At 72.4% G+C, this 56,517-nt stretch carries 49 protein-coding genes (2 of these 49 only partly in view); 17 read left to right on the top strand and 32 right to left on the bottom strand.

Annotated elements, in window-relative coordinates:
* The 3 genes from ABD784_RS11120 to ABD784_RS11110 form a co-directional block, all read right to left on the bottom strand.
* Positions 1 to 594, bottom strand: the 5' portion of a protein-coding gene (locus ABD784_RS11120; protein WP_344884379.1) for an alpha-ketoacid dehydrogenase subunit beta. It extends 381 nt beyond the left edge of the window; 594 of the gene's 975 nt are visible here — the first part of the coding sequence; the start codon lies at positions 592 to 594; the stop codon falls past the left edge of the window.
* A complete protein-coding gene (gene pdhA / locus ABD784_RS11115) occupies positions 591 to 1,769 on the bottom strand; it encodes a pyruvate dehydrogenase (acetyl-transferring) E1 component subunit alpha (RefSeq protein WP_425582969.1) in 1,179 nt (392 codons plus the stop codon). The genes ABD784_RS11120 and pdhA overlap by 4 nt, the downstream gene beginning before the upstream one ends.
* Before the next feature lie 150 nt (positions 1,770 to 1,919).
* A complete protein-coding gene (locus ABD784_RS11110) occupies positions 1,920 to 3,074 on the bottom strand; it encodes a histidinol-phosphate transaminase (RefSeq protein WP_344884376.1) in 1,155 nt (384 codons plus the stop codon).
* 391 nt (positions 3,075 to 3,465) lie between these two features.
* Between ABD784_RS11110 and ABD784_RS11105 the strand changes: the two genes are divergently transcribed.
* The 4 genes from ABD784_RS11105 to ABD784_RS11090 are packed head-to-tail and all read left to right on the top strand — an operon-like array spanning position 3,466 to position 9,370.
* A complete protein-coding gene (locus ABD784_RS11105) occupies positions 3,466 to 4,854 on the top strand; it encodes an MFS transporter (protein WP_344884653.1) in 1,389 nt (462 codons plus the stop codon).
* Position 4,855: 1 nt separating this feature from the next.
* Positions 4,856 to 7,345 carry a molybdopterin oxidoreductase family protein gene (locus ABD784_RS11100; protein ID WP_344884373.1) on the top strand — a complete coding sequence of 830 codons (2,490 nt, stop codon included), beginning with the start codon at positions 4,856 to 4,858 and terminating at the stop codon, positions 7,343 to 7,345.
* Between the two features lie 32 nt (positions 7,346 to 7,377).
* Positions 7,378 to 8,913, top strand: coding sequence for an FAD-dependent oxidoreductase (locus ABD784_RS11095; RefSeq protein WP_344884650.1), 1,536 nt, complete (start codon positions 7,378 to 7,380; stop codon positions 8,911 to 8,913).
* Between the two features lie 49 nt (positions 8,914 to 8,962).
* A complete protein-coding gene (locus tag ABD784_RS11090; RefSeq protein ID WP_344884370.1) occupies positions 8,963 to 9,370 on the top strand; it encodes a phage holin family protein in 408 nt (135 codons plus the stop codon).
* Here ABD784_RS11090 and ABD784_RS11085 read toward each other — a convergent pair.
* The 4 genes from ABD784_RS11085 to ABD784_RS11070 all read right to left on the bottom strand — a co-directional run bounded on the left by ABD784_RS11085 (position 9,348) and on the right by ABD784_RS11070 (position 13,865).
* Positions 9,348 to 10,877 (bottom strand): alpha/beta hydrolase family protein, encoded by a 1,530-nt coding sequence (locus tag ABD784_RS11085; RefSeq protein ID WP_344884367.1) that lies wholly within the window; start codon positions 10,875 to 10,877, stop codon positions 9,348 to 9,350. The two genes, ABD784_RS11090 and ABD784_RS11085, sit on opposite strands and share 23 nt — an antisense overlap.
* A gap of 13 nt (positions 10,878 to 10,890) precedes the next feature.
* Positions 10,891 to 11,229: a hypothetical protein gene (locus ABD784_RS11080; protein WP_344884365.1), complete on the bottom strand. Its 339-nt coding sequence runs from the start codon at positions 11,227 to 11,229 to the stop codon at positions 10,891 to 10,893.
* Between the two features lie 265 nt (positions 11,230 to 11,494).
* Entirely contained in the window at positions 11,495 to 13,033 is a 1,539-nt protein-coding gene (locus ABD784_RS11075) for a PTS ascorbate transporter subunit IIC (RefSeq protein WP_344884362.1), read from the bottom strand.
* A gap of 13 nt (positions 13,034 to 13,046) precedes the next feature.
* A complete protein-coding gene (locus ABD784_RS11070) occupies positions 13,047 to 13,865 on the bottom strand; it encodes a PTS sugar transporter subunit IIA (protein ID WP_344884359.1) in 819 nt (272 codons plus the stop codon).
* Positions 13,866 to 13,970: 105 nt separating this feature from the next.
* On the opposite strand from ABD784_RS11070, the gene purB reads away from it, so the two are divergent.
* Together purB and ABD784_RS11060 are read left to right on the top strand one after the other, a co-directional pair.
* On the top strand, positions 13,971 to 15,377 hold the full coding sequence (gene purB / locus ABD784_RS11065) for an adenylosuccinate lyase (RefSeq protein ID WP_344884356.1): 1,407 nt from the start codon (positions 13,971 to 13,973) through the stop codon (positions 15,375 to 15,377).
* Between the two features lie 140 nt (positions 15,378 to 15,517).
* Positions 15,518 to 16,519 (top strand): YdcF family protein, encoded by a 1,002-nt coding sequence (locus ABD784_RS11060; protein ID WP_344884353.1) that lies wholly within the window; start codon positions 15,518 to 15,520, stop codon positions 16,517 to 16,519.
* Between the two features lie 48 nt (positions 16,520 to 16,567).
* On the opposite strand, the gene ABD784_RS11055 is transcribed toward ABD784_RS11060, so the two are convergent.
* The 4 genes from ABD784_RS11055 to ABD784_RS11040 all read right to left on the bottom strand — a co-directional run bounded on the left by ABD784_RS11055 (position 16,568) and on the right by ABD784_RS11040 (position 19,771).
* Positions 16,568 to 17,341: an SAM-dependent methyltransferase gene (locus ABD784_RS11055; RefSeq protein WP_344884350.1), complete on the bottom strand. Its 774-nt coding sequence runs from the start codon at positions 17,339 to 17,341 to the stop codon at positions 16,568 to 16,570.
* 45 nt (positions 17,342 to 17,386) lie between these two features.
* A complete protein-coding gene (locus ABD784_RS11050; protein WP_344884347.1) occupies positions 17,387 to 17,782 on the bottom strand; it encodes a DUF2695 domain-containing protein in 396 nt (131 codons plus the stop codon).
* A 123-nt stretch (positions 17,783 to 17,905) separates the two neighbouring features.
* Positions 17,906 to 18,895 carry an aldo/keto reductase gene (locus ABD784_RS11045; protein ID WP_344884344.1) on the bottom strand — a complete coding sequence of 330 codons (990 nt, stop codon included), beginning with the start codon at positions 18,893 to 18,895 and terminating at the stop codon, positions 17,906 to 17,908.
* A 57-nt stretch (positions 18,896 to 18,952) separates the two neighbouring features.
* Entirely contained in the window at positions 18,953 to 19,771 is an 819-nt protein-coding gene (locus ABD784_RS11040; protein ID WP_344884341.1) for a CPBP family intramembrane glutamic endopeptidase, read from the bottom strand.
* Between the two features lie 81 nt (positions 19,772 to 19,852).
* Between ABD784_RS11040 and ABD784_RS11035 the strand changes: the two genes are divergently transcribed.
* Positions 19,853 to 20,305 (top strand): SRPBCC family protein, encoded by a 453-nt coding sequence (locus ABD784_RS11035; RefSeq protein ID WP_425582968.1) that lies wholly within the window; start codon positions 19,853 to 19,855, stop codon positions 20,303 to 20,305.
* A gap of 177 nt (positions 20,306 to 20,482) precedes the next feature.
* Here the strand turns inward: ABD784_RS11035 and ABD784_RS11030 are convergent, their stop codons facing one another.
* From ABD784_RS11030 to ABD784_RS10995, 8 genes are all read right to left on the bottom strand, one after another.
* A complete protein-coding gene (locus ABD784_RS11030) occupies positions 20,483 to 20,980 on the bottom strand; it encodes a hypothetical protein (protein ID WP_344884338.1) in 498 nt (165 codons plus the stop codon).
* Between the two features lie 100 nt (positions 20,981 to 21,080).
* Complete coding sequence (locus ABD784_RS11025) at positions 21,081 to 21,608, bottom strand: hypothetical protein (RefSeq protein WP_344884335.1); 528 nt, start codon at positions 21,606 to 21,608, stop codon at positions 21,081 to 21,083.
* A 103-nt stretch (positions 21,609 to 21,711) separates the two neighbouring features.
* Complete coding sequence (locus ABD784_RS11020) at positions 21,712 to 22,281, bottom strand: GNAT family N-acetyltransferase (RefSeq protein ID WP_344884332.1); 570 nt, start codon at positions 22,279 to 22,281, stop codon at positions 21,712 to 21,714.
* Positions 22,278 to 22,607, bottom strand: coding sequence for a hypothetical protein (locus ABD784_RS11015; protein ID WP_344884329.1), 330 nt, complete (start codon positions 22,605 to 22,607; stop codon positions 22,278 to 22,280). The genes ABD784_RS11020 and ABD784_RS11015 overlap by 4 nt, the downstream gene beginning before the upstream one ends.
* Positions 22,608 to 22,666: 59 nt before the next feature.
* The gene (locus tag ABD784_RS11010; RefSeq protein WP_344884326.1) at positions 22,667 to 23,863 is read right to left on the bottom strand and encodes an aminotransferase class I/II-fold pyridoxal phosphate-dependent enzyme; all 1,197 of its coding nucleotides are present in this window, start codon (positions 23,861 to 23,863) and stop codon (positions 22,667 to 22,669) included.
* A 186-nt stretch (positions 23,864 to 24,049) separates the two neighbouring features.
* Positions 24,050 to 25,699 carry a thiamine pyrophosphate-binding protein gene (locus ABD784_RS11005; protein ID WP_344884323.1) on the bottom strand — a complete coding sequence of 550 codons (1,650 nt, stop codon included), beginning with the start codon at positions 25,697 to 25,699 and terminating at the stop codon, positions 24,050 to 24,052.
* Positions 25,692 to 27,404 carry an amidohydrolase gene (locus tag ABD784_RS11000; RefSeq protein WP_425582967.1) on the bottom strand — a complete coding sequence of 571 codons (1,713 nt, stop codon included), beginning with the start codon at positions 27,402 to 27,404 and terminating at the stop codon, positions 25,692 to 25,694. The genes ABD784_RS11005 and ABD784_RS11000 overlap by 8 nt, the downstream gene beginning before the upstream one ends.
* Positions 27,405 to 27,428: 24 nt before the next feature.
* On the bottom strand, positions 27,429 to 28,787 hold the full coding sequence (locus ABD784_RS10995) for an MFS transporter (protein ID WP_344884317.1): 1,359 nt from the start codon (positions 28,785 to 28,787) through the stop codon (positions 27,429 to 27,431).
* A 211-nt stretch (positions 28,788 to 28,998) separates the two neighbouring features.
* Between ABD784_RS10995 and ABD784_RS10990 the strand changes: the two genes are divergently transcribed.
* From ABD784_RS10990 to ABD784_RS10975, 4 genes are all read left to right on the top strand, one after another.
* Complete coding sequence (locus ABD784_RS10990; protein WP_344884315.1) at positions 28,999 to 29,898, top strand: Lrp/AsnC family transcriptional regulator; 900 nt, start codon at positions 28,999 to 29,001, stop codon at positions 29,896 to 29,898.
* Positions 29,899 to 30,002: 104 nt separating this feature from the next.
* Positions 30,003 to 31,220, top strand: a complete 1,218-nt coding sequence (locus ABD784_RS10985) for an aminotransferase-like domain-containing protein (RefSeq protein WP_344884312.1) — start codon at positions 30,003 to 30,005, stop codon at positions 31,218 to 31,220.
* Positions 31,220 to 31,867 (top strand): TetR/AcrR family transcriptional regulator, encoded by a 648-nt coding sequence (locus ABD784_RS10980; RefSeq protein WP_344884309.1) that lies wholly within the window; start codon positions 31,220 to 31,222, stop codon positions 31,865 to 31,867. The genes ABD784_RS10985 and ABD784_RS10980 overlap by 1 nt, the downstream gene beginning before the upstream one ends.
* 47 nt (positions 31,868 to 31,914) lie before the next feature.
* Positions 31,915 to 33,330 carry an FAD-binding oxidoreductase gene (locus tag ABD784_RS10975; RefSeq protein WP_344884306.1) on the top strand — a complete coding sequence of 472 codons (1,416 nt, stop codon included), beginning with the start codon at positions 31,915 to 31,917 and terminating at the stop codon, positions 33,328 to 33,330.
* Positions 33,331 to 33,357: 27 nt separating this feature from the next.
* Here ABD784_RS10975 and ABD784_RS10970 read toward each other — a convergent pair whose 3' ends face one another.
* A complete protein-coding gene (locus ABD784_RS10970; protein ID WP_344884304.1) occupies positions 33,358 to 34,740 on the bottom strand; it encodes a cryptochrome/photolyase family protein in 1,383 nt (460 codons plus the stop codon).
* A 71-nt stretch (positions 34,741 to 34,811) separates the two neighbouring features.
* Between ABD784_RS10970 and ABD784_RS10965 the strand changes: the two genes are divergently transcribed.
* Positions 34,812 to 36,188, top strand: a complete 1,377-nt coding sequence (locus ABD784_RS10965; protein ID WP_344884301.1) for a TIGR01777 family oxidoreductase — start codon at positions 34,812 to 34,814, stop codon at positions 36,186 to 36,188.
* 15 nt (positions 36,189 to 36,203) lie between these two features.
* Positions 36,204 to 36,482, top strand: coding sequence for a PLDc N-terminal domain-containing protein (locus ABD784_RS10960; RefSeq protein ID WP_344884298.1), 279 nt, complete (start codon positions 36,204 to 36,206; stop codon positions 36,480 to 36,482).
* 24 nt (positions 36,483 to 36,506) lie between these two features.
* Here the strand turns inward: ABD784_RS10960 and ABD784_RS10955 are convergent, their stop codons facing one another.
* The 4 genes from ABD784_RS10955 to ABD784_RS10940 form a co-directional block, all read right to left on the bottom strand.
* Entirely contained in the window at positions 36,507 to 36,980 is a 474-nt protein-coding gene (locus ABD784_RS10955) for an SRPBCC family protein (protein ID WP_344884295.1), read from the bottom strand.
* Positions 36,981 to 37,016: 36 nt separating this feature from the next.
* Positions 37,017 to 38,018 carry a sugar phosphate isomerase/epimerase family protein gene (locus tag ABD784_RS10950; RefSeq protein WP_344884292.1) on the bottom strand — a complete coding sequence of 334 codons (1,002 nt, stop codon included), beginning with the start codon at positions 38,016 to 38,018 and terminating at the stop codon, positions 37,017 to 37,019.
* Positions 38,019 to 38,110: 92 nt separating this feature from the next.
* Positions 38,111 to 39,226 (bottom strand): Gfo/Idh/MocA family protein, encoded by a 1,116-nt coding sequence (locus ABD784_RS10945; protein ID WP_344884647.1) that lies wholly within the window; start codon positions 39,224 to 39,226, stop codon positions 38,111 to 38,113.
* A 149-nt stretch (positions 39,227 to 39,375) separates the two neighbouring features.
* Complete coding sequence (locus tag ABD784_RS10940) at positions 39,376 to 40,392, bottom strand: substrate-binding domain-containing protein (protein WP_344884289.1); 1,017 nt, start codon at positions 40,390 to 40,392, stop codon at positions 39,376 to 39,378.
* A 180-nt stretch (positions 40,393 to 40,572) separates the two neighbouring features.
* Between ABD784_RS10940 and ABD784_RS10935 the strand changes: the two genes are divergently transcribed.
* The 4 genes from ABD784_RS10935 (at position 40,573) to ABD784_RS10920 (ending at position 45,812) form a co-directional block, all read left to right on the top strand.
* Complete coding sequence (locus ABD784_RS10935; RefSeq protein WP_344884286.1) at positions 40,573 to 42,093, top strand: sugar ABC transporter ATP-binding protein; 1,521 nt, start codon at positions 40,573 to 40,575, stop codon at positions 42,091 to 42,093.
* Positions 42,090 to 43,166, top strand: a complete 1,077-nt coding sequence (locus tag ABD784_RS10930; protein WP_344884283.1) for an ABC transporter permease — start codon at positions 42,090 to 42,092, stop codon at positions 43,164 to 43,166. The genes ABD784_RS10935 and ABD784_RS10930 overlap by 4 nt, the downstream gene beginning before the upstream one ends.
* A gap of 8 nt (positions 43,167 to 43,174) precedes the next feature.
* Positions 43,175 to 44,398, top strand: coding sequence for a polyprenyl synthetase family protein (locus ABD784_RS10925; RefSeq protein WP_344884281.1), 1,224 nt, complete (start codon positions 43,175 to 43,177; stop codon positions 44,396 to 44,398).
* Between the two features lie 103 nt (positions 44,399 to 44,501).
* Positions 44,502 to 45,812: an ROK family transcriptional regulator gene (locus ABD784_RS10920; RefSeq protein WP_344884278.1), complete on the top strand. Its 1,311-nt coding sequence runs from the start codon at positions 44,502 to 44,504 to the stop codon at positions 45,810 to 45,812.
* A 67-nt stretch (positions 45,813 to 45,879) separates the two neighbouring features.
* Here the strand turns inward: ABD784_RS10920 and ABD784_RS10915 are convergent, their stop codons facing one another.
* The 8 genes from ABD784_RS10915 to ABD784_RS10880 form a co-directional block, all read right to left on the bottom strand.
* Positions 45,880 to 48,069 (bottom strand): PQQ-dependent sugar dehydrogenase, encoded by a 2,190-nt coding sequence (locus ABD784_RS10915; protein WP_344884275.1) that lies wholly within the window; start codon positions 48,067 to 48,069, stop codon positions 45,880 to 45,882.
* Between the two features lie 248 nt (positions 48,070 to 48,317).
* Positions 48,318 to 49,745, bottom strand: a complete 1,428-nt coding sequence (locus ABD784_RS10910; RefSeq protein ID WP_344884271.1) for an alkaline phosphatase family protein — start codon at positions 49,743 to 49,745, stop codon at positions 48,318 to 48,320.
* A 28-nt stretch (positions 49,746 to 49,773) separates the two neighbouring features.
* The gene (gene eboE / locus ABD784_RS10905; protein WP_344884268.1) at positions 49,774 to 50,907 is read right to left on the bottom strand and encodes a metabolite traffic protein EboE; all 1,134 of its coding nucleotides are present in this window, start codon (positions 50,905 to 50,907) and stop codon (positions 49,774 to 49,776) included.
* Positions 50,907 to 51,785: a TatD family hydrolase gene (locus tag ABD784_RS10900; protein ID WP_344884265.1), complete on the bottom strand. Its 879-nt coding sequence runs from the start codon at positions 51,783 to 51,785 to the stop codon at positions 50,907 to 50,909. Before ABD784_RS10900 ends, eboE begins: the two co-directional genes overlap by 1 nt.
* Entirely contained in the window at positions 51,755 to 53,419 is a 1,665-nt protein-coding gene (locus tag ABD784_RS10895) for a TIM barrel protein (protein WP_344884262.1), read from the bottom strand. The genes ABD784_RS10900 and ABD784_RS10895 overlap by 31 nt, the downstream gene beginning before the upstream one ends.
* Positions 53,416 to 54,321, bottom strand: coding sequence for an SCO3242 family prenyltransferase (locus tag ABD784_RS10890; RefSeq protein WP_344884260.1), 906 nt, complete (start codon positions 54,319 to 54,321; stop codon positions 53,416 to 53,418). Before ABD784_RS10890 ends, ABD784_RS10895 begins: the two co-directional genes overlap by 4 nt.
* On the bottom strand, positions 54,318 to 55,604 hold the full coding sequence (locus ABD784_RS10885; protein WP_344884257.1) for an inositol-3-phosphate synthase: 1,287 nt from the start codon (positions 55,602 to 55,604) through the stop codon (positions 54,318 to 54,320). The genes ABD784_RS10890 and ABD784_RS10885 overlap by 4 nt, the downstream gene beginning before the upstream one ends.
* Before the next feature lie 80 nt (positions 55,605 to 55,684).
* Positions 55,685 to 56,517, bottom strand: partial view of a sugar phosphate isomerase/epimerase family protein gene (locus ABD784_RS10880; RefSeq protein ID WP_344884254.1) — the 3' portion only. 124 nt of this gene lie beyond the right edge of the window; only the last 833 of its 957 coding nucleotides appear in the window; its start codon lies off the right edge, out of view — the gene reads right to left on this strand; it ends in the stop codon at positions 55,685 to 55,687.

Genomic DNA, 56,517 nt, shown 5'->3' with positions numbered 1-56,517 from the left:
CACCACCTGGGCGCTGAACGGGTCCAGGGTGGGCCGCTCGGTGTCCACCTCGCCCTTGAGCCAGTAGCGGCGCTTGGGCTCGAACACGATCACCGGGTCGTCGCACTCGATGGCCTGCTGGATCATCCAGTAGGCGTCCTGCGCGTTGGACGGGGTGATGATGCGCAGGCCCGCGGTGTGGGCGAAGAGCGCCTCCGGCGACTCCGAGTGGTGCTCAATCGAGCCGATGCCGCCGCCGTACGGGATGCGGATGACCACGGGGACAGTCAGGCGGCCCTCGGAGCGGGCGCGCATCTTGGCCAGCTGGGTGGTGATCTGGTTGAACCCGGGGAAGACGAACCCGTCGAACTGGATCTCAGCGACCGGGCGGTAGCCGCGCAGCGCCAGGCCGATCGAGGTGCCGACGATCCCGGACTCCGCGAGCGGCGAGTCGATCACCCGGTCCGCGCCGAAGTCCTTCTGCAGGCCGTCCGTGATCCGGTAGACGCCCCCGAGGCGGCCGATGTCCTCGCCCATGAGGAGGGTCTTCGGGTCCTCCTCGAGCCGCTTGCGCAGGCCGGAGTTGAGGGCCTTCGCGATCGTCATGGTGGTCATCGGTTGCCTCCGGTCTGGTGGTCGGCGAAGCCGGACTCGTACTGGCGGAACCACTCCGATTCCTCGCGGATCAACGGGTGGGCCTCGGCGTAGACGTTGTTGAACGAGTCCTGGAGGCTCGGGTCCGGGAAGCTGAAGGCCTTCGACCTCAGGTCGGCCGCCAGCGCGTCGGCGTCCCGATCCACCTGGGCGAGGAACTCGTCGTCGATCTGGCCGGTGTCCCGCAGGTGCTTCTCCAGCCGGGTCATCGGGTCCCGGTGGACCCAGGACTGCTCCTGGTCCGAGGTGCGGTACTTGGTGGGATCGTCCGCCGTCGTATGCGCGCTCATGCGGTAGGTGACGGCCTCGATCAGGGCCGGGCCCTCGCCGCGGCGGGCTCGCTCGAGCGCCCAGCGGGTCACGGCCAGGCAGGCGACGATGTCGTTGCCGTCGACGCGGACCCCCGGGAAGCCGTAGCCGGCCGCGCGCTCGGCGAGCGGGACCTTGGACTGGACCTCGAAGGGAACGGAGATGGCCCACTGGTTGTTCTGGCAGAAGAAGACCACGGGGGCATTGAAGCTGGCGGCGAAGACCATCGACTCGTGCACGTCGCCCTCGGAGGAGGCGCCGTCGCCGAAGTACGCCACGACGGCCTCGCCGTCCCGCTCTCGCTGCTCGGCGGTCCAGCCGGACTGGTCCTGCGCGACGCCCATGGCGTACCCGGTGGCGTGCGGGACCTGGGCGGCCAGCACCATCGTGTACATGTGGAAGCGGTTCTCTCGTGGATCCCAGCCGCCGTTGGAGACGCCCCGGAAGATCCGGAGCATCTCGGCGAAGTCGACGCCGCGGGTCAGGGCGACGCCGTGCTCGCGGTAGGTCGGGAAGATGTAGTCCGTCGGCCGGGTCGCCCGGCCGGAGCCGATCTGGGCGGCCTCCTGGCCCCGGCAGGGGACCCAGAGCGCCAGGGCGCCCTGGCGCTGGAGGGCCGTGGCCTCGGCGTCGAACCGGCGCGTCAGCGCGATGTCCCGGTAGAAGCCGCGCAGCATCTCGCCGTCCACGTCCTGCGCGTACGCGGAGAACACGGGGTCGTCGCGGAGCCGACCCTCCGGGTCCAGGAGCTGGATCATGGGCGCGGGCGAGCTCTCGGCGGCGGTGCCGCCGGTCTCGGCCGGGCTGGGGGAACCGGTGTTCGCCATGCGTGGTCCCTTCGGGGATGGGTCGACGTCGGAACGTGAGTGGCCGCCCCACTAAATATGCCTTCTGCGGAATACATTCCGCAGAAGGCATATGGGGCGGAAGTCCGGGTCCAGCCTACTGGGCGGACCCGGCTCCGCGGGAAATTTGTCCTACTCAGACAGACGGGGCGGGTTTGGATAGTTCCTACAAATCTCCAGGAACCGGGTGTTCGCCTCGACCTCCCCGATGCTGACCCGGACGCCCTCGCCCGCGAAGGCGCGGACCGAGAGCGCGTGCCGTCCGGCGTACTCGGCGAAGCCGACGGCGTGCTCGCGGAGGTTCAGCCACACGAAGTTGGCCTGCGTGGTGGGGATCTCCCAGCCGAGCTCCTGCAGGCCGGCGACGACCCGCTCGCGCTCGGCGACCAGGGAGTCGACGCGGACCAGGACGTCGTCGACGTGCTCGAGCGAGGCCAGCGCGGCCTCCTCGGCCACCGTGGAGACGGCGAACGGCGTCGCGATGACGCGCAGGTGCTGGGTGATCTCCGGCCGGGAGACGGAGTAGCCCACGCGCAGGTTCGCGAGCCCGTGCGCCTTGGAGAACGTCCGCAGCACCACGACGTTCGGGTACTTCCGGTACATCTCCAGCCCGTTCACGGCGTCGTCGTCCCGGATGAACTCGGTGTAGGCCTCGTCGATCACCACCATGACGTTCGCCGGCACCGACTGCACGAACTCCTCGACCTCGGCCGTCGTCAGGACGGGGCCGGTCGGGTTGTTCGGGGTGCACAGCACCACGATCGTGGTGCGCTCGTTGACGGCGGCGGCCATCGCGGCGAGGTCGTGCCGGCCGTCGGCCAGGAGGGGCACCTCCACGGCGCGGGCACCCGCGGTGCCCACGACGATCGGGTACGCCTCGAACGAGCGCCAGGCGTAGACGACCTCGTCCTGCACGCCGTCCTCGTTCTGCCCGGCGAAGGTGTTGAGAATCTGCGTCAGCGCGCCGAGCGAGCCGGCGCCGGTGACCACGTCGTCCGCCGGCACGTCCAGGTACCGCCCGAGGGCGACCCGCAGCCGCGTGGACAGCGGGTCCGGGTAGCGGAACAGGTCCTCCCGGCCGCGCACTGCGTCGAGCACGGCGGGGAGGGGCGGCAGCGGGTTCTCGTTGGAGGAGAGCTTGTAGGAGATCAGGCCCTCGATGGGCGCGGGGGGCTTGCCGGCGGCGTACTTCGGCAGGCGGCTGAGCACCGGCCGGGGCTGCACGGCGTGAGCCTGCTGCGTGTGCGGCTCCACTTCCAGGTGGACCGCGGTGTTCTCGTCAGTCATACAGACAGGGTATCGCCCGCCCCGAAGCGCCTGTGATGACGGCCACGGGCGGCCCCGGCCCGGCACGCACGGGGCTGCATCCCTTGCGCGGCAAGGGCACCGGCGCCGGCTCACGGGTCAGGCCGACGCCGGTGAGACCACCTTGAAATGGATGCAACAGAGGGAAACCGGAGACGAAACGTCCCCCGTGCAGGCTGGTGCCCATCATTCTGACGCGGAGGTAGCCATGAGCACGACGGAACGCACCGGCCAGTCCGGCCCGACGCCGCACGACGCCCCGGCCGCGGCGGCGGCCGCCACCACGCCGTCCCCCGCCCGACCGGCGGGAGCGGGACGGGCTGCGGACCAGATCAGGCCTGCGGGCCCGGCCCGGCCGGACGCCGAGCTGGCGATGCGCCCGGGGCGCTGGGTGGAGAACTGGGACGCCGAGGACCGGCACTTCTGGGAGACCGTGGGCCGGCGGACGGCCGCGACGAACCTCAAGTGGTCCATCCTCTGCGAGTTCCTCGGCTTCGTGGTCTGGCAGCTCTGGTCGATCGTCGCCGTGTTCCTGCCGGAGGCCGGCTTCGACCTCACCACGGGGCAGATCTTCCTGCTCATCTCCATGCCGTCGCTGGTCGGGGCGACCCTGCGCATCCCCTACACGTTCATGGTGGCCCGGTTCGGGGGCCGGAACTGGACGGTGGTCTCCGCACTGCTGCTGCTGATCCCCGCCGTGGGGCTCGCCCTGGCGGTCTCCGACCCGACCACGCCGTTCTGGGTCCTCGTGGCCCTGGCGGCGAGCGCCGGCTTCGGCGGCGGCAACTTCGCCTCCTCGATGGCCAACATCACCTACTTCTACCCGGCCCGGGAGAAGGGCTGGGCGCTGGGGCTGAACGCGGCCGGCGGGAACCTGGGCGCCGCCGTCGCGCAGCTGCTGGTGCCGATCGCCGTGACCGCCTTCGCCGCCGGGGCGCTGAACCTGCCGCTGGCCGGGTGGATCTGGGTCCCGTTCATCGCCTTCGCCGCTCTCGGCGCCCGCCGGCACATGCACAACCTCTCCCACGCCCGGGGCGACGTCTCCGGCGCGCTCGCCGCGCTGCGGGAGAAGCACCTGTGGATCATCGCGTTCCTCTACATCGGGACGTTCGGATCCTTCATCGGGTTCTCCGCCGTCTTCCCGAAGCTCATCGCGGACACGTTCCCGGAGTTCTCCTCCTTCGCCGTGCTGGGCGCCTCCCTCTCCCTGGCGTTCCTCGGCCCGCTGGTCGGCTCGCTCTCCCGCCCGTACGGCGGACGGCTGGCAGACCGCCGCGGCGGCGCCCGGATCACCGTGGCCGCGTTCGCGGTCATGGCCGCCATCACCGTCGCCGTCGTCCTCACCCTGCCGCTGGGCAGCTTCTGGCTCTTCCTGGGCCTGTTCCTGCTCCTGTTCACCGCCAGCGGCATCGCCAACGGCTCCACCTACAAGATGATCCCCACCGTGTTCGCCCTCCGGTCGGTGGAGCGCGCGGCCGCCAGGCGCGGCCCCGGCGAGCGGGCCGCAGGGCAGGACGACGGCGCCCCGGCAGCGCCGACCGTCTCGCCGGAGCGTCAGGCCTCGGCGGCCCTGGGCCTGGTCTCGGCGATCGGCGCCTACGGCGGCTTCCTGATCCCGCAGGCCCTGGGTCACTCGGCGACCTCCACGGGCTCCTACACGTCGGCGTTCGTCGGGTTCGTCGCGGCCTACCTGCTCATGATGGGCACGGCCTGGTTCTGCTACCTGCGCCCCGGCACCGCCTTCGCCCGGCAGGGCGTCTGACGTGGCGGGGACCCCGCGGACCGGGCCGTCCGGCGGCGCCGGCGGGACGGCGTCGCACTGCCCGTACTGCGCCCTGCAGTGCGCCATGACCATCACGCCCGCCGCCGTCGGGGCGGCCGGCACCCCGCGTGGCGCCACGGTCGAGGGCCGGGACTTCCCGACCAGCACGGGGCGCCTGTGCCGCAAGGGGTTCTCGGCGGCCGAGCTGCTCGACTCGGGCGAGCGCATCACCGCTCCCCTGCTCCGGGGCCCCGACGGGCGCTTCGAGGAGGCGCCCTGGGACGACGTGCTGGATCTGATCGCCGCGCGGGTCCGCGGCCTGCGCGCCGAGCACGGACCCGACGCCGTGGCGGTCTTCGGCGCCGGCGGGCTGACCAACGAGAAGGCGTACCAGCTCGGGAAGTTCGCCCGGCTGGCCCTGCGCACACGGCTCATCGACTACAACGGGCGCTTCTGCATGTCCTCGGCGGCGGCGGCCGGCAACCGCAGCTTCGGACTCGACCGCGGGCTGCCGTTCCCGCTGACCGACCTGCAGGCCGCGGACGCGGTGCTGCTGCTCGGCTCCAACGTCGCGGACACGATGCCGCCGTTCCTGCAGCACCTGGAGCCGGCCCGCCGCGCAGGCGGGCTGATCGTCGTCGATCCACGCGCCTCGGCCACGGCCCGGCTGACGGACGACGGCGCGGGCCTGCACCTGCAGCCCGCGCCGGGCACGGACCTGGAGCTGCTGCTCGGGCTGGCGCACGTGGTGCTCTTCGAGCAGCTCGCGGACACGGACTACCTGGCCGCGCGGACCACCGGACTGGAGCAGCTCCGCCGGACGCTGGCCGGATGGTGGCCGCGGCGGGCCGAGCAGGCCACCGGCGTGCCGGCCGAGTCGATCCGCCGGGCGGCGCACCGGCTCGCGGACGCGGCCCGGCGTGCCCGCGCTGCCCTCGCCGCGGGCCGGGAGCCGGGCAGGGTCTTCGTGCTGACCGGCCGCGGGGTGGAGCAGCACGCGAACGGGACGGACACCGCCACGGCCGCGATCAACCTGGCGCTCCTGCTCGGGCTGCCCGGCACGCCGGCCGGCGGCTTCGGCACGCTGACGGGCCAGGGCAACGGGCAGGGCGGACGGGAGCACGGGCAGAAGTCGGACCAGCTGCCCGGGTACCGGAGGATCGACGACCAGGAGCACCGCGCGCACGTCGCCCGCGTCTGGGGCGTCGAGCCCGACGCGATCCCGGGGGCGGGCGTTCCAGCGGCGCAGCTGCTCCACGCACTCGGCGGGACACTGCCCGACGGCGGACCCGGTCCTCGCATGCTCCTGGTGCACGGCTCCAACGTGGTCGTCTCCGCGCCGGACGCCGGCCGCGTCCTCGCCGGTCTGCGGGCCCTCGACTTCCTGGTGGTGGCCGACTTCTTCATGTCGGAGACCGCGGCCGAGGCGGACGTGGTCCTGCCGGTCCTCCAGTGGGCCGAGGAGGAGGGCACCCTGACGAGCCTCGAGGGCCGGCTGCTGCGCCGCCGCCGTGCCCTGGACGGCCCGCCAGGGGCCCGCGACGAGCTGTGGATCATGGCCGAGCTCGCCCGCCGGCTCGACGCGCCGGGCACGTACCCGACCGTCGCGTCGGAGGTCTTCGACGAGCTCGCCGCGGCCTCCGCCGGCGGACTCGCCGACTACTCGGGTATCTCGCACGCGCTCCTCGACGCCGCCGAGGGCATCGTGCCAGCCTCCGCCACGGGGTCCGCCGTGGGGACAGCCGCCGGGATCGGCACCGGCACCGGCACCGGCTCCAACCGGGGGCAGGGCACGGGACCGGCCGGCGGCACGGGCGTCTACTGGCCCTGCCCTGCCGGGGCGCCGCAGAACGACGACGGCTCCCTCGGCACACCGCGCCTGTTCCTGGACCGGTTCGCCCATCCGGACGGGCGGGCCCGGCTCGTGCCCGTGCGTCCCGGCCCCCCGCCGACCGGCGACGCCGCGGGCCTGCGGGGCCGGGCCGTCGCCCCGGCCCCCGCGGACCGCACGGGCCGCACGGGCCGCACTGGCCGCACAGTGGGTTCCGAGAGTCCGTATGGCCTGGACCTGACGCTGCTCACCGGGCGCCTGCTGGAGCACTACCAGTCCGGTGCGCAGACCCGGCGCACGGCCGCTCTCGCCGCGGCGCAGCCCGAGGCGCGGGCCGAGCTGCACCCGGCCGCGGCATCCCGGCTCGGGATCGCCGACGGGGACTGGGTGCGGCTGGAGAACCGGCAGGGCACCGCCGTCGTCCGCGCCGAGCTGAGCACGGCGGTCCGCACCGACTGCGTCTTCGTGCCGTTCCATTTCGCCGGCCTGGGCAGCGTGAACCGGCTCGTCACGGGGGTGACGGATCCGGTGAGCTCCATGCCGGCCTTCAAGAACGCGCGCGTGCGCGTGGCCCGGGTGGAGGAGCCGTCGGAGCCAGATCTCGTCCCGGCCGGGCCCGGCCGGGCCGATACCGCGCTACCGGAAGGAGCCTCCAGATGAGCGCACCGGATCACTGCAGAGCAGGCATGAGCATGCTGGGCGCTGGCGCACCGGACGCGGACCGGCCGGAGCGCGTGGTGGTCGTCGGGTTCGGCCCCGTCGCCGCGCGGCTCGTCGAGGACCTCCTGCCCGCCGTCGCGGCGGGCACCCTGGCCGTGACCGTCCTCGGCGCCGAGCCGCGCGCCGCCTACAACCGGGTCCTCGTCGCCGAGGTCGCGGTCGGGAGGGCCACCGCCGAGTCGATCGCGCTCGCCGACGCGGACTCACTGCGCGCCGTCGGCGTCGACGTCCGCCTCGGGGTGGCCGTGCGCCGGGTGGACCGCTCCCGCCGGGCGGTCCTGCTCGAGGACGGGGACCCCGTGCCGTACGACCGTCTCGTCTTCGCCACCGGCGCCCGGCCCACCCTGCCGACGCTGCGCGGCCTGGACTTCGCGCCGCATGCGGAGCCGCGCCTGCCGCGGGGCGTCACGGCCCTGCGCGACCTCCGGGACGCCGAGGCCCTGCGGCGCGTCGTCGCCGACGGCGGCCGCGTGGTGATCCTCGGCGGCGGCGTCCTGGGCGTGGAGGCCGCGCTGCTGGTGCAGGAGCACGGGGGGCACGCGGTCCTGGTCCACCACGGCCCCCACCCCCTCGCTCGCAACGTCGACGACGACGCCGGCCGCCTCCTCGCCCGCCGGCTGTGCGACGCCGGCGTGGAGCTCGTCTCCGACGCGCGCGCGGTGGCGGTCCGGCAGGAGGCGGAGGCCTTCGCCGCCCTGGAGCTGTCCGAGGGCACCCTGGTCCCGGGCGATCTGCTGGTGATCTCCGTGGGGGTGCGGGCCCGCGACGAGCTGGCCGCGGGCTGCGGGCTCACCGTCGGCGACGGCATCCACGTGGACGAGCGGCTCCGCGCGGACACCGAGGACCGCGTCTTCGCGATCGGCGACTGCGCCGCGGTCGCCGGCGAGCGCCCGTCCGGCCTCATCGGTCAGGGGTGGGCGCAGGCCGAATGGCTGGCGGCATACCTGTCCCGGCATCAGGTCACGTCGCCACTGGAGGCCGCGGCCGCCGGGCACGAGCCCGTGCGGGCCCTGCCCGCCGAGCAGCCCGGCGCCATCCTGCTCAAGGCGCGGGGCCTCGAGTTCTCCTCTGCCGGCGATGTCTCGCCCGGCCTGTGGGACGCCGGCGGAGCGCGCGTCTCCACGTGGGCCGATCCGCAGCGCGGGGCGTACTGCAAGATGGTCACGGTGAACGGGGTGCTGACGGGCTTCGTGGCCCTCGGCCTGCCGCGGACCGCGGCGGAGCTCGTCCTCCTCTACGAGCGTCGGCGCGAGCTGCCGGCAGACCGGACCACCCTCTTCCGGCTCGACGACGTGGCCTCGGTTCCTGCCGCCCAGCCGGGGCCGGACGAGGTCCTGTGCCGGTGCAGCGGCGCGACGCACGGCCAGGTCTCTGCCGCACTGGAGGCCGGCTGCTCCACGGTCGAGGAGGTCGGGCGGGCCTGCCGTGCCGGGACGGGCTGCGGGGGCTGCCGGGAGCGGATCGAGACGGTCCTGCGGTCGGCGGCGGCGGATCCGGTCGGCGTGTAGCGGCCGCCGGGTAGGGACGGGAGCGGGACCGGCGTGCAAGACTGATCCCATGTTCGGTTTCATCGTCCGTGTCCTGGTGAATGCGCTCGCCCTGGCGGCGGCGGCCTGGCTGCTGCCCGGGATCTCGGTGACCTCGGGCAGCGGGGGCCCGGCCACCGGCAACGAGACCGCCGACGTCGTGCTGGCGTACGTGCTGATCGGCCTCGTCTTCGGTCTCGTGAACGCCGTGGTCAAACCCGTGCTGAGCTTCCTGTCACTGCCGATCACCTGCCTCACCCTGGGCCTGTTCGCGATCATCATCAACGCGGGCATGCTGGCCCTGACCGCCTGGATCACCCAGTACACCCCGATGACGCTGAGGATCGACTCGTTCTTCTGGGATGCGATCCTCGGCTCGATCATCGTCGCGATCGTGTCCGCCCTGCTCGGCTGGGTCATCCCCGACCGCCGCGACTAGCGGGACGCCGTGAGCGCTCCCCCGCCGCGCCTCCCGCCGGTTCCTCCCGTCCGCCGCCCTTCGCCGTCCGGGGCCCGACGGCTCCGGTGTCCCGGCGCAGCCTGACGCTGTACCTGCGCGTGGACGTCGCTCCCGCGTAGATGCCGGCCAGCCCGCCGTAGACGCGTTGGAGATCCGGATCGTCCGAGAGCGCGCCGGTCAACGCCAAGTGCCTGTAGTTCTCCAGTGCGTGGGCGTCGCTGAGGATCGAGTCCGCGTCGACGCCCGGCGACTGGCCGGGGGCGTACTCCACGGAGCTGACGACGAGTTGGTTGTAGGACGTCTCCGTCAACTCGCCCGTGGCGCCGGGAACGGCATCGTGCGCGTGCTGGAAGTGCAGTGCGTACGCGTCGTCCGGAACATCGGTCGCCCCCACCGGCGCCCCGAAGGTCAGGACCCCGGCGACGTCGTACTGCTGCTGGAACAGTTCATTCGCGGCGATGTTGGCCGCGTGGATGCCGCCCTGGCTGTAGCCGGTCAGGACCACCCGGTCCCCGGGAGCGGCGCCGACGCCCTGCAGTGCCTCGAGGACGGCGGCGGTCGCGTGCCGGCTGTCCCCGGTGAGTCCGTCGACCAGACCGCCGGTGCCCCATGGGTTCTCCTCCGACGCGTTGCCGTCCCCGGTCTGCGTTCCCGGCAGGCTCACCGTGTGCACGGTGCCGGAAGCGGTCTCCGTGCTGGAGACGGCGATGGCGCCGGGCCCGCTGCGCCTCTCGTCCGCCGCATCCTGGTTCGCGAGCATGGCCTGGATGCTCCCGGGCTTCGTCTCCTTCGCTGTACCGCCCTCGGTGCCGGCTGCCGCCCCTTCTATCTCGTGGATCCCAGCGACTTCGACGCGCGCAGTCTGCCGACCGATCTGGGCGCCCCAATCGAGGGCCCGGGCGAATCGCTCCGTCGGGGACGGCGAGGCGACGCCCCCGTGCTCCTCGTCCCGGGTGAGTCCGCTCATCCGCTCGAAGATCTCGCCGCGGCCGGCGGTGGCCCCGGTCCGCCCGAGCCGCAGCGTGAGCGTCGCCGTCAGGTAGACCGGCCAGTGGTTGGCGAGGTCCCGGGCGAGCCGACCCGACGGGTACGGGCCGGCGGATTCGAGCACATAGCTGACCAGCAGGCCCTCCAGCTGGTCCCGGGAGACCACCACGTCGTTGTTGATCTCCCACTCCGTCTGGTCGTAGTGGCCCTCCGCGAGCGCGAGGAGCGGGATCAGCGACCCGACATCCGACTGGAGGTAGCGCAGTCGCGTGAGCGTGCCGGACAGTCGGCCGGACAGCTCTGAGGAGATCATGGCGTCGAATCCATGGAGGCCCTGCGCGGCCCGGTACGCCTCTCCGAGTGCGTCCGCGGCCGCGTCCAGGTGGCCGACGACGACGCCCAGCAGCTGTTGCGCCTGCTGGAGTTCGTGCTTCGAGTAGGAGACGACGGCGGCCGGGTTGTCGCCGCGGCTCCCGCCGCGGATGATCAGGTCCGTCATGGCAGGTCTCCCATCACAGGGCGCCGTGCCGGGTGCCGATGCGCGCGATGCGCTCGGCCTCCAGAGGGCGACCACGCTCGACTGCGTGCTCTGCTGCCTGCTCGAGGGCGCGCTCCTCGGAACGCGCCTGGAGTGGCACCGCGTCGTTGCGCTGGTCGGCGATCATCCAGGACAGGCTCTGCGCCTCGACCGCCATGTTCCGCACCGTCTCCTGGAACGCCCGTCCCGCGATCGAGTTCCATTGCGTCTCGTCGAGCACGTGCGACAGGGCGCGCTGGGCCTCCCCCAAGCGGTCCATCGCCACCTCAGCCTGCACGATGATCCGAGCCCACTCGTCCGCTGCCACCCACATGCCCCGCTCCTCCCCGATTCGCGCCCGCACCGTGCCCGACGGCGGCCCGCCGCCGGGCGCCGCCGCCCGGCACCGCCACCCGAACGCGGCGACCCCGCGGCCATTCGGCGCTGCGCATTCCTGTGACGACGACGCTAGCGATCCGGCCCGAAGCTCCGCGCGTCCCTCAGTGGGGCTGTGGACGCCGGAAGGTGCGCCGCTGGCTGTGGAGGAGGAGTTCTGTCCCGAGCGGTGCGGGCCGACGCCGGAGGGACCGGAGATCCCCCTAGGACCTAGGCGGCGGAGCCGGTGCGCCCCGCGGCGGCGCGAGCTTCGCGTAGCCCGTGGCCGGCGCGTCGCCACTGCCCGCGGCAGGCGCCTCGCCCTCGACAGCCCGCGTCCGATGCGGCGACGGGTCCCACCCGCGGTCCACGACACGCCGCTGCATCAGGACGGCCGCCCCGAGGACGGCCAGCCCGAGCAGGGCGATCGCGATCAGGCCTCCGACGGAGCCGATCCGGGCGCCGTAGCCGATCAGGATGCCGAACCAGCCGAAATCGGTGTCGCCGAAGGTGGTGTTGGCGGAGCCGAAGTCGCCGAGGACCGAGAGCAGCACCGCGGGCAGGAAGGTGATCAGCAGGCCGTTGACGAAGCCGCCGGCCACGGCCCCGCGGCGACCGCCCGTGGCGTTCCCGTAGACGCCGGCCGCGCCGCCGGTGAAGAAGTGCGGGACCAGGCCGGGCAGGATCAGGGCGAGCCCGAGCATCGGGTTGAGCCACACGGACAGCAGGGCCAGGCCGATCAGACCGCCCGTGAAGCTGGACAGGAAGCCGATCAGGACGGCGTTCTGGGCGTAGGGGAAGACGATCGGGGCGTCGAGCGCCGGCTTGGCGCCGGGGACGATCCTCGCGGCGATGCCCTGGAAGGCGGGGACGATCTCGCCGAGGATCGTGCGCACACCGAAGAGGATCACGGCCACGGCGATGCCGAACTGCAGTCCCTGCGTCAGGGCCTGCATGAGGAAGTCGCCGAGGTTCTCGGCCCCGCCCTCGAAGGCCTCGTAGGCGGTCTCCCCGGCGCGGGCGTAGTAGATCGCCGCGACGGCCACATACATCAGCACCATGGACAGGGCGGTCGCGACCATGGAGTCGCGCAGGAACCGCAGTCCCTCGGGCAGCTTGAGGTCCTCCGTGGAACGGCTCGTCCGGCCGCCGACGGCGCGCCCGACGGCACCGGCGGCGATATAGCCGGCGGTGCCGAAGTGCCCGATCGCGATGCTGTCGTCCCCGGTGATGCGCCGCGTCCACGGCTGGGCGAACGCCGGCAGGGAGACCATCAGGATGCCCAGCAGCGCCCCGCCGACGAGGACCGTCACCGGGCCGGAGTAGCCGGCGGTGGCCAGCACGATGGTCAGCAGGGTCGCCATGAACAGGATGTGGTGCCCGGTGAGGAAGACGTAGTTCAACGGCGTGAACCGGGCCAGGACCAGGGAGACGACGAACCCCAGGATCATCAGCCACGCCACCTGCGCGCCGTACTGCTCCTGCGCGATCCCGACGATCGCCTCGTTCGTGGGGATGACACCCTGCGCCCCGGTCGCCCCCTGGATCATCACGCCCAGCGGCTCCAGCGACGCCACCACCAGACCGGCGCCCGCGCCGATCAGCAGGAAGCCGAGGGTCGCCTTGACCGCCCCGCCGACGATCTGGCCCGCGGACTTCCGCAGGGCGCCCAGGCCGATGGCGACGATGATGCCGATGAGGAACGCGGGAACGGAGAGGACCTCGTTGACGAGGAACTGCGGGATCGAGACGAGCCAGTCCATGGTGCTCTCGCTTTCAGACGTCGTAGAGCTCGCGCAGGGCCGCGTCGAGCTCATCGGTGCTGGTGAAGTTCTCGACGACCCGGACGGGCCGGCCGACGTCGCCGAGGATCTTGGCGATCTCGCCGGAGGTCAGGATGGCGGCCGCCTCGTGGGCACGACCGCGCGCCGAGATGGTGTCGGTGGCCTCGACGGTCACGTGCCGCGACCAGCCCCACCGGTCGAGGACCTGCTCCAGCGTGTTCTTCAGGAAGAGCGAGGTACCCAGTCCGTTGCCGCAGACTGTGAGGATCAGGTGGCGGTCCTCTCCGCCAGTCCCGGCCGCCGGCGACTCGGAATCCCGCGCCTCGGATCCCCGCCCCTTGGACGCGGACGACGGCGTCGTCCCGCCGCCGTCGAGGACGTCGAGGATCTGCCGGGGCGACTCGGCGGCGTCGACGGCCGCGCGCTTCTCGCGGCTGCCGAGGATCCGCGCGAGCTCGGCCATCGCCCGCGTGTGCGCCTTGGAGTCCTGCGCGGCGAGGGCCACGACCAGCGTCACGGGGTCGTGCTTCTCGTGACCGAACGCGATCGGCTCGGCCAGCCGGACCCAGGACATGCCGGTCCGCAGGACAGCCTCCGACGGGCGCGCGTGGGCGAACGCGAAGCCGGGCGCGACCACGATGTAGGGCCCGTTCTCGGCCACATTGTCCACCATCGACTGCGTGTAGGCCCCGGTGCAGACGCCCTGCTCCTCCAGGAGCCGGCCCGCGGCGCGGACGGCATCCTCCCAGTCCGTCGCCGTCACGTCCAGGGCGATCGCCTCCTCGGTGATGAGCTCTCTCAGGGACGGCATTCTCGACACTCCTGTTCCGGGCTGGGTCGCTGCGGTCGGCCGGTCGAGGCTCATCCTAGTGACCCGATCCGGCGCCGGATACGGTGCCGTGAAAGAATATGGGCCATGGCTGATTCCGCGCGCTTCTCCCTCGCATCCGAACCCCTCGCCCTCGGTGCGCTCGACGGACGCTACCGTCCCGCCGTCGCACCCCTCGTCGACTACCTCTCGGAGGCGGCGCTCAACCGCGACCGCGTCCACGTGGAGGTCGAGTGGCTGATCCACCTGACGGACCAGTCCGTCCTGCCGGGCGCGGGCCCGCTGACCGAGGAGCAGCGCGCCGGCCTGCGGAAGATCGTCACCGACTTCGACGGCGACTCGGTCTCCGAGCTCGCCGAGATCGAGGCCGTGACCGTGCACGATGTGAAGGCCGTGGAGTACTACATCGGGCGCCGTCTCGAGGCCCTGGGCCTGGCGCACCTGACCGCCATGGTGCACTTCGGCTGCACCAGCGAGGACATCAACAACCTCTCCTACGCCGTCGGCGTCAAGGGCGCCGTCGAGGACGTGTGGCTTCCCGCCGCCCGGTCGCTCGTCGAGCAGATCGGCCGGATGGCCGAGGAGACGCGCGACGTCCCGATGCTCTCCCGCACCCACGGCCAGCCCGCCACGCCGACCACGCTCGGCAAGGAGCTCGCGGTCCTCGCCTGGCGCCTGACCCGCCAGCTGGACCGCATCGCCGCCACCGAGTTCCTCGGCAAGATCAACGGCGCCACCGGCACCTACGCCGCCCACTACGCCTCCGTCCCGTCGGCCGACTGGCAGCACGTCTCCAAGACGTTCGTCGAGGGCCTCGGCCTGACGTGGAACCCGCTGACCACGCAGATCGAGTCGCACGACTGGCAGGCCGAGCTGTACGCGGACATCGCCCGCTTCAACCGGATCCTGCACAACCTCTGCACCGACGTGTGGAGCTACATCTCCATCGGCTACTTCGCGCAGATCCCGGTCGCGGGCGCCACCGGCTCCTCGACCATGCCGCACAAGGTCAACCCCATCCGGTTCGAGAACGCCGAGGCCAACCTGGAGATCTCCAACGGCCTCCTGGACACGCTCGCGGCCACGCTCGTGACCTCCCGCTGGCAGCGCGACCTCACCGACTCGTCGTCGCAGCGCAACATCGGCACCGCGTTCGGCCACTCGCTGCTGGCGATCTCCAACGTCGTCAAGGGACTCGAGCGGCTCGACGTCGCCGAGGACGTCCTCGCCGACGATCTGGACCACAACTGGGAGGTGCTCGGCGAGGCCATCCAGATGGTCATGCGCGCCGAGGCGATCGCCGGCGTGCCGGGCATGGAGAACCCGTACGAGCGGCTCAAGGACCTCACCCGCGGCCACCGCGTGGACGCCGAGCGCATGAAGGAGTTCGTGCAGTCCCTCGGCCTCTCCACCGAGGCGGAGGCCCGTCTGCTGGAGCTCACCCCGGCCAACTACAACGGCATCGCGTCGCAGCTGGTGGACCACCTGAAGTAGCAGCGCCCGCACTGCCGCCGGCCGCCGTCGTTCTCCCGCTGCAGGGAGTACGACGGCGGCCGTCGCCGTCTCCGAGCAAGTCGCCCGTCCCCGCGTCGGCGGTGCGTCCGGCGGACCGCTTCCGCCGATAGTCTGGCCGTATGTTCTCGCTGATCCTCGCCGCCGTCTGCGCCGTGCTGTACGTCCGCTGGCGGAGCCGGGACCGGCGCATGCTGCGCAACGGCGTGGTGCTCGTGGCCGGCATCTGGCTGGCGTTCAGCGGGGTGGCCGAGCTGCTGACCGACCTGGTCCCGGCCTTCGGGTTCGTCTGGCTGATCCTCCTCGCCCTCGTCCCGCTGGCCGCGCTGGTCCTGGCCGGCTTCCTGATCGCCAACGGGCTGACGATGCTCCGCCGCGAGGGTCGGCGACTCGGGAATCTGCTCTCGCTACTGCTCGGCGTCGCGGTGTTCGCGCTGCCGATCATCGCCGTCGCGCTCCTCATGACGGACCAGGCGTGGGCGATCGGGCTCGCGGCCCTGCTGTTCGTCCTCTCCGGCTACTTCGGCGTGGTGTTCGTGGTCTTTCTGGCGTACGCCGTCGCCTACAGCCGCATGGGCGTCGAGGCCGAACCGGCGGCCGTGGTGGTCCTTGGCTCGCGGTTGATCGACGGAACGCCCCCGCCGCTCCTCAAGAGCCGTCTGGACCGGGCCCTCGAGCTCTACCGGGACACGGAGCCCCGGCCGTTGCTCGTCCCGTCCGGAGGGCAGGGCGCGGACGAACCGCGGCCGGAGGGCGCCGCCATGGCCGACTACCTCGTGGCGGCCGGCGCGGACCGCGGCGACGTCGTCGCAGAGGAGCGCGCCCGCACCACGGAGGAGAATCTGCGGTACTCGCTCCAGGTGCAGGCCGAGAGCGGGCGGCCGGGACCCGCCGTCGCCGTCACGAACAACTACCACGTGCTCCGGGCCGCGCTCCTGGCGCGGAAGCTCGGCATCCCGGCCGAGGTGGTCGGCTCCCCGACCGCCGCCTACTACGTCCCCAGCGCGTTCCTCCGCGAATTCGTGGCCGTGCTGGTGGAGCACAAGTGGCTCCACGCACTGCTGCTCCTGCCGTTCGTGGCCTTCGTGGGGTTCCTGGTGTACGCGATCGCGATGACCTACTGACCAGCTTTGGCGGCGCCCGCGGGGTGTTCCGCCCACCGTCGCGACGTGCTAACCCCAGAGGCAGAGATAGGCCATGCCGAGGACGCCTCGATAGCCCTCCTCATACGCAGCGCGCTGTTCCTCGTGTCGCCGCCGTACCTCGGCCGCGGCCGGATGATCGACACCATGGGTTTGGATCCATCGCGTGAACCTGTCCCGGAAGCCGGCCTCGAAGACGTCCCATTCCCCGAGGTCCGCCTGGTCCTGGTGCACTACCTCGAACCCCGCGGCATGTACTTCTTCAAGGAGCGCTTCAACGGTGAGGTACTCGTCATCACGCCCAGCCAGTGGAGCCGTCGCGGCGGGATGAGGTGCTGTCGACCAGATGGCCTCGCCATAGACCAGTCGGCCGCCGGGACGCACCAGTCCACGTAGGGCCCGCAGAGCTGCGCCGTAGTCGAGCGGCTGGGCGTCTTCAACCGGCGGTCCCCAGATCTGGCTCGCTCCGATACAGATCACCGCGTCCGCTGGTCGGACTTCGACATCGAGCCCGGGCATCGCCTCGAACGTGGTTCTATCGGCCAGCCCACGAGCCGCTGCCTGTTGCGTAGCCCGGTCGATCGACAGCACCGCACTGTCGACGCCTCGGCCGCGCGTCCCCGGTGCCTCGGCCAGGACCCGGAGTAGTAGCTCACCCCACCCGCACCCCATGTCGAGGACCTGCGCGGGCGTCGGTTCTGACAAGAACGTCACGAGCCGCGCAGCGCGTTCCTCCGAGAGCGGGGTGAGCCACGTCAGCGACTCGTAGAGGGGCGGCAGTCGGGGCTCGCTGTCTTCGGTCATGGGGCAACCATCTCGCACTTCCCCGGTGTTGTCCGGAATCAGCCGCTACTGACTTCGACGAATCCACAGCTCGCACGGCTGGCTGCTGCCCCGCCGGACGCTCAAACAGGACGGAGACCAGACGATCCGTTCGTCCTCGCCCAGATCGACCAACGCAGGATTCGGAACATAGACGTTCCAGAAGATCTCGCACTCGCAGCAGCATCCACCCCAGCCGCGCAACCGTTCCAGGAGCGACGTGGCGCGAGGGGCGGAGATCCGCTGGTAGTGCCGCGTGAATTGGTGCCGGGCACAGCCGTAGTCCGCCATCCGCTGGAGGTAGCAGACCAAGCACTCGCGATCGTGGGGCTGGAAGCGAGGCTCGCTCAAATCCAGCGGCTCGAGGCGCGGCGGGTAGGCGGGGAACTGATTAGTCGGGGTTCTGGAGTCGTCGTCGAACATGCCCCGAGCCTCGCCCTCGGGCGCATCGCGCTGAAGGGCGGAGCCGGGCGCTGGGGACCGCCGTCGTCCGCGAACGGCCTGTGGAGCACAAGTCACCCGCCGGCCCGCCCGCGGACGGTCGCCCTACCAGCGCGGGTGGATGGCCTCGCGCAGCTCGCGGTCGTAGAGATCCCGCACCTGGGCATCGAACTCGCTCGGCAGCTCCAGCGAGCCGGCGGCCGCGTTGCCTCGAGCCTGCTCGGGATTCCTGGCGCCTGGGATGATCGAAGAGATCTCCGGTCGCGAGCTCAGCCACGCGAGGGCCACCTGCGCCGCGGTGGCGTCCGGCGCGGCGCGTCGGGCGAGCTCCGTGAACTCCCCGGCCGCACGTACGCCGGTGGCGTAGTCGACGCCGGAGAACGTCTCGCCGACGTCGAAGGCGGAGCCATCCCGGTTGAAGTTGCGGTGATCGTCCGCGGCAAACTCGGTGTCCAGTGTGTAGCGCCCGGTCAGGAGGCCGCTGGCCAGCGGAACGCGGGCGATGATGCCCACGCCGGCCTCCGCGGCGACAGGCAGCACCTCCTCGATCGGCTTGAGCCGGAACGCGTTGACGATGATCTGGACGGTGGCCACGTTCGGACGGGCGATCGCCGTCAGTGCCTCCTCTACCGTCTCCACGGAGACGCCGTAGTGCGCGATCCGCCCCTCGTCGACCAGCGTGTCCAGCGCGTCGAAGACGGCGTCGTCGGAGTAGACGGAGATCGGCGGGCAGTGCAGCTGGACCAGGTCCAGGGTCTCGACGCCGAGGTTCTCCCGCGAGCGGTCGTTCCAGGCGCGGAACGCGTCCAGGTTGTAGTTGCCGTGGACCTGCTCGACGCGGCGGCCCATCTTGGTGGCGACGGTGACGCCCGCCTCCGGGTTCGCCTTCAGCCAGCGGCCGATCAGCTGCTCGCTGCGCCCGTCACCGTAAACGTCGGCGGTGTCGAAGAAGGTCACCCCGGCCTGGTGCGCGGCGTCGAGCACGGCGAGAGCCTGCTCCTCGTCGACGGCGCCCCAATCGGCGCCGAGCTGCCAGGTTCCGAGGCCGATCACAGAGACGTTGCGGCCAGTGCGTCCGAGAGTTCGTTTCATCATGTTCCCAACCTACCGCCGGCCCAGAGTCGCCGTCTCGGCCCCGAACGAAGAACATCATCAGTACAGGAAGATCGGCAGCCATTCGCGGTTGTGGGCGTGGACCAGCGTGAGGAAGAGGACGAAGTCGAAGAGCAGGTGCACCGAGACCACGTAGGTCAGCGACTTGGTGAGCTTGAACGTGTAGCCCTGCAGCAGCGCGAACGGGAAGGTCAGGAGCGGCCCCCACGCCTGGTACCCGATCTCCCACAGGAACGAGGAGAAGATCACGGCCTGCAGGAGGTTCGCCAGCCAGTCGGGAAAATGCCGGCGCAGCAGCGTGAAGGTGGTGCAGATGAAGAACAGCTCGTCCCAGATCCCCACGGCGTTCACGCCGAGGAACAGCCGCCAGAAGATGGTGGGATCGGAGGCGTCCGGCCAATTCTGGTAGACGCCCGTGCTGATCAGGTACACGGGGAGGATGAGGTAGCCGAGCGCGACGACCCCGAGCAGGTAGAGCTTCCCCGCGAGCGGCCACTTGCGCCCGGTGTTCACGGGGAACCTGATGACCTCCTCCCGGTAGAGGAACCGGTGGACCACCCACGGCACCACGACGGCGAGCGCCAGCGCACCTCCCATGAGCGCCATGTGGGACAGACTGAGGTCCGCGTTGAGTGGCACCGTGCTGACGATGACCATACCGGCCGCGACCAGGGAGAGATCTCGGAGCAGCGCGCGGTCGAACAGCGCCGCGAGGATCAGCCCGGCCGCGAGGAGCCCGTAGCCGGCGACGTCGTTCTCCAAGCCGAACAGCAGGATGGCGGACACGGAGACCAACCCGGCGGGCAAGAGCTTCCAGCTGGCGGCGGGGCGGAGCGGATCAGCCGGGGTCGACGTCATGGGGAAAGAATGTCAGGCCCGCGGCCGGAGCGGAACAACGCCCCGCCGCCACTACGGCTGTTGACCTGCGAGACTCGAGTCATGACGGTGAGATTCGAGTGCAGGACCCGGACCAGCATGCCGGTACGGGAGCTCTTCGACCTCTCGCGCAGCATCGACGCCCATACCGGCTCCATGGCCTCCTCGCGGGAGCGTGCGGTCGGCGGGACCACCTCGGGGCTGATCTCCTACGGCGAGGAGGTGACCTGGCGGGCCTGGCACTTCGGCGTCCCGATCCGCATGACCAGCCGCATCACCGCCCTGGAGGCCCCCGACTACTTCGTGGACGAGCAGGTCCGGGGACCATTCCGCCGCTTCCGGCACGTCCACGAGTTCGCCCGCGACGGGGAGGGGACGCTCATGGTGGATCGCATCGAGTTCTCGGCGCCCTTCGGCGTGCTCGGCCGGATGGTCGAGCGCCTGTTCCTGGGGCGCTACCTCCAGCGGCTGATCGAGACGCGGAACGGGTACCTGGTCAGCGGTCGCGCCCGCTAGGTCCTCGGCCAGTCGCTCAGCCGAACCGCACCATTCAGCGACGATGGTGAGTCGATGCGCACAGCGCATCATGCCTCTACGCGGCGACCAGGTGTTGCCAGAAGCGGTGGGTGACCAGGCGGAACACCCTCGACTGCATTGCTGACAACCAACTTGCGCGCGTGCTCGCTTCGGCGATCATGCTCGCCAGAGTGCCTCTGGCGTAATGAAGATGCCGCGGGTTCGGAAGGCTTTCGGGCTCTGCTCATCCGCCTGGGCGCGGAAGATCACGGGCGTATTGGCGTACCAGTGCTCGACGCGCCGTCGTGGATCGTTGACCCACGTGGCGGGTTCCCATCCATCCTGTTCGGCCAGGTGCTCAGCCAGAGCGGCGTAGGCCGCGTCGATTTCCGCGGCACCCGTGGCCGGTGGCTCCTGCGCGAAAACGCCCCGAGCCAGAACGGGCCCGCCTCTTCGCCTCGCCGACAGGTACGAGTCCAGCGCCTGCAGGACGCCGAACCGCCAGAGTTCAGCGAGGGGCTCCCCGGCCTTGTGGAGGCGAGCACACTCCGCCGCGGTATCGGCTGCGGTTCCCCGCAGACCCACATGCCCGTAGAGGTCCCGCCAGTCCGGTTCCGGCTCGGCCTGAGCCCGGCGCCATAACTCGCTGTTGGTTACGAAGCTCTCGTTCTCCACTCAAATCGCCTCCTCGAGCCCGCGGATGACAGGCCTCTCCTACCCATCCTTGGTATCAGCTCCGACTGCGCCTCCGGGCCGACCCTCGGCCCTCGGCCCCTCAGCCGAGCCGAGCCGTGCGGCGCGCCAGCAACCAGCGGCCCACCGCCGTCGCAGTGATCACGAGTGCCGCCACCAGAGCCACCGTCGGCATCAAGCCGAAGAGCGTCGGGAAGGCGTAGACGAACCCGACCGCCGTGAACGCCGCAGCCGCCGTCACGGCGACCAGCACGTCGCGCAATTTCAGGGCCCAGACCATCAGACCGGCCCCGAGATACCAGGTGAAGACGCTGCCCACATTGATCTCCACGAGCGAGATCACGAACGCGATGATCAATTGCAGAACGGCGACCCCGGCGAGGTCCCGGCGCGACTTGACGGTGAGGAACACCGCGGCGGCGACCAGCAGATTCACCGCGAGCTGCGCGACCGTGCCGGAGATCGGCAGTCTCACGGTGCCGGACCACATCATCGCGAGCAGCGCCCAGGTCAGCAGGGCCCCGCCGGCGAACAGCGCCAGCACCCGGGCTGCGTAGCGGCCGTTCGAGTCGTCCACGGCGGACTCGCTCGGGGTTCCGGGCTCGGTCATGGGTGCGCTCCTGCGGGGGTGAAGAGTTCAATCAGTACGACGGCGCCGCGCGCCTCATCGAGGATACGTCCCGCGCGCGGGTGCGGCCGGACCAGCCAGCTTCCTAGGTCGTGGACAGCAGGCGCCGCATGGCGACGCGGGGCCAGGCGTCGAGCCCGTGCTCGCGCTCGCCGGCGACGAGGAGGCGGAGCTCCTCGGTCCACTCGGTCTCGGGCACGGGTCGGAAGCCGAGCCGTCTGTAGTACGGGGCGTTCCACGGGACGTGCTCGAACGTGGTGAGCGTGAGCGCTTCGAAGCCCCGGGAGCCGGCCCAGGCCGCCGCGTGCTCGATCAGTCGGCGACCGATCCCCTGCCGGGCGTGCGCCGGATGCACCGAGACCTGCTCGATGTGGGCGTCGGACCCCAGGACCTCGATCAGCAGGTAGCCGATCGGGAGCCCGCTCGCATCAGCCGCCACCCAGACCCGTCCGTCGCTCTGGTAGCCCGCCAGATCCTCGAGCGACGGTGGGGCGTCGTCGGCGATCGCGTCCATGCCGAGATCCCTGAAGCCCTCCCCTGCGGCCAGCTCGATCGTCTGGAGCCGTGGGAGATCATCGGTTCTGGCCGACCGGATCATCGCGTGCGGCGGCTGCCCGCCGCCGGCCCGGCGCACGTCGGCCTTGGGAGCGATCAATCGACCGGAACTTCCCGCGGCTCTCCGGTCGGTTCCTTCCGGGAGAAGGTGGCTGCGCCCACCGCCAGCAGGAGGAAGGACGTCAGGTAGCGCCCCTCGTGGCCCGTGGCGAGGCCTGCGATCCCCACCGCCATCGAGACGATGGCGACGACGGCGGCCACCCGCCGGATGAGGTGCTGCCGGTTAGACTCCGCACACCAGGCGAGCACCGCGAGGGTCAGGATCAGAACCCCGAGGGATCCGAGCAGCAGGGGGTGCAGGTGCGTGGAGAGGGACCACATCAGCACAGGAGTCACCACGACCATCACGGCAGCCCAGATACGCATGCCCCTCATCCTCCCCGGCTCCTGCCCCATGTCAAGGCCGGTCCGCGGGTCACTGCAGGTCACTGCGTCTGGAAGCGGACGATCCGGTCCACTGCGGCCAGCACCTGGTCGCGCCCGGCGGCGAAGCTGAGGCGCACGGCGGTCCGGCCGCCGCCGTCGTCGAAGTCGGATCCCGGCGTGAGGGCCACGCCCTCCGCCTCCAGCAGCGCCGAGCAGTACTCGGCGGAGTCCGCGAAGCCGCGGAGCTGCTCCCCCAGCTCCGCGTAGAGGTAGAAGGCGCCGTCGGCCGGCGCCGCGTCGCCCCACTCGAGCCGCGGGAGCTCGGCCAGCAGCGCGTCCCGCGTCTCTGCGAACTCGGCCAGGAAACCGTCCGCCTGGCGGTAGGACTCCTCGCTGAAGGCCTCCACCGCGGCGAACTGCGCGGGGGCCGGCGGGCAGAGGGCCACGTTCCCGGCGAGCGCGTCGACCGCGCCGAGCAGGCTGTCCGGCACCAGCGCCCAGCCGAGCCGCCACCCGGTCATGCCCCAGTACTTGGAGAAGCTCGAGATGACGATCGTCTCGCGGTCCAGCTCCCACGCGCAGACCCCGCGCGGGTCTGCGGCGCCGGCTTCCGGGTACGTGATGCCGTGGTAGATCTCGTCGCTGACCAGGCGTGCGTCGTTGATCCGGCACCAGTCGGCGAGGGCCGTCAGCTCGGCCCGGTCCACCATGGTTCCCGTCGGGTTGGCGGGCGAGGCGAGGACCACGCCGGCAAGCGGCCCGTGCGCCTCGGCGGCGGCGTCGAGCAGTTCGGGGGTGGGCTGGTAGCGGGTCGCGGGGCCGCAGGCGATCTCCACGACCTCGATCCCGAGCGCCTTCAGGATGTTGCGGTAGGCGGGGTAGCCGGGCTTGGCGAGCGCCACCCGGTCGCCCGGGTTGAAGGCGGTGAGGAAGAGGAGCATGAACGCCCCGGAGGAGCCCGTGGTGACGGCGACGTTGCGGGGTTCGACGTCGAGGCCGTACCAGCGGCGATAGTGGCCGGCGATGGCGTTGCGCAGCTGGGCGACGCCGAGCGCCGGCGTGTAGGTCAGGGCGGTGCCGGACGCGTGAATCTCGGCGGCCCGGCGGGACACCGGCGTCGTGGCCCCGCCGGAGGGCTCGCCGGCGCAGAGCGAGATGACGTCCCGCCCGGCCTCCCGCAGCTCGGCGACGCGCTGGAGGACCTCCATGACCTTGAACCCGGGGACCTGGGATCGACTGGACGCGGGCTGCGGCATGGAGTGACTCCTGAGACTTGGTGCTGATGCGGCGGCGGTACGGGCCGTCGCGGCTCTCACCTCAGAATTTCACACCCGGGAGACGGCGGGGGACTACGCACCCGCGTCGACGACGGTGGCCCACCGACTGCCTCGCGAGAATCAGACCCGCGGCCGAGCCGCGACCGGCTCGGCCGCACCGCCGTCCTACCCGGCGAAGAGCTCCACCGGGACGTGGATGAGCCGTACCCCGCCCGCGCGCAATGCCTCGCGGATCGCCGGTGCGAGCTCGTCCGCGGCGGAGATCCGAGTGCCGTGCCCGCCGAAGGCGATCGCCAGCGCCGCCCAGTCGGGCTGGACCAGCTCGACGCCGACGGGCGGGATGCCCCGGTCCGCCTCGTTCTGCTGGATCTCCGCGTAGCCGCCGTTCTCGGCGCAGACCACCACCAGGTCGAGGCCCTGCTCGACGGCCGTGGCGAGTTCCTGGACGGCGAACATCAGCGCCCCGTCGCCTACCACGCACACCACCGGACGGTCCGGCGCCGCGATCCGTGCCCCGATCGAGGCCGGCAGGCCGTAGCCCAGCGTCGCGTAGGCGGGCGTGTAGAGCAGCGAGTGCGGCCGGTCCTGGGGCACGAAGCTGGCCGTGCCCAGATAGGTCGCCTGCGAGGAGTCGCCGCCGATGATGGTCTCCGGCGGCACCGCACGGGCCACCTCCTCCGCGAGGGCGGCGAACTGCGGCGAGAGCGCCCGGGCCTCCTCGCGCAGCTGGGCGCGGAGCCCCGCGAGGTCCGGCGCCCGGCCGGGCGTGTGGCCCGCCAGACCGCTCAGGAGCTGGGGCACGACGGCGGCGCTGTCGCCGATCAGCCCGATGTCGCAGCGGACGTTCTTGTCCAGCTGCGAGGCGAGGAGGTCCGCGCGGATGACCGTCCCCTGCGGTTCCAGGGCACGGAACCACAGCTCGGCCTCGCCGACCTTGGAGCCCAGGATCAGCAGGGCGTCGGCCTGCTCGAGCAGGTGCTGTGCCGGTTCCAGCCGGATGTCCGAGCCGAGGGACAGCGGATGGGACTCGGGGATCGCCGCCTTGCCGTTGAGGGTCGTCACCACGGGCGCCTGAAGGGCCTCGGCGAGCCGGAGCATGTCGTCGCCGGCGGCGAGCGATCCGCCGCCGGCCAGGATCGCAGGATGGCGGGCGGCGCGCAGGGCTGCGACGGCGTCGTCCACCGCACCGTCGGGGGCGCTCTGCGGCTCGCGGCGGGGGCGGGCCCGGAGCTCCGCCGGCCGGGCGTCGGAGGGTCCCTCGAGGATGTTCAGCGGGATCTCGACGTGGACGGGGCGGGGCCGGCCGTACCGGAACAGCTCGAAGGCGTCGTGGACGGCCTGGACGGCCTCCGCCCCGGAGCCCACGCGGCGCGACCACTCGACGATCGCGCCCACGGCCCCGGTCGCGTCCTTCGTCTCGTGGAGGGAGCCGCGGTCGGCGAACTCCTCGCCCTGGGGCACGCCCGGGGACAGGATGAGCAGCGGCCGGGACTCGCAGTACGCCGTCCCGGCGGCGGAGAGCGCGTTGAGGAGCCCGGGACCGCTCGTGGTGATCACCACGCCGGGAAGACCGGTCTGCTGCGCCCACCCGTCGGCCGCGTAGCCGGCTCCCTGCTCGTGCCGGGCGGTCACCGCCCGGATGCCCAGGGGCTCCAGGTGGCGGTAGAACTCGAGGTTGTGGGTGCCCGGGATGCCGAAGACGGTGTCCACCCCGTACGCGGCCAGCAGGGTCAGCACGTCGAGCCCCACGTTCTCGCGGACCACGCCGGCGGGCAGCTCGATCACTCCGGCGGTCCCGGTCTCCTGCTCAGACATGCTGTGCCTCCTTGGCGGTGGTGGTGGTGCGGTCGGCGGTGAAGCGGCGGACGCCGTCCACCCACGTCTCCCGGACGCTGATCTCGGCGATGCGGTCCGGCTCCACCTCCAGCGGGTCGGCCGAGAGCACGGTGAAGTCGGCGCGCTTGCCGCGCGTGAGGGAACCCAGGTCGTCCTCGCGGCCGAGGGCGCGCGCGGCGTTGATGGTGTGGGCGGCGAGCGCCTGCGCGGCGGTGATGCGCAGGCCGTCGGGGCCGAGCCGGTGCCCGTTGCGGGTCACGCGGGTCACGGCCGCCTGGATGGCCTCGAGCGGCAGGGGCTCCGCCACGGGCGCGTCGGAGCTGATGGTGACGGGCACACCGGCCTCGACGAACTCGCCCAGGGGGTTGAAGCGCTCACCGGGGGTGCCGACGGCCTCCTGCACGCCCTCGCCCCAGTTGTAGTAGTGCTGCGGCTGGTTGACCGGGTAGATGCCGGCCTCGGCCATGCGCCTGATCTGCTGCGGGGTGGGCAGGCCGCAGTGCTCGATCCGGTGCCGCGCGTCGGCGTCGGGCCGTTCGGCCTGCGCTCGCTCGATCGCCCCGATCACCATGTCGAGGGCCGTGGGCGACTGGGCGTGGGTGGCGGTCTGCAGCCCCAGCCCGTGGGCCCGGGAGATGAGGTCTGCGTAGTCCGCCGGGTCGTGGTAGAGCTGACCGGTGCGGCAGGGGTCCCCGACGTACCCGTCGGGGAAGTAGGCGGTCCACCCGCCCAGCGTGCCGTCCGCGTAGAACTTGAAGCCCGCGAAGCTCAGGAAGGCGTTGCCGAACTGGCCGTGCAGGCCCATCTCCGCGGCCTCGTCCAGCAGGTGAGACAGCAGGTACATGTTCACGCGGACCTTGAGCTGGTTCTCCTCCGCCAGGCGCAGGTACATGTCGAACTCGCGGCGGGAGACCTGGCAGTCGCCGAGCGTGGTCACGCCGCCGGCGAGGAACGACTCCTGGGCGATCCGCAGCTGCCGCAGGTGCTCGTCCGGCGCGTCGGCCAGATGGAAGTTGGGCCCGTGGTGGCCCACCTTGACGCCCTCGACCCCGGTGAGGATGTTGCAGGCGGCGTCGGAGAGCTCGCCGGTCAGCTGCCCGTCGGCGTCGCGGAAGTACTCGCCGCCGGCCGGATTGGGGGTCTCGTCGGTGATCCCGTGCAGCTCGAACGTGTAGCTGTTCACCACGCCGCCGTGCCCCGACGCGTTCATCAGGTAGACCTCGCGGTCCGTCGCCACTCGGTCCAGCTCGTGCCGGGTGGGATGGCGCCCCTCGGCGAGGTTCACATGCTCGTAGCCGTAGCCGCGCACCGGGAGCCCATTGGGGGTCTCGGCCGCGCGCTGGCGCAGCAGGTCGACGATCTCGGGGATCGACGACGCCCGGTCCGGTCCGCAGTCCACCCAGGTCTTCAGCTGGCCGTACATGAGGGGGTGGGCGTGGGCGTCGATGAAGCCCGGGACCACCACGGCGTCGCCCAGGTCCTGCTCCGCCGGAGCCGGGAGCCCTAGCTCCGCTGCGGCCAGCAGGCAGTCCGCCGCGGTCCCGACGGCCAGGATGCGGCCGGCGTGGAGGAGCATGGCGCCGGCCACCGGGGCCCCGGGGTCCAGGGTGCGGATCGTGGCCGCGTGCACGAGCTGCGGCACATAGTCCACTGGCATCGCTTCGAATGTGCGGAGCTTTCTCAAGACGTCCTCCGAGGGCTTCTGGGATCAGCGGATGGAATCGGCGCGGGCGTCGACGGACGGGGCGGGGTCCGCGCCGTCCGCGGACGTGTCCGTCACCGGGTCGATGTACTGCGGGGCGAAGTGGAGACTGACGGCGGAGACCGCCACCATGGCCAGGAAGAGCACGATCACGGACCAGATGGTCCCGGTCTGCACGTACAGCCAGGTCGCCGTGACCGGGCCGAGCCCGCCCCAGATCGCGGCGGCGATGCCGTTGGAGAGCGACATGCTGGTGTACCGGGCCTGCGGGCGGAACATCTGCGCCATCACGGTCGCCACGGGGGCGTAGGTGGCCGTCATGACGAGCCGCATGCCGATGAACGCGGCGAAGATGGCCCAGACGGATCCTCCGTCCAGCGTGAGGAACTGCGGCACCACCAGGACGCCGGAGCCCAGGACGCCGACCATGACCACCTTCTTGCGGCCGTACCGGTCGCCGAGCCAGGCGATGCCCAGCGTCGTCACGAACTCGACGAAGGCGGCCGCCGAGAGGGCGTTGAGGATGAGGGTCTCGCTGAGGCCGATCTCCGGCTCGGTCCCGTAGGCCGTGGCGAAGGAGGTGACGATGTAGTAGCCGCCTGTGGAGACGCCGGCCATGCCGATGCCCAGCAGCATCGGGAGCCAGTTGGTCCGTACCGCGTAGGTCAGGGGCAGCTGGGTCGGCTGCTCGTCGCGGAACTGGTCGAAGACCGGGGACTCCTCCAGCCGGAAGCGCACCCAGAAGCCCAGGCCCACCAGGGGCAGCGAGAGCAGGAACGGGATCCTCCACCCGCCGTCCACCAGGAAGGTGTCGCCCATGGTGGAGAGCAGGGAGAAGATGCCCGTCGCGGCCAGCGCGCCGGCGGAGTTGCCCAGCTGCGGGAAGCCGCCGTAGAACGTCTTGTGCTTCTCCGGTGCGTGCTCGACCGCCATGAGGACGGCGCCTCCCCACTCACCGCCGACGGCGAGTCCCTGCACCACGCGCAGGAGGATCAGCAGGGCCGGCGCCCAGGCGCCCACCTGGCCGTAGGTCGGCAGGAGGCCGACCATGACCGTGGCCAGCCCCATGCCGAGCAGGGTGATGACGAGGGACGGGCGGCGGCCGAAGCGGTCGCCGATGTGGCCGAAGATGATGGCGCCGAGCGGCCGGACGAAGAAGCCGACGGCGTAGGTCGCGAAGGCCGCTGCGACGGCGACCATCCGGTCCGACTCGGGGAAGAAGACGGGCCCGAACACCAGGGCGGCCGCCGTCGCGTAGATGTAGAAGTCGTACCACTCGATCGCCGTGCCGACGAAGGCGGCGGTGCCGGCACGCCGCGCCTGCCGGTGGTCGAACCCGGGCTTGCTGGTGTGGCTCGTATCCATTGCACTCTCCTGAGGGGAAGCGCCCCGATCCTCGAGGCTGTGCCCCCACGATAGGAGCGCGTGACCGTCCTCACAACGCACTTCAATGGCCAGATCATGCTTCAGGCTTCAGATCTGCCGCACGGTGCGACACAATCTACGCAGAACTACGTACATTGTCCCTCTTGTACTTCATTTCCGCCTCGCACGACCGACAGAACGGGGTTTCTGAGTGTCTCCTGACCGTGACGGCTCCCTCGACGCACGCCTGGTGCGCGCGCTCCAGCGCGACGGGCGAGCGAGCATCCAGCGCCTCGCCGCGGACCTCGGCGCGCCCCGCTCGGTGGTGTCGGAGCGCCTGCACGCGCTCACCGGCAGCGGCACGGTCCGCGTGGTGGCGGCCTACGACCCGGCGTTCGTCGGCCAGACCGTGATCGCGCACCTGTCGGTGGCGATCGACCGGGCCGCCCTGCCCGTGGCCCGGGCGCTGGCCGGCATCGAGGAGGCGGTCCTCGTCTCCTGTGTCGGCGGGCTGCACGACATCGTGGTGGAGATCCGGGTCGACTCCAACGCGGCCCTGGCGGCGGCGCTCCACCGGGTGCGGTCCACGCCGGGCGTGACGGAGGTGCGCACCCAGCGCTACACGGACATCGTCAAGGGCCTCTTCATCCCGAGGTACGACGGCGTCTCCGGCACCGACGCGATCGACCGCCACCTGGTGGAGCTGCTGCAGCGCGACGGGCGCGCGAGCTACAGCTCGCTCGCGCGCGCGGTGAGCCTCTCCGCCCCGGCCACCCGGGCGCGCGTGCAGCGGCTCCTCGCCACCGGCATCGTCACCGTCAGCGCCGTCGAGACGCGGGGCGCCCTGGGTCGGCAGCTGTCCATGGGACTCGGCATCACGCTCGGGGCCGACGCCGGCGACGTCCTGGCGGCGCTCCGTGCCGAGCCCGCGGTGGAGTTCGCCGCCGAGTGCATCGGCTCCTTCGACGTGGTCGCGACGATCGCCGCACCGACGTCGAGCGACCTCCTCGGCCACCTCGACGCGCTGCGGGCGCTGCCGGGGATCCTGCGCCTGACGGCCTGGCAGCACCTGGAGCTGGTCAAGGAGGACTACTACCGGCAGATGCTCTGACCCCGACGGACGGCCTGTTGATAATTTCAATACACTCAACTTATGCTGTGCGGACCCCACCGTCCCGGGCCGTCGCAGCGCGGTCCCGACCCTAGGAGACACCGGTGTCCCACCCCTTCCTCTCCGACGCCGCCGTCGGATTCCTGCCCTCCCCCGTCCGCGACGTCTGGGAGCTGTCGATGCAGCCGGGCATGGTGTCGCTGGCCGGAGGGAACCCGGACCTCCGCCTGAACGATTTGGGCTGGATGGAGGAGGCCGCCGCCCGCGCCATCGCCGAGCGGGGGCCCGAGGTCCTGCAGTACGGCGCCGGGACCGGCCTCGCCGGCCTGCACGAGGCGATCGTCGAGGTCATGGCGGCGGAGGGCGTCCACGCGGCGCCGGAGTCCATCCAGGTCACGGCCGGCTCGCAGCTCGCCCTGGACCTGCTCACCAAGCTGCTCTTCGCCCGCGGGGACACGGTGCTCGCCGAGGCCCCCACGTACGTCGGGGCCCTCGGGGTCTTCGGCGGCGCCGGCGTCGTCGTCGAGCACGTGGGGATGGACGACGACGGCCTGCGGCCGGACGCGCTGCGGGAGCAGATCGACCGGCTCGCCGCACTGGGACGCCGCCCGCGCGCCCTCTACACGGTGCCCAACTTCCACAATCCCACGGGGATCTCGCTCGCCGCCGAGCGCCGACCGGAGATCGTGGAGATCTGCCGGCAGGCGGGGATCCCCATCATCGAGGACAACCCGTACGGCCAGCTGGCCTTCGGCGAGCACCGGGTCCCGTCGCTGCACTCGTTCGATCCGGAGCTGGTGATCTACCTGGGCTCGTTCTCCAAGATCATGGCGCCGGGCCTGCGCGTCGGCTGGGCCAGCGCCCCGGCGTGGCTGCGCCGCCCGCTGCAGCTGGCCAGCGAATCCGCGGTGATCTGCCCCTCGGTGCTGAGCCAGGAGCTGGCCCGCGCCTTCGTCGCCCGCGGCGGCTGGCGGGAGACCGTGGCCGGCGCCGCCGCCGAGTACGGACGGCGGGCCGAGGCCCTGCAGAGCACGCTGCTGCCCCTCCTGCCGGCGGGCGCGGCGCTGACGGCTCCGCGCGGCGGATTCTTCAGCTGGCTGACGCTCCCGGAGGGCTGGAGCTCCGCCGGGCTCCTGGACGACGCGGTGGACCAGCGGGTGGTGTTCGTCCCCGGGGCGTCCTTCTACGCGGACGGCAGCGGGGAGCGCCAGTTCCGCCTCGCGTACTCCCTGGAGGCGCCGGAACGGCTGGAGGAGGGCGCGCTCCGTCTGGGCCGGGCCCTCGACGCCTACGCGGGCACCCTCGAGCCAGCGGGTCTGTGATGCCCGGGGCGGAGGCCGGCGAGCGCGGGCGGTACGCCGTCACGGAGACGCAGATCGACTCCCGCCGGCGGACGATCCTCGACGCCGCCGCGGAGGTCATCGCCGACGACGGCGTGGACGGCTGCACCCTCGCCGCGGTGGGCCGGGCCAGCGGCTGCAGCGTCGGGATGATCCAACACCACTTCGGGGCCCGCTCCTCGCTGATCGGGGCCGCCCTGCGCCAGCGGCTGCACGAGTCGGAGGAGGAGTGGCTCTCGATCGCCCGCGCCGAGGCCGAGCCGATGGACAGGATCCGGCGCCTGCTGGTCTTCGCGGTCCATGGGGACCGGCCCTTCCTCCAGGCGTGGTCCTTCTGGCTCGAGCTCTACGGGGCCGCGCGCCGGGACCCCGCGCTGCGCGCCGAGATCAACACGGCCCTGGAGGTGTGGCGGCGGTTCTTCCTCGACGTGCTCGAGGAGGCCCATGCCGGCGGCCTCGTCTCCGCCCGTCGGCCCGCCCGGCACCAGGCGCAGCTGCTGCTGGCCCTGGTGGACGGCCTGGCGCTGCAGGCCGCCAACGGCACCTACGGCCTCACGGGCGACGACATGCTCGAGCTGCTCTTCGACGCCGCCTCGGACCTCCTCGGCTATGAATTCGCCCGGCCGTAGTCCAGTCTCTCTGTGTGAACGGAAACCCACTCGGCCAGGACCCCGGCATGCCTCCCACCCCCGCCCCGGACGACGACGTCGTCGACCGCCTCCGCGCCGCCCTCCCCGGGCGGGTCGAGACCGATCCGGCGCTGCTCGCTCCCTTCACCGCGGACCGCTCGGGGCACCGCGCCGCCGGGGTGCCGCTGGCCGTGGTCCACGCGGCCAGCGTCGAGGACGTCCAGGCGGCGTGCCGGATCGCGTCCGCCGCGGGCGTCCCGATCGTCACGCGCGGTGCGGGGACCGGCCTGTCCGGCGGGGCCATCGCCGGCGACGGGGAGATCGTCCTGTCCCTCACGGGCATGGACCGCATCCTGGAGATCTCCGCGGACAACCGGCTCGCCGTGGTCCAGCCCGGCATCCTCAACGGGCGGCTCAACGAGGTCCTCGCCGAGCACGGTCTCTGGTGGGCGCCGGACCCGGCCAGCAAGGACATCTCCACGGTCGGCGGGAACATCGCCATGAATGCCGGTGGCCTGCTGTGCGCCAAGTACGGCGTGACGCGGGAGGCGGTCCTCGCGCTGAAGGTGGTCCTGGCGGACGGCACGCTGCTCTCGGTGGGCCACCGGACCGTCAAGGGCGTCACCGGGTATGATCTCTGCGCCCTCATGATCGGCTCCGAGGGAACGCTGGGCGTCATCGTGGAGTGCACGCTCAAGCTCCAGCCCGTGGACCGCGGGGCGACGGTCACCCTCGGCGCGTTCTTCGACTCCCTCGAGGCCGCCGCCAGCGCCGCGTCCGCGGTGACGCGCGCCGGGCTGGTCCCGGCCATCATGGAGCTGATGGACCAGCGCACCCTGGAGGCCGTGGCCGCGCACACCGGCCAGGACCTCGCCGGCCGCGGCGCCTACCTCCTGGTCCAGTGCGACGGCGCCGACGCCGTCCAGACCGCGGACCGGGTCGCCGACCTCGCCCGACGGGCGGGCGGGACCGTGGACGTCACCACCGATCCGGACGAGGCCGACCGGCTCGTCGCCCTGCGCCGCGCGGCGTTCCCCTCCCTGGAGTCGCTCGGCACACTGCTGGTGGAGGACATCGCCGTGCCGCGCAGCCGGATGGCCGAGGCGTTCGCCGCCGTGCGCGCGCTCGAGGAGAAGTACGGGGTCGCCATCCCCACCACCTGCCATGCCGGGGACGGGAACCTGCATCCCACGTTCGTCTACGACGGCGGTGCGGGCGAGGTGCCGGAAGCCATCTGGGCGGCGGCCGGCGAATTGTTCGGCACCGCGCTCGAACTGGGCGGCACCCTCAGCGGCGAGCACGGCATCGGCCTGCTCAAGCGGGCCTGGCTGCGGGACGAGCTCGGCGACGAGCAGTTCGAGCTGCAGCGCCGGATCAAGCAGGTCTTCGACCCGGCGGGCCTCCTGAACCCCGGCAAGGTCTTCCCGGGCCCTGCCTCTCCGGGCACGCCTCCGGTCGGCTGAGCGCGGCGGCGGCTTCGGCGACAGTTGCTACGGCGATTCCTGATCCCGGGACGGGGCAGCGGCCGCCGCCTTGACGACGTCGTACGCGTCCAGCGCCCTCCGGCGCGACGCACCGAGATCCACCAACGGCTCCGGGACCGGCGCGTCGCCGGCCACGTACTCGGGCGCCCACCGCTGGATGTAGCGGCGCTCGGGATCGAACTTCTTGGCCTGCGTCTCCGGGTTGAAGACCCGGAAGTAGGGGGCCGCGTCCGCGCCGGAGCCGGCGACCCACTGCCAGTTGAACGGGTTGCTCGCCGCGTCCGCGTCCACGAGCGTGTCCCAGAACCACTGCTCGCCGTGCCGCCAATCGATCAGCAGGTTCTTCACCAGGTAGGACGCGACCACCATCCGCACCCGGTTGTGCATGGTGCCGGTCGCCCAGAGCTCGCGCATCCCGGCGTCCACCAGCGGGACCCCGGTGCGGCCCTGCTGCCAGAGCCGCAGGTGCTCCGCGTCGAGCGGGGGCCACGGGAACGCGTCGAACCGGGCGTTGAGGTTGTCATCGGCGAGCGCCGGGAAGTGGAAGAGCGTGTGCCAGGCGAATTCACGCCATCCGATCTCGGAGAGGAAGCCGCCCACGCTGCGCCCGGACGCCACCGCCTCCCGCCAGACCGTGTGCGGGCTGAGCTCGCCCCAGCGCAGGCGCGGCGAGAGCAGCGACGTGGTGCCCGCCGCCGGGGCGTCGCGGGCACGGTCGTAGGCGTCGGCGTCCGCCGCGAGGAACTCGCGCAGCCGTCGCCGCGCGGCCGGCTCGCCCGGCTCCCAGGCCTCGCGGAGGCCGCCGGCCCAGTCCGGCGCGGTGGGCAGGAGGCCCCAGTCGGCGAGCGCGTCGGTCTCCGGGTACCGCACCGGTCCGGGAACCCGCCCCGGCTCCGGCAGCGGCGCGCGGGGCGGCGGCTGCTCCAGGCAGGCCCTCCAGAACGGGGTGAACACCTTGTAGTGGCCGCCCTGCCCGGTGCTGACGGTCCACGGCTCGAACAGCAGGTTCCCGGCGTAGGACCGCGCGTCCACGCCGGCGCCGCGCAGGGACTCCTTCACCGCCGCGTCGACCTCCCGCTCGGGGCCGCCGTAGCGACGGTTCCAGACCACCGCGTCCGCACCTGCCGCGGCCGCCACCTCCGGGACCACGTCCGCGGCGGGGCCGCGGCGCAGGACCAGCTGCGAGCCGCGCTCGCGCAGCCGCTCGGCGAGGGAGGCGAGGGAGTGGTGCAGCCACCACCGGGCGGCGCCGCCGAGCGGCCGGACGCCGGGCGACTCCTCGTCCAGCACGTACAGGCCCAGGACCGGCCCGCCGCGGTCCAGCGCGGCGTGCAGTGCGGGATGGTCGGCGAGCCGCAGGTCGTCCCGGAACCAGACGAGGGTGGTCATGCGTTCATCGTAGGCGGCGGGCCCGGCCGTGGCGTGTTGCCGTCGAGGGCCCTCCCGGGAGAACCTGAAGCATGGCAATCCAACGGTCCTCCGTAGTCAACGCCCCCATCGACGACGTCTTCGCCTGGTACTCCCGGCCCGGCGCCTTCCAGCGCCTCACTCCCCCGTGGCTCCCCGTCAGCGTCCACGCGGAGACGGGCTCGCTCCGCGACGGCACCGCCGAGCTGAACCTGCCCGCCGGCCTGAAGTGGGTGTCCCGGCACGAATCGGTCGGGTACGTTCCGGGGCGCCGATTCCTCGACGAATCGGTCGCCACCGACAAGCGCTCGCTCGCCGCCGGCCGGCTCCCCTGGCGCCACACGCACGACTTCGAGCCCCTCGGCGATGACCGGACCCGCGTCATCGACCGGATCGACACACCGGTGCCCGCTCCGCTGCTCGAGTCCATGCTCGCGTTCCGGCACCGCCAGCTCGCCGACGATCTCGCCGCCCACCGCCGGGCCGCCGAGGCCGGGACCGGGACCCTGACCGTCGCCGTCTCCGGCGCGTCCGGCCTCATCGGGACCGCCCTCACCGCATTCCTGACCACGGGCGGGCACCGGGTGGTCCGGCTGGTCCGGGGCGAGCCGAACGGCCCCGACGAGCGCCGCTGGAACCCCACTGACCCGGCTCCGGACCTGTTGGAGGGGTGCGACGCCGTGGTGCACCTCGCCGGCGCGTCGATCTTCGGGCGGTTCTCGCCCGAGCACAAGCAGGCCATCCGCGAGAGCCGGATCGAGCCCACGCGGCGGCTCTCCGACCTCGCGGCCGCCACGGGCGTGCGCACCTTCGTGAGCGCCTCGGCGATCGGCGTCTACGGCGCGGACCGCGGCGAGAAGCTCCTGACCGAGGACAGCGCGGGCCCCGCCGAGGCGGACTTCCTGGCCGACGTCGTCGCCGACTGGGAGGAGGCCGCGCACTCCGGCGCCGCCCGGTCCACCGGCTCCGACGGCCTGCGCGTGGTGACGGTCCGGACCGGCGTGGTGCAGAGCCCCTCCGGCGGCCAGCTGGCGGTGCTGCGGCCGCTGTTCGCGGCCGGCCTCGGCGGGCCGATCGCGGGCGGCATGCAGTGGATGTCCTGGATCGGTCTGGACGACCTGGTGGACGTCTACCACCGCGCCCTGTGGGACGAGGAGCTGGCCGGGCCCGTCAACGCGGTCGCGCCGGACGCGGTGCGCAACCGCGAGTACACGCGGGTGCTGGCCCGGGTGCTGCGCCGGCCGGCGCTGGTGCCCGTGCCGGCAGCGGCCCCGGCCGTGGTCCTGGGCCGGGACGGGGCGGAGGAGCTCGCACTGGCGAGCCAGCACGTGGCGCCGCTGCGGCTGCGGCAGGTCGGTCACCGGTTCCGTACGCCCGAGCTGGAACCGGCGCTGCGGCACGTCCTGGGGCGGCATCCGCGGCGGCGCTGACCGTAGACTACGGGGATGCTCTCCGCCTCCTCCGCCCCCGGCAATCCCGTTCTCGAAGGGGTGCTGACGGCCGCGCTCGCCGCCTGGCTGCTCGCGGTGGTGGTCGCCATGGTGCGGATCGAGAAGACCCGGCACCGCCGCGAGGCGACGGGCACGCTCGGGTGGGTGGTCGTGGTGCTCTGCGTCCCGCTGCTCGGCGCGCTGTGCTGGTTCTTCTTCGACCACGCGGCGACGCAGACGGAGAAGGAGGCCGCCGCCCGGGCGCGCGAGGCCTCGGGGGCAGAGCCGGAGTAGCCCGCGCCCGCGCCGGGTCCGCGGCTACGACTCCGCGATGCGCTTGATGGCGGCGAGCGTCTCCGGGATGCCCTCGAGCGCCTGCTGCGTCCTGCTCTCGATCTGCGCCGGCGCCTCGTCGCCGTAGCGTGCAGCGAAGCGCTCGAGCCCGACGGTCGTGAACTCCCAGGTCTCCGTCAGGCGCGTGGTCCCCGGCTCCTCCCCCGGCTCGAAGACGTAGCCCCAGCGGACGAACCCCTGGCCGACCATCCACGCGAACTCCCGGCCGGGCTCGGCCACGACCACCTGGGAACGCGTCTCCCAGGTCCGTTCCGGCAGCACGTTCCGGCCGGTGAACCAGGCGCCCTCGCGGGGTCCGTCGCCCTCGTCCCACCAGCACTCGCGGCAGATCGGCGACCACTCGCCGGTCCGGGTGACGTCGGAGAGCATCGCATAGAGCTCCTCCGGTGCGGCGTTGACCAGGATCGATGCGGCGTGTGTGCGCGGTGCAGTCTCCATGGACCCGAGCCTACTGTCGGACGGACGGTCCTTGCGTCAGTCCTGCTTGAAGGCGGCGTCGAAGGACGTCGTCGAGGCCGGGAAGTCCAGCTTCTTCAGCGCGGCCAGCGACTCGGGCGCTCCGTGCAATCGATCCATGCCGGCGTCCTCCCACTCGATCGAGATCGGCCCGTCGTAACCGATCGCCGCGAGCGCGCGGAACGCATCCTCCCAGGGGACGTCGCCGCGGCCCGCCGAGACGAAGTCCCAACCCCGCCGCGGGTCGCCCCACGGCAGGTGCGAGCCCAGGACGCCGTTGCGGCCGCCGCCCATCCGCATCCGCGTGTCCTTGCAGTCCACGTGGTAGATGCGGTCGGCGAAGTCGGAGATGAACGCCACCGGGTCGATCCCCTGCCACATCATGTGGCTGGGGTCCCAGTTCAGGCCGAACGCCTCGCGGTGGCCCACGGCCTCCAGCGTCTTGACGGTCGACCAGTAGTCGTAGGCGATCTCCGACGGGTGGACCTCGTGCGCGAACCGCACGCCGCACTCGTCGAAGACGTCCAGGATCGGGTTCCAGCGGTCGGCGAAGTCCTGGTAGCCGGCCTCGATCCGCTCGGCGGGCACCGGCGGGAACATCGCGACGTACTGCCAGATCGAGGATCCGGTGAATCCGACGACGGTGTCCACGCCGAGGCGCTTGGCGAGCCGGGCCGTGTTCTTGAGTTCCTCGGCGGCCCGCTGCCGGACGCCCTCGGGGTCGCCGTCGCCCCAGACCCGCTCGCCGACAACCGCCTGGTGGCGGAAGTCGATCGGGTCGTCGCAGACGGCCTGGCCCTTGAGGTGGTTGGAGATGGTCCAGACCTTGAGCCCGTGGCGCTCGAGGATGCCGAGGCGCTCGGCGATGTAGTCGTCGTCGTCCCACCTCCACGCGTCCAGGTGCTCGCCGGAGACGGCGATCTCGAGGCCGTCGTAGCCCCAGCCGGCGGCGAGGCGAGCGACCTCCTCGAGTGGCAGGTCGGCCCACTGGCCGGTGAACAGGGTGAAGTTGCGTGCCATGCGGTTGCTCCTCGCGTCGGTAGATCCTGGTGTCGTCGTGATGGGTCTCGTCGAAGTGGGCTTCTGCGGGTGGGTCTCGTGCTGATCGAGCGCTAGTCGGCAACGGTCCAGGCGCTGGCCTGTCCGGCGCTGCGCTCGACGGCGTCGAGGACGCGCTGGACCTGGTAGCCGTCGGCGAAGGAGGGCTCGGGCTGGCGGCCCGCGGCGACGGCCTCGACGAAGTCCTTGGCCTGGTGCACGAACCCGTGCTCGTAGCCGAGGGCGTGGCCGGTGGGCCACCACGCGGACATGTAGGGGTGCTCCGGCTCGGTCACCATGATCTCGGCGAAGCCCTGCCGCGTGCCCGGTGCGGTGGCGTCGTAGAACCCGAGCGAGTTGTAGTCCTCCAGATCGAAGGAGATGGCCCCGGCGGAGCCGGCGACCTCGATCCGCAGGGAGTTCTTGCGGCCGGTGGACATGCGCGTCGCCTCGAAGGAACCGACGGCGCCACCGTCGAACCGGCCCGTGAAGAGCGCCGTGTCGTCGACGGTGACCGCACCGCGCTCCGACTCGGTACCGAGCACCGGGCGCTCGTCGACGAACGTGTTGAGGATGCCGCTCACCCCAGTGACGCGCTGCCCGGTGATGAACTGCGAGAGGTCGACGGCGTGGGCGCCGAGGTCGCCGAGGGCGCCGGAGCCGGCGTGCTCCTTCTTCAGCCGCCACGTCAGCGGCGCCTCGGGGTCCACCAGCCAGTCCTGCAGGTAGGCGGCGCGGACCTGCCGGATCTCGCCGATGGCACCGGAGCGGACGAGGTCGCGGGCGAAGGTCGCCGCGGGGACGCGGCGGTACGTGAAGCCGACCATCGCGTAGACGTCCTGGCCGGCCCGCTCCGCGGCCTCGGCCATGGCGGCGGCCTCCTCGAGCGTGTTGGCCAGCGGCTTCTCGCAGAGGACGTGCTTGCCGGCCTCCAGGGCGGCGATCGCGATCTCGGCGTGGGATCCGCCCGGGGTCACGATGTCCACGACGTCGATGTCGTCGCGCTCGATGGCGACGCGCCAGTCGTCCGCGCTCTCCTGCCAGCCCCACTTGGCGGCCGCGGCCTCGGCGCGGCCCGCGTCCCGGCCCACCAGCAGCGTCATCTCCGGCCGGGCCGGTAAGTCGAAGAACCGCGGCGCGACCCGCCATCCCTGCGAATGGGCCGCCCCCATGAACCCGTTTCCGATCATGGCGACTCTCAGCGGCGGTACTTCGTTCGGCATCTTTCCTCCTGCACCCCGGCGGGGCTGGTTGTTGACGGAGCTGTTCGTGGGATCGGCGGCGGCACGCGCCGAGGGGAGGGCGGCGCCCCGGCGCGGGGCGCCGCCCTCCCCTGCCGCTAGGACGCGAAGGCCGTCGGCAGGTACTGGTCGACGTTCTCGCTGGTGACCACCGGGGCGTTCAGGACGATGCGCTTGGGCACCTCGACCTCCACCAGATCGCTCATCGCCTTGTCCTGGGCGATCAGGCGGGCGAGGCGGACGCCGTCGGCGGCCTGCGTCGACGGGTACACGACCGTGGCCTCGAGGACGCTCTCGCCGCCCTTGATCAGCTCCATGGCGTTGGCCGAGCCCGCGCCGCCGACCATGAAGAACTCGTCGCGGCCGGCGGTGTCGATGGCGGACAGGACGCCGTGGCCCTGGTCGTCGTCGTGGTTCCAGATGGCGTCGATCTCGGGGGCTGCGGCGAGCAGCTGGGAGGCCGCCGCCTCGCCGCCGGCGACCGTGAAGTCGGCGGCGACGCGGTTGTCGACGTCGAGCCCGCAGGTCTCGAGCGCGTCCGCGAAGCCCTCGCTGCGCTCGGTGGTCAGCGGCAGGGAGTCGACGCCGGCGATCTCGGCGACGACGGCGTCTGGGTTGTCGCCCAGTCGCTCGCAGATGTAGTTTCCGGCGCTCTGGCCCATGCCGTAGTTGTCGCCGAGGATCGTGGTGCGCGCCGCGGCCGGGCTCGAGAACTCGCGGTCCACATTGACGACCGGGATGCCGGCCTCCATGGCCTTGGTGGCGACGGCCGTCAGTGCGGCGCCGTCCGTCGGCAGAAGCACGATCGCGTCCACGCCGTCGTTGATGAACTGCTCCACCTGGCTGATCTGGAGGTTGGCGTCGTTGGTGCCCTCCGCCACCCGCAGGTCGACGTCGGCGAAGTTCTCGCCCTCCGCGATGGCGGCGGAGTTGATGGCGCCCAGCCAGCCGTGGTCGGCGGCGGGGCCCGAGAAGCCGATGACCACGGTCTCGCCCTCGGCGGCGTTTCCGTCGACCGTGGCGTTGGTCGGCTGCGCGCCCCCGCCCTCGGCGGACGACGAGCATCCGGTGACGAGTGCACCGACAGCCAGGAGGGCGCCGGTGGTGACGAGCATTTTCCGTCCCGTTCGAACTGCAAGCATGTGTCTCTCCTCAGTGAGTTAGGTGCGTCGACGCCAGATCCGAACCCCAGACTCGAAGGCCGACGTATGCGTGACTCCAGTCACAATAACAGAACCCTGGAGAAAATCGACGGGCTTCTACCGAGCGCCGACATAATGTGTTAGGTTCACCACATGTTGCAAGAAGATCAGCCACGGCCCCTGCTCGAAGTCCGGGGAATCTCCAAGCGCTTCGCTGCCGTCCAGGCCCTCAAGGGCGTGGACCTCGACGTGCGCGCCGGGGAGGTCCACTGCGTCATGGGCCAGAACGGCGCCGGCAAGTCGACGCTCATCAAGACGCTCTCCGGAGTGCACCGGCCCGACGAGGGCCAGATCTTCTGGGAGGGCGAGGAGGTCGAGCTCCACAGCCCCACGGCGGCGCTGGACCTCGGCATCGCCACCATGTACCAGGAGCTCGACGTCGTGGACGGCCTGACCGTCGCGGAGAACATCTTCCTGGGGCACGAGCGGGCGACCAGCGGCGTGCTCCACGTGAAGCAGGCCAACGCCACGGCCCGCGCCCTCCTGGAGCGGCTCGGGCACGGCGGACTCTCTCCGTCGCGCGAGGTCGGCTCGCTCTCGGCCGCCAACAAGCAGATCGTCAGTATGGCCCGCGCCCTGTCGCGCGACACCAAACTGATCATCATGGACGAGCCCAGTGCCATCCTCGACGCCGGCGAGGTCGAGAACCTCTTCCGCGTGGTGCGCGAGCTGACGGGGCAGGGGATCGCCGTCGTCTACATCTCCCACCGGCTCGAGGAGATCCGCCAGATCGGCGACCGCATCTCCGTCATCAAGGACGGGCGCAGCACGGCCAACGGGCTCCACGTCACCGAGACCCCGAAGGCGGAGCTGATCCGGCTCATGACCGGCCGCGACGTCGCCAACGTGTTCCCCGACCGGACGCCCGTGCCGGCGGATGCGCCGGTGGTGCTCGATGTCGACGGCCTCGAGCTCGAGGGCCACTTCGACAAGCTCAGCTTCACGGTCCGGGCCGGGGAGATCATGGGCTTCGCCGGGCTCGTCGGCTCGCAGCGCTCGGAGATCGTGGAGACCATCTACGGCGCGCGGAAGGCGACCGCCGGGCGCGTGTCCGTGAACGGCAAGGTCCTGACGCCCGGCTCGGTCAGCGCGGCGGTCGACGCCGGGATCGGCCTCTCCCCCGAGGAGCGCAAGAGCCAGGGGCTCATCCTCGACGAGCCGATCTACCGGAATGTGAGCCTGTCGACGTTCGAGCGCTTCGCGCGGGCGGGACTGCTCGACGAGCGGGCCGAGCGCCACGCTGCCCGGGAGCAGATCGAGGCGCTGGAGCTCCGCCCCGCGGACCCCGACCGTCCCGCCCGCACGCTCTCCGGCGGCAACCAGCAGAAGATCCTCCTGGCCCGCTGGCTGGTCCACGGGACCTCGGTCCTCCTGCTCGACGAGCCGACCCGCGGAGTGGACGTCGGCGCCCGCGCCGAGATCTACACGCTCATCCGCCGGCTCGCGGAGGCCGGAACGGCCATCATCGTCATCTCCAGCGAGATCGAGGAAGTCCTCGGCCTCGCGGACCACGTCCTCGTCATCGACGACGGCAACGTCCTCACCCAGACCACAGCAAGCGATATCGACGAGCACGGCGTGCTCGACCTCGTCATGAAGGGAAGTGCCGCGTGAGCGAGCAGAAGACCCCGGTGGCCGAACAGCCCTCCGCACAGACCACGGCGCCGAGCCCCTCGGGCGGCTCGGGCGGCTCGGCCCTCCAGAGCCTGTTCCACGGGTCCAGCGCCCGCAGCCTCGGCCTCGTCATCGCGCTGGCCGCCATCTTCGTCATCGGCATCATCACCACCGGGGACCGGTTCCTGTCCGGCGACAACATGCTGGTCATCCTCCGGCACGCCTCGATCATCGGCGTGATCAGCATCGGCGTCACGTTCGTCATCACCGCCGGCGGCATCGACCTGTCCGTCGGCTCCGTGATGGGCCTGACGACGGTGGTCGCCAGCCTGGCGAGCGTCCAGATGGCCGCGACGCAGTCCACGTGGCTGCTCATGGTGCTCGTCGCCCTGGCCGTGGGCGCGCTCGCGGGCCTCATCAACGGCGTGATCATCGCCTACGGCAGCGTGGTCGCCTTCATCGCCACGCTCGCCATGCTGGTCGGGGCCCGCGGCCTCGCCGAGATCATCTCCGGGCGCCGGACCCTCCTGGTGACCAACACGGACTTCACCGGCGTCATGCGCGCCGACGTCCTCGGCATCCCCGTCCTCGTCTGGATCTTCGCGCTCGTGGCGGCCGCCGGATGGTTCCTGCTGAACCGCACCACCTTCGGCCGCCGCACGGTCGCCATCGGCGGCAACCTCGAGGCGTCCCGCCTGGCCGGCATCAAGGTCAAGCGCCACGTGGTCTCGCTCTACGTGCTGGCCGGGGTCACGGCCGCCATCGCGGGCCTCATGATGATGGGCCGCACCACGTCGGGCACCTCCACGCACGGCCTGCTCTACGAGCTCGACGCGATCGCCGCCGTCGTCGTGGGCGGCACCCTGCTGGCGGGCGGGCGCGGCACCATCATCGGCACCGTCCTGGGCGTGCTGATCTTCAGCACGCTGACCAACGTGTTCACGCAGAACAACATGGACACCTCGGTGCAGGCGCTGATCAAGGGCGCCATCATCGTCCTCGCGGTCCTGCTGCAGCAGCGGTTCGCGGTCCGCAAGGAGCGCAAGGCCAAGGCGAAGCCGATCAGGGCGTAGGCCCCGCGATGGACCTCGCCGCGGGCCCGGGCACCGCCCCGGGGCACGACGTCGCCCAGCGCCGGCACTGCCGCCCGGGCCAGCAGCCCGGCCCGGTCCACGACGGACCGGACCGGCCCGAGCTGGACCACCCGGAGCTGGATCGCCCCGGCCTGGACCGGGTGGAGGAGGAGTTGGCGCGGTTCTTCGCGGACGCGAAGCTCCGTGCGGCGCGCATCGGGCCGCCCTACCTGCGGCTCTGGGAGGCCCTGGAGCGGGCGGCCGCCGGGGGCGGCCGCTCCCGGCCGCAGCTCGTCCTGCTCGCCTACCGCCACCTGGGCGGGACGGACGCACAGTCGGCGGCGCTCCTCGCGGCCTCCTACGAGCTCCTCCACACCGCCCTGCTGGTCCATGACGACGTCATCGACCGCGACACCGTCCGCCGCGGCGTCCCCAACGTCTCCGGGCGCTACCGGAACCGGGCGCTGCGGGCCGGCGCCGACGCGGCGGAGGCCGAGCACGCCGGGACCTCCGCCGGCCTCCTGGCCGGCGACCTCGCGCTGGCGGGCGCGTACCGGCTCCTGCGCCGGATCGAGGCCCCGCGCGAGGTCGAGCAGCGCCTCCACGACCTCCTCGACGACGCGGTCTTCTCCTCGGTCGGCGGGGAGGTGTACGACGTCGAGCTCAGCCACGCGGCCGCGCCGCCGTCCATGGAGGACCTCGCCAAGACGGCGCACCGGAAGACCTCCGTCTACTCCTTCGAGGCGCCCCTGCGCGCCGGCGCCGTGCTGGCCGGGGCGCCGGCTCCCGCCGCGGACGCGCTGCAGCGCTTCGGCCGGGACGCCGGCATCGCCTACCAGCTGGTCGACGACGTCCTCGGTGCCTTCGGCGACGCGAGCAGCACCGGGAAGACGGGCTGCAGCGACCTCCGCGAGGGCAAGCGCACGGTGCTCCTGGCCTACGCCGCGTCCCGGCCCGGGTGGGACCGCATCGCCGGGCTCGTCGGCAGGCCGGACCTGACCCCGGCCGACGCCGAGCGCATCCGACGCGTCCTCGTCGACTGCGGCGCCCGCGACCACGCCGTCGACCTCGCCGCCCGGCATGCCGGACGCGCGCTCGCGGCCCTGGAGTCCGACGGCGTCCCGGCGCCCCTGCGCCAGCGGCTGGGCGGCCTGCTGCGCGCCGTCGTGGGACGGGTCCGCCCAGGTGGGCCCGGCGCGGCGCCGGGTCCCGCCCACCGCCCCGCGACCTGAGCCGCGCCGCCGCGGATCCCGGATCTCTGCGGCTCCGCCCGGATCCTTGCGACTACGATGGGACGGACCAGCACGGGAGACCGGCCAGAAAGGACCTATCCGGGTGCAAGAGAGAGCGTCGGAGCGGGTCGCCGCCCGTGCCCCCACCGGACCGCGCCCGGTCCCCCTCGGCCGGGGCGCCGGCGGTCCGGGCGGCACCGTGGCGACCGGCAGCCGCCTGGGCAGCAACCGGGACTCCACCCGCCAGCACAACCTCTCCGCGGTCCTCGGCCTGGTCCACTCCACCTCCGGCCTCTCCCGCGCGCAGCTCACCCGCGCCACCGGACTGAACCGCTCCACCATCGCCGCGCTCGTCGGCGAGCTCGTCCAGCTGGGGCTGGTGGTGGAGAGCGACCTGGACCAGACGCAGCAGCAGGGCCGCCCCAGCATCATGATCGAGCCGAGCCCGGACGCCCTCGTCCTGGCGGTCAACCCGGACGTGGACGCCGTGAACGTCGCCCTCGTCGGCCTCGGTGGGCGGATCCCGTCCCCGGTCCGCTTCAACACGGTGCGGCCCCCGTCGGCGGACGAGGTCGTCAACATCGTCACCGCCGTCTACACGGGCATGCGCACGTCCCTGCCGGCCGGCCGCCGGGTCCTGGGCGCCGGCCTCGCCGTGCCCGGGCTGGTGGACCCCGCGGACGGCTCGGTCATCGAGGCACCGCAGCTCGACTGGCGCGGCGAGCCGCTCGCCGCGCGCCTGGCCGAGGCGCTCGGGCTGCCGTTCAGCGCCGCGAACGACGCCGTGGTGGGCGCCCGCGCGCAGGCCGCCTTCGGCGCCGCCCGGGACGTCCCCGACTTCGCCTACGTCTTCGGCGGCGGCAGCGGCATCGGCGGCGGGCTGGTCACCGGCGGACGCCTGGTCCGCGGCGCCACCGGCTTCGCCGGGCAGCTCGGCCACACCCTGGTCCGGACCGACGGCGCGCTCTGCGCGTGCGGCTCGCGCGGCTGCCTCGAGGCGGAGGTCACCCGGCGCGCGCTGCTGGAGGCCGCCGACCTGCCCCGGGGAGAGGTCGAGGACCTCGAGGAGATCGTCCTGGAGCGCCTGCGCTCCGACGGGCCGGGCTCCGCCGGCCTCCGCGAGGTCGTCGAGCGGCAGGCCGGTCTCCTCGGCGTCGGGCTGCGCAGCGTCGTCAACCACCTCAACCCGTCGATGATCGTCCTCGGCGGCTTCCTGCGGATCCTCGCCCGGACGGTCCCGGATGTTCTCGACGGCGCCCTGCGCGCCGGCGGCGGCCACGGCCCCCGGGAGGACGTGAGGATCGAGCTGGCGCCCCTCGGCACCGACTCCATCCTGCTCGGCGCCGCGGAGCTGGCCTTCGAGCCGCTCCTGGCCGACCCCGCCGGCAACGCAGCGGGCCCCGCCCCAGCCTGAGCTGGAGCGGGGCCCGCTGCCCTGCAGATCGTCCGCCCGGTGGGTTCCGGGCCGATCCCTCGGTGCGTCAGTTCTGGTACAGCACCACCTCGGCGGTGCCGGTTAGCGGATCGGAGGTCTCGTCGCCGAGGTCCGTGTAGCTGGCGTTGAAGACGGCCGAGAGGTCGTCGACCGCGGGGTCGTGGCCCTCGGGGACGGTGGTGGTCAGCGTGCCGGTGCAGCCCGACGTGGTGGTCTGCGGGTGGCCGTGCGTGTGGTGGCCGAGGATGTAGGTGACCTCGACCCGGGCGCAGTCGACCGGCTGGTCGTCGGTCACGACGACCTCGTAGCTCACGGTGTCGCCGAACTGGAAGTCCTGGCCCTCGACCGGGCTGATGAACTCGATCACCGGCGCCTGGTTGCCGACCTCGATGGCGACCTCGGCCGAGGAGTGGCGGCCACGGTCCTTGCCGCCGATGTCCGTGACCTTCAGGCTCGCGGTGTAGGTGCCGACCGCCTCGTAGGTGAAGGTCGGGTTCGCCTCCTTGGAGTCGACCGTGCCGTCGGAGTCGAAGTCCCAGGCGTACTTCAGCTTGTCGCCGTCGGCGTCGGCGGTCCCCTCGCTGGAGAACTCGACCGTCAGCGGCGCGGCCCCCACGGTCGGGGTGCCGGACGCGACCGCCACCGGGCTGTGGTTGCCGCCGGTGCCGATGTAGTCGATGCGTGAGACCTGCGCGTCCTCGTTCTCCCCGAAGTAGCCGTCGCCGTACTCGAGGACGTAGAGGGCGCCGTTCGGGCCGAACTCCATGTCGATCGGGTTGTCGGTGACGATGGAGCCGACGACGTCCTCGATCGAGGCGTCCTGGTTGTCCTCGATGTCGAAGGCCTTCACGTAGTCGCGGGTCCACTCGTAGAAGAACGGCTTGCCCGCGAAGTACTCGGGCCAGGCGACGCTGGCGTTGCCCTTGGCGGCCTTCGCGTCGAAGGCGTAGGCGGGGCCGGCCATCGGGCCGATGCCGCCGGTGCCCAGCTCGGGGAACTCGGCCGACTCGCCGTAGGAGTACCAGACCTGGGGCTGGTCCACCGGGGGCAGCTCGGTGAGGCCCGTGTTGTTCGGCGACTCGTTCACCGGTGCGGCGCAGTCGAACGGCTCGCCCGCGGTCCCGGTCGCGAAGTCGTAGTCGTTGTACGGCAGCTCGGCGGTGGCGCAGTAGGGCCAGCCGTAGTTCGCGGGCTCCGTGGTCACGGCCCACTTGCCCGTGCCGGCCGGGCCGCGCTCGGGATCGGCGGAGCGGGCGTCCGGCGAGTAGTCGGCGATGTAGAGCTCGCCGCTGGCCTGGTTCAGCTCAATCCGGAACGGGTTGCGCAAGCCCATCACGAAGATCTCGGGACGGGTCTTCTCCGTGCCCGGCGCGAAGAGGTTGCCCTCCGGGATGGTGTAGCCGCCGCCGTCCTTCGGGGTGATGCGCAGGACCTTGCCGCGCAGGTCGTTGGTGTTGGAAGAGGTGCGCTGGGCGTCGAACGCGGGGTTGCTGTCGGGACGCTCGTCGAGCGGGGTGTAGCCGCCGGAGACGAACGGGTTCGTGTCGTCGCCGGTGGAGAGGTAGAGGTCGCCCGCGGCGTCGAACACGATGTCGCCGCCGACGTGGCAGCAGAGGCCGCGGTCGACCGGGACATCGATGATCTCCTGCTCCGTGGAGAGGTCGATCGTGGAGCCGTCGAACTGGAAGCGCGAGAGCGTGAGGTGGCCCGCGAACGGGGCGAAGTCCTCGGCGGAGCCCGTGGTCGGCGCGTCGCCCTCATTGACGTCGGTGGTCGCCGGGTCGTCGACCGGCGTGTCCAGCGGCGGCGAGTAGTAGAGGTAGACCCAGTTGTTGCCCTTCGTCCCGAACTCCGGGTCCAGTGCGATGCTCTGCAGGCCCTCCTCGTCATGCTCGTAGACGTCCAGCGTCGCGGCCAGCGTGTTCAGGCCGGTCTCCGCGTCGTTCAGCCAGACCTCGCCGTCGCGGGTGGTGTGCAGGACGTCGTTGTTGGGCAGGACCGCCAGGTCCACGGGCTCGCCCGGGCCGTCGTTGAGGGTGACCTTCTGGAACGCGGAGTCCGGCGGCGCGGTCGGAGCGGCCGGCTCGGCCTGGGCGGGTACGACGGCGACGGCGGTGGCCGCCAGGGCCGCCACTGCCAGGCCGGCGCCCGCTCGCAGAGCGCGTCTCGTGGTGGAGCCCGCGGCACGGGTGCGATGCCGGTCGAACTCGTCTTTCCGGTGTCTATTGACTGTCATCGTTGAACTTTCTTCTCGTCGTCGAGGACCCGGTCCAGCCGGATTCGGGGTCACTCGCAACGCTAGTGGCGCGGCTCACAGATTGCTAGTGGTTTCACAGAACAAACTCGGAATATGACCGGGTTTCCATGGCGAGCAGTACCATGACCAACGCACCACTACGGGGCTTTACGCTCGGGAAGCGCAGGCCTATCGGGTATGTTGTTTGAGACTCTAAAAGCGCGTAGTGAGTCGGCTCTTGAGGTACCTCAGCCGCCGGCGCGGGTCGCCTCCGCCCGGTGCTGGAGCCCCTGGGTCTCGAGGACGAGTCCCTTCACCGCCGCCGCCGGGACCTGGCGGCCCGCCTCCACGAGACCCGCGACCGAGGCGGGGATGCGGTGGTCGGAGGCCAGGATCAACGGCGTTCCCTCGGCCGAGTCGGGCAGTCGGCCGTGGGTCCCCCGCACGTGCGAGGGGTCGAGCGGGACAGTGCTCATGGCGTAGCGGAGCCCGGCCTTCTTCTTGACCAGGTTCAGCCCGGCCTTGGCCTTGGCGAGCCGGTCCGCCGGGTCGAAGAAGAGCTCCGCCGGGTCGTAGCCCGGCTTGCGGTGGATGTCGACGCCGCGGGCGTACTCGGGCGCGGCGTCGTCGTCGAGCCAGAAGTAGTAGGTGAACCAGGCCCCCGGCTCGGCGACCACCACGAGCTCCCCCGCGCGCTCGTGGTCCAGCCCGTACCGGGCCTGCGCGGCGCGGTCCAGGACTTCGTCCACGCCGTCGACCGATCGCAGGAGCGCCGCCACCCGGTCCACGTCCGCCGGGTCGGCGATATAGACGTGCGCCACCTGGTGGTCCGCAACCGCGAACGCGCGGGAGGTCCACGGGTCCAGTTGCTCCCGCCCGTCCTGGACGTAGACCTCCAGCAGTCCCTCGCGCCGCAGGACCCGGTTCACGTCGACCGGCTTCTGCGCGTCCTCGATGCCGTACTCGGCGACCGCGACCACCGCGTACCCGCGCGCCTCGGCCTCGTCGAGCAACGGCGTGAGGGCGGCGTCCAGGTCGGCGGCGGCCTGCGTCGCCTGAGGCGAGCGCGGGCCGAACCGCTGCAGGTCGTAGTCCAGATGCGGCACATAGGCCATGAGCAGATCCGGCCGCTGGGTGCGCATGACGTGCCGGGTGGACTCGGCGATCCAGCGGCTGGAGCGGATGGCGGCGGTGGGCCCCCAGTACTGGAAGAGCGGGAACTCGCCAAAGTGCCCCACCAGCTCGTCGTGCAGCTCCGGCGGGCGCATGTACGCGTCCGGGGACTTGCGCCCGTCCGCGTGGTAGACCGGCCGAGGCGTCACGGTCAGGTCCGTGCTCATGCCCATCGCGTACCACCAGCAGATGTTGCCGGAGCGGTAGGAGGGGTCCTGCCGGCGGGCGGCCTCCCAGAGCTTCTCGCCCCCCACCAGCCGGTTGTGCTGGCGCCAGAGGAAGACCTCGCCGAGGTCCCGGAAGTACCAGCCGTTGCCGACGATCCCGTGCTGCGCCGGGGACAGCCCGGTCAGCATCGTGGACTGCACCGAGCAGGTCACGGCCGGCAAGACGGTCGCCAGCTCGGCGGACCAGCCCTGCGCGGCGACGCGCGACAGCCGCGGCATGGACGCCAGGGCGCGGGCGGTCAGTCCGACGACGTTGAGCAGCAGTACGGGTTTCACGGATCTCCTCCGAGTTTCGGCGGGCGGGTCAGGGAGCGGTACGGGCGGGTGCGGGGGCGAGCAGGTGGGACCGCGCCCACTCCAGCTCCGCCGCGACGCCGTCGACGAGTCCGACGGCGGCGCCCGGCAGGACGCTCCAGGTGTAGGTCTCGACGTCGAGGTGGACGTCGTCGGCGTAGGGCAGCCGGTCCACGGCCGCGACGGTGCGGCGCAGCACGTCGGCGGTGGTCTGCAGCGGCGGCGCGGGGACGTGGTGCAGCGGGATGTGGAAGTGCACCCGCCACGGTCCCGCCCCGGGGAGGTCGGCGAGCGCCGCGTCGAGGTCGTCGGCGGCGAGCACCCCGGTGGGTCCGTCCTCGCGGACCTGGTGCAGGTACCGGGGCTCCACGAAGCGCTCGAGCGCGGCCCGGGCCGCCGGATCGCGCGGGTCGTCGACGTGCAGCGCGGCCGAGGCCTGGACCTTGACGATCCGCAGGCCGGCGGCGTCGATCCCCGCGACCGCCTCCGCGGGATCCGCGAAGGACACGGCCAGGTGGCAGGCGTCCACGCACAGCCCCACGAACTCGGGGTCGATCCCGCGGTCCAGCCTGGCGCCGAGCCAGCCGACGACGTCGGACACGGTGTCCAGCACGCACCCGGGCTCGGGCTCGACCGCCACGCGCACGGTCCGCCCGGTGCGCTCGCGCAGGGAGCGCAGGCCCGCGGACAGCTCGGCGAACGCGGCGGTCGCGGCGTCGTCGTGGCCCTCGGTCCAGGGCTCCCGCCACGCCAGCGGCACGGTGGAGATGGACCCGTCGGCGCCGGCGGGGAGCAGCGCGGCGAGCACCTCGGCGCAGTCCAGCGTGTACTCGAGTCGGGACCGCTCGGCCCAGGTGGGCTGGTAGACGGCGTGCTTGACCACGTCGTCGTGGAAGCCGCCGTAGGGGAACGCGTTGACCGTGTGCAGGACCAGTCCCTCCGCCTCCAGCACGCCGCGCAGGACGGCCCGGTCCTCGGCGCTGCCGGCGAGGCGGGCCGCAAGGCCGGCGGGCAGCCAGAGCCCGACGCCGAGGGTCCCCAGCCCCGCGGCGCGACGGATGGGCCCGGCGTACTCGCGGAGCTGGCGGAGGACGCCGTCGAGGTCCTCGGCGGGGTGGACGTTGGTGCAGTAGGACAGCAGCATCAGACGCGCGCCCCGCGGAGCACCGAGTTGCCCTCGAAGCCGGCGGCCGGGTCCGGGTGCCCGGCCGCGTCGAAGCCGGGGATCGGGTCGAGGATCAGCTGCCCGCTCTGACCGTAGAACTCGACGGGGTTGCGCCACAGGACCCGGTCGACGTCGTCGTCGGAGAAGCCGGCGGCCAGCATGGCGTCGGCGGTGCGCCGCGTCTTCAACGGGTCGGAGCGGCCCCAGTCGGCCGCTGAGTTCACGAGGATCCGCTCGGTCCCGTACTGCTGCAGCAGGGCGACCATGCGGTCCTCGTCCATCTTGGTGTCCGGGTAGATGGAGAAGCCCATCCAGGCGCCGGCGTCCTTGACGATCCCGATGTTGGTCTCGTTGAGGTGGTCCACCAGGACGGTCTCCGGGGCGATGCCGGACTCGCGGACGACGTCGAGGGTCCGGTGGGTGCCGGCGAGCTTCTCGCGGTGCGGAGTGTGGACCATGACGGGCAGCTCGTACTCGCGCGCGAGCTCGAGCTGGCGGCTGAACGCCGCGTCCTCGGCGTGGGTCATGGAGTCGTAGCCGATCTCGCCGACCGCGACCACGCCCTCCTTCACGAGGTAGCGCGGCAGCTCGTCGAGGACCGGCACGCAGCGCGGGTCGTTGGCCTCCTTGGGGTTCAGGGCGATGGTCGCGTGGTGGCGGATGCCGAACTGCGCGGCGCGGAAGCGCTCCCAGCCCAGCAGCGCGTCGAAGTAGTCGATGAACGAGCCGACGCTGGTGCGCGGCTGCCCCAGCCAGAACGCGGGTTCCACGAGGGCGCGGACGCCGGCGGCGTACATCGCCTCGTAGTCGTTCGTGGTGCGGCTGGTCATGTGGATGTGGGGATCGAAGATCCGCATGCTGGTCCTTCCTCTGACGACGGCGTACGGGTGGCGGGGCGGGCGTCGGCCCGCAGGAGCAGGTCCAGGTCCGCGGGGACGGTGCGGCCTGCGGCGCGGCGCTCGGCGGCGAAGTCCTCCGCCATGCGGGCGAGCTCCGCGTCCGCCCGGTCGCGCAGGCCGGCGACGGCCTCCAGCCCGACGCCCATGAAGACGAGCTTCAGCACCGCGTGGCGCCAGGCGTGCTGGTCCAGATGGGCGGCGGCGAAGGGCCCGACGGCCGCGGCGACGAGGCTCGTCTCGTTGGCGCGGAGGGCGTCGGCGGTGACGGCGAGGCCCATCGAGACCAGGTCACTGGCACCGGCCCGGGTGCCGAGAGGACTGGTGTCGATGGCGGGCTCCCCCAACAGGCCGACTTCAGCGAGTGCGCCGAGGCCGCGGAGGACGCCGCGCCGCTCGGCGGAGTCGCCGCGGGTGTAGAGCTCCTGCAGTGCGGAGGCGAGGTCGCCGGGCTCCAGCGTGCGGCCGAGCCGGACGATCAGGTCGGCGCGGGCGCGGTCGTCCGCGGTCCCGAAGAGGATCCCGGCGGGGTCGACGTCGGGATGCAGCGGGGCGCGGCCGACGTGCCGGCCCGCGACCGCGAAGACCCGGGCGAGGGCGCCGGGATCGGCGGCGACGGCCGCGGCGCCCTCGCGTACCCAGGTGGCGGAGCGGCGCTGCGGGGCGCCGTCGGCCCAGGCGGTGCGGAGTGCATCCAGGCTGCGCTCGGCGAGGCCTGGTCCGTCGAAGGAGTGACGGGGCAGCTCGACAGCGGCCACGCCCCGGTAGTCGAGCTCGGCGAGCGTGGCCAGGGCCAGCGGGAGGTCCACGATCCCCTCGCCGAAAGGCAGGTGCTCGTGGGCATGCGGGCGCATGTCGTCCAGCTGGACGTTGGCCAGCAGGTCCCCGGCCTGCAGCAGCGCGCCGCGGACCCCGCCCGGCTCCACCACCACGCAGTGCCCGATGTCCACGGTCAGCCGCAGGCGGTCGGGGTCCCCGAGGGCCGCGCGTAGGCGCAGCGCGTCGGCGACGGTCTCCACGAGCATGCCGGGCTCGGGCTCCACCGCGAGGACCACGCCGCGGGCATCCGCGTGCGCGACGACCTCCGGCAGGCGGCGGGTCAGCCGCTCCCAGCCGGTCTCCGCGGAGTCGCCGTCCGGGAGGACGCCCGAGAAGAAGGAGACGCACTCGGCGTCGAGGGCGTGGGCGATGTCCACGGCGCGGCGGAGGAAGTCGACGCGGGCCTCTGCGTGCTCGTCGACCAGCGTGGGGCGGTGCTTGCGCCGGGGGTCGAGGAGGAACCGCGTGCCCGTCTCGACGACCACGCGGAGGCCGAGCCGGTCGAGCCGGGCCCGGAGGGCGCGCAGCTGCTCCTCGAGGCCGTCGGCGAACGGGTCCAGGTGCGGGTGGCCGAGGGTCAGCGCCACGGCGTCGTACCCCTGCTCGGCGAGGAGCTCCAGCGCCACCGGGAGCGGGTGGTCGGCGAACCCGTTGGTCCCGTACCCGAGCGCGAAGGGCAGGCCGGCCCGCTCGGCGCGGTCCCCCCGGGCGCTGGTCACCGTCCCCCCGGTGGGTCCCGCGGGGGTCGTCTCGGTAGGGGTCGCTTCGGTGCTCACGACTCGCTCATCTCCCTGTTCGTGCCCCGGGCGGAACGCGCGCGGAGGACCTTCCCCAGCACGTCGACGGCGGCGACCGCCAGCCCGGCGGCGGTACTGCCGTGGCGGAACGCGAGGGCTGCCTGGAGCGGGACCATCGCGCGGATGCCGCGCTTCGTCGCCTCGAGGGCGTTCCGTGCGGCGGGGTCCCGCGCCGCCTCCACCTGCGCGGGTGCGCAACGTGCGGCGTAGACCCCCACGGCCGCGAGGACCGGGAGTGCGCCCCGCCAGGAGCGGGGCGCTCCGGCGAGGACCGACGCCGAGACCAGGGCCGTCGTGGCGGCGGCGCCGGCCGCCGTCGTCGTGTCGGTGCCGTTGACCTCACCGCGGGACAGGGCCGTGACGGCGACGGTGTGGCCGCCCATGGCCGCGGCCGCGGGCAGCGCGCTGCGGAGGTCCGCGGTGCCGGTGCCCATGAGGACGTCGAGGGCCCGGCAGACGCCCATCGTCAGGGCCGCGGGGACGGGGTGCCGCTTGGCCGCGAGGTCGTAGGACCAGATCGCGGCGGCGAGCGGCGCGCCGACGGCGAGCGAGCGGCGCCCGCCGCCCACGGCACTCAGGCCCAGGCCCAGGACGGTGAGGGCCGCCGCCGCGCCCAGCGCCCGCTCGGGGCTGATGCGGCCGGAGGGGACGGGCCGCTCGGGTCGCTCGACGGCGTCGATGCCGCGATCGGCGTAGTCGTTGAGCGCCATCCCCCCGGCGTACAGGCAGGCGCTCGCCAGCGGCAGCGCGAGCCGGCGGCCGCCGACCGGGTGCCCGGCGGCCGCGCCGCCGGCCAGGGTGTCCCCGAGGACCGTGAGGACCGCGGGAGCGCGCACGAGCTCGAGGTAGTCCCGCATGGCGCTCGCGGAGGGGCCGCTCACGGGCGGCTCCCGCCGCCGGCCCCGCTGCGGGAGGCGACCCGGGCGCTGGCGGCCTCCGCCCACTCGGCGAGGAGGCGGGTCTGCTCGGCGAAGGAGTGCTCGTCGCTGCCCCAGGGGTCCTTGAAGAAGAAGCCGAGTGCCGCGATGTGGCCGCTCTCCCCCGCCGCGTCGGCGAGCGCCAGGAGCCGGGCGAGGTCGAGGAGCATGGGGGCGGCGAGCATCGAGTCGAACGCGGACCACGTGGTCTGGAGCGACAGGCGGGAGCCGAGGAAGCCCTCCACGTTGATGTGGTCCCACGCGACCTTGGTCTCGCCGAGGTCCTGGACGTTGTCGATGTGCAGGGGCGTGGTGGCGCCGCCGGTCAGCTGCTGCAGGCCGCGATTCTTGGACTGCAGCTTGCCGGCCACCGCCTGCGGGTCGGCGAGGGTCGCACCGTCGCCTCCGCCGAGGAGGTTGGCGCCGGCCCAGGACAGCACCCGCAGCCCGCGGGCGGCGAAGGCCGGGGCGAGGACGGAGCGCAGCCACGTCTGTCCGGTCTTGCCGTCCTGCCCGGCGGTGGGGAGGCCGCGCTCCTCGGCGAGCCGGCGCAGCGCGGGAATGCCCAGCGCGGCCGAGGGCGTGAAGCAGGCGTAGGGGGCTCCGGCGAGGATCGCCGCGTAGGCGCCGAGCGAGCTCGGCGGGAGGATCTGCCGCGACGGGTCTTCCAGGGCCTCGAGGAGCAGCGCCGGATCGGCGAACTCGGGCCGGTCGTCGATTGGCGGCTCCGTGGACGCGACGTCGATGACGACCACGCGGTCGAGCCCGTGGTCCTCGCGGAACGCGGTGATGTCCCGGGCCAGCCGGCGCGCGGCGTCCGCCTGGGAGACCGCGGCCGCCCCGCCGGGCGCGTGCCCCGCGGCGGATCCCGGCCCGGCCGGGTAGTAGCCCGGGCGCACCCGCTCGTCCGCCTCGTCCAGCTCGTCGCGGACGGACTCGACCAGCCGCAGCGGGAGCATGCCGGACTCCACCAGGAGCTCCGCGCGCTTGGCGATGGAGACCTCGCTGATGTCGTGCCCGCCGACCACCAGGTCGCCGAAGGCAGTCAGGGGGAGGGCACCGAGCCGGCCCTGCTCGGTCACGCAGCCGGTGGCGGGGGCCAGGCCGCCGGCGATCGCCGCCAGGCCCGCCGTGGCGGTGGTCGCGACGGAGCCGCGTGCACCGATGAGCCAGAGGCCGGTCCTCCCCGGTGCCCGGGCGCTCCCGGGCGCGGTCCCGCCGGGCCTCTCTTCGGCTGTTATGCCCACGTTGGTTCTTCCTTTCACGGTGGGGTGGCGCCCTGCCGACGAGCAGGGATGGTGCGTGCGCAGGCCGGGCCGCGCGGCGGTCAGTACGTGTAGCAGGTCAGGAAGTCGAAGCTGTCCTGCGCGAACTCGGCGGTGGCCGGCGCCCCGTCCCGCTCGACGATGTAGTACTTGACCTTGCCCTGGGCCGCGTCGAGGATCGGCGCCCAGTCCAGCTCGCCCTCCCCGACGTCGGTCGGAATCGCGCGCTCGTCGCCGTTGAGGAGTCCGTCCTTCACGTGCAGGAGCTCGATCCGGTCTCCGTGCTCCTCGATCAGCTGTGCGACATCGATGCCGGCGTCGGCGGCCCAGAGGACGTCCAGCTGGAAGGTGACGTAGCGCGGGTCGGTGTTCTCCACGAGCAGTTCCCAGGCGCTCTTCGTCTCGCCCGACCCGGGGTCGACGTACTGCGTGGTGAACTCGCTCTGGTGGTTGTGCACGAAGATCTTGCCGGTGCCGGACTTCTTCGACCTCTCGCCGAGCCGGTCGAGCGCCTCGGCCGTGGCGAGCGTGTCCTCGAGGGATCCGATCCCCGGCGACGCGGACCCGCCGGAGCCCATGTACTTCTGGCCGACCGTCTTGGCGAAGGCGATGGTGTCGTCGAAGCGAGCCTCGTCCGTGCTGCCGTGGGAGGTCGGCGCCTTCAGCCCGTACTGGTCCAGCAGCTCTCTGAACTGCTCGGCCGTGCGGCCCTCGTACGTCCCGCCGAATGGCTCCACGTTCTGGTAGCCGATCTCTGCCAGCTCGGCGAGGACGGCCTCCGTGCCCGCCTCTCGGCTCCAGCCGAAGTAGCTGAACATCTGGATCGAGATCTTGCTGGCCGGGATGCCGCGGCCCGCGCACTGCGAGGCAGCGTCCCCGGCCGGTGCGGCCGGTG

The sequence above is a fragment of the Zhihengliuella alba genome (assembly GCF_039538765.1).
GTDB classification, from domain to species: Bacteria; Actinomycetota; Actinomycetes; order Actinomycetales; family Micrococcaceae; genus Zhihengliuella; species Zhihengliuella alba.
Note: the sequence above shows the minus strand (reverse complement) of the source record. Positions and strands in the feature narration are given on the sequence as shown.

What these genes read in the sequence shown, in the direction of transcription:
- pdhA (WP_425582969.1), bottom strand. Translation starts at nt 1,769, where the DNA reads ATGGCGAACACCGGTTCCCCCAGCCCGGCCGAGACCGGCGGCACCGCC.
- ABD784_RS11110 (WP_344884376.1), bottom strand. Translation starts at nt 3,074, where the DNA reads ATGACTGACGAGAACACCGCGGTCCACCTGGAAGTGGAGCCGCACACG.
- ABD784_RS11105 (WP_344884653.1), top strand. Translation starts at nt 3,466, where the DNA reads ATGCGCCCGGGGCGCTGGGTGGAGAACTGGGACGCCGAGGACCGGCAC.
- ABD784_RS11095 (WP_344884650.1), top strand. Translation starts at nt 7,378, where the DNA reads ATGCTGGGCGCTGGCGCACCGGACGCGGACCGGCCGGAGCGCGTGGTG.
- ABD784_RS11090 (WP_344884370.1), top strand. Translation starts at nt 8,963, where the DNA reads ATGTTCGGTTTCATCGTCCGTGTCCTGGTGAATGCGCTCGCCCTGGCG.
- ABD784_RS11085 (WP_344884367.1), bottom strand. Translation starts at nt 10,877, where the DNA reads ATGACGGACCTGATCATCCGCGGCGGGAGCCGCGGCGACAACCCGGCC.
- ABD784_RS11080 (WP_344884365.1), bottom strand. Translation starts at nt 11,229, where the DNA reads ATGTGGGTGGCAGCGGACGAGTGGGCTCGGATCATCGTGCAGGCTGAG.
- ABD784_RS11075 (WP_344884362.1), bottom strand. Translation starts at nt 13,033, where the DNA reads ATGGACTGGCTCGTCTCGATCCCGCAGTTCCTCGTCAACGAGGTCCTC.
- ABD784_RS11070 (WP_344884359.1), bottom strand. Translation starts at nt 13,865, where the DNA reads ATGCCGTCCCTGAGAGAGCTCATCACCGAGGAGGCGATCGCCCTGGAC.
- purB (WP_344884356.1), top strand. Translation starts at nt 13,971, where the DNA reads ATGGCTGATTCCGCGCGCTTCTCCCTCGCATCCGAACCCCTCGCCCTC.
- ABD784_RS11060 (WP_344884353.1), top strand. Translation starts at nt 15,518, where the DNA reads ATGTTCTCGCTGATCCTCGCCGCCGTCTGCGCCGTGCTGTACGTCCGC.
- ABD784_RS11055 (WP_344884350.1), bottom strand. Translation starts at nt 17,341, where the DNA reads ATGACCGAAGACAGCGAGCCCCGACTGCCGCCCCTCTACGAGTCGCTG.
- ABD784_RS11050 (WP_344884347.1), bottom strand. Translation starts at nt 17,782, where the DNA reads ATGTTCGACGACGACTCCAGAACCCCGACTAATCAGTTCCCCGCCTAC.
- ABD784_RS11045 (WP_344884344.1), bottom strand. Translation starts at nt 18,895, where the DNA reads ATGATGAAACGAACTCTCGGACGCACTGGCCGCAACGTCTCTGTGATC.
- ABD784_RS11040 (WP_344884341.1), bottom strand. Translation starts at nt 19,771, where the DNA reads ATGACGTCGACCCCGGCTGATCCGCTCCGCCCCGCCGCCAGCTGGAAG.
- ABD784_RS11035 (WP_425582968.1), top strand. Translation starts at nt 19,853, where the DNA reads ATGACGGTGAGATTCGAGTGCAGGACCCGGACCAGCATGCCGGTACGG.
- ABD784_RS11025 (WP_344884335.1), bottom strand. Translation starts at nt 21,608, where the DNA reads ATGACCGAGCCCGGAACCCCGAGCGAGTCCGCCGTGGACGACTCGAAC.
- ABD784_RS11015 (WP_344884329.1), bottom strand. Translation starts at nt 22,607, where the DNA reads ATGCGTATCTGGGCTGCCGTGATGGTCGTGGTGACTCCTGTGCTGATG.
- ABD784_RS11010 (WP_344884326.1), bottom strand. Translation starts at nt 23,863, where the DNA reads ATGCCGCAGCCCGCGTCCAGTCGATCCCAGGTCCCCGGGTTCAAGGTC.
- ABD784_RS11005 (WP_344884323.1), bottom strand. Translation starts at nt 25,699, where the DNA reads ATGTCTGAGCAGGAGACCGGGACCGCCGGAGTGATCGAGCTGCCCGCC.
- ABD784_RS10995 (WP_344884317.1), bottom strand. Translation starts at nt 28,787, where the DNA reads ATGGATACGAGCCACACCAGCAAGCCCGGGTTCGACCACCGGCAGGCG.
- ABD784_RS10980 (WP_344884309.1), top strand. Translation starts at nt 31,220, where the DNA reads ATGCCCGGGGCGGAGGCCGGCGAGCGCGGGCGGTACGCCGTCACGGAG.
- ABD784_RS10975 (WP_344884306.1), top strand. Translation starts at nt 31,915, where the DNA reads ATGCCTCCCACCCCCGCCCCGGACGACGACGTCGTCGACCGCCTCCGC.
- ABD784_RS10970 (WP_344884304.1), bottom strand. Translation starts at nt 34,740, where the DNA reads ATGACCACCCTCGTCTGGTTCCGGGACGACCTGCGGCTCGCCGACCAT.
- ABD784_RS10965 (WP_344884301.1), top strand. Translation starts at nt 34,812, where the DNA reads ATGGCAATCCAACGGTCCTCCGTAGTCAACGCCCCCATCGACGACGTC.
- ABD784_RS10960 (WP_344884298.1), top strand. Translation starts at nt 36,204, where the DNA reads ATGCTCTCCGCCTCCTCCGCCCCCGGCAATCCCGTTCTCGAAGGGGTG.
- ABD784_RS10955 (WP_344884295.1), bottom strand. Translation starts at nt 36,980, where the DNA reads ATGGAGACTGCACCGCGCACACACGCCGCATCGATCCTGGTCAACGCC.
- ABD784_RS10950 (WP_344884292.1), bottom strand. Translation starts at nt 38,018, where the DNA reads ATGGCACGCAACTTCACCCTGTTCACCGGCCAGTGGGCCGACCTGCCA.
- ABD784_RS10945 (WP_344884647.1), bottom strand. Translation starts at nt 39,226, where the DNA reads ATGATCGGAAACGGGTTCATGGGGGCGGCCCATTCGCAGGGATGGCGG.
- ABD784_RS10940 (WP_344884289.1), bottom strand. Translation starts at nt 40,392, where the DNA reads ATGCTCGTCACCACCGGCGCCCTCCTGGCTGTCGGTGCACTCGTCACC.
- ABD784_RS10935 (WP_344884286.1), top strand. Translation starts at nt 40,573, where the DNA reads ATGTTGCAAGAAGATCAGCCACGGCCCCTGCTCGAAGTCCGGGGAATC.
- ABD784_RS10925 (WP_344884281.1), top strand. Translation starts at nt 43,175, where the DNA reads ATGGACCTCGCCGCGGGCCCGGGCACCGCCCCGGGGCACGACGTCGCC.
- ABD784_RS10915 (WP_344884275.1), bottom strand. Translation starts at nt 48,069, where the DNA reads ATGACAGTCAATAGACACCGGAAAGACGAGTTCGACCGGCATCGCACC.
- eboE (WP_344884268.1), bottom strand. Translation starts at nt 50,907, where the DNA reads ATGCTGCTGTCCTACTGCACCAACGTCCACCCCGCCGAGGACCTCGAC.
- ABD784_RS10900 (WP_344884265.1), bottom strand. Translation starts at nt 51,785, where the DNA reads ATGCGGATCTTCGATCCCCACATCCACATGACCAGCCGCACCACGAAC.